Genomic DNA, 46,847 nt, shown 5'->3' with positions numbered 1-46,847 from the left:
CCCCGCCAAAGGCGTTCGTCGGTCGGCAAGCCGACCTTACCGAGTTTTCTACGAAAACTCGCGAAGCAACCGTAGGTTGCGGCGAATGGAGCGCGGTTAGCGCGGAAGGGCGAAAAGCCAAATGAGCACGAAAACGAGAGTGCTCACGACCGCCGCTTGCCGTCGGTTGCGCCCGAAATTATATGGTATACACTTTTGAAGAAAAACGGTATAATCTCCTAAATATCTATATCTCTATTCTAGTGGAATTTTTGGAAAACTCATGAATTATTCAGAAATCAACTTACACGAACTTCTTCAGAAGGGACTTGCCGAATGCGGTTATGTCACTTGCACTCCGGTTCAGGAACAGGTTCTTTCGACTTCCCTTGAAGGCTCTGATTTGTATGTCCAGTCACAGACAGGAACTGGAAAAACGGCTGCGTTTTTGGTCTCAATCATGCAGGAAATTCTCGCGCAAAAAGGCGAGGGGGCGGAAGGCTCCGTAAAAGAAGGGGAGGCAAAAAAGAACGCCCTCATTCTGGTTCCGACCCGCGAGCTTGCCGTTCAGGTTGAGGAAGAGGCCAAGAAAGTCGGAAAATACACCGGCCTGCGTTTCGCTTCGTTCTACGGCGGAGTGGGCTACGAAAAACAGGTGGCTGACCTTAAAAAAGGCGTGGACATCATCATCGGAACTCCCGGCCGCGTCATCGATTTGACGGAAGGCAAACAGATGGATTTGTCTCATGTAGGCTATCTCACCGTGGACGAGGCTGACCGCATGTTCGACATGGGATTTTACCCGGACTTGCGAAAGCTCATTCACTTTCTGCCTTCCAGCGAAAGCCGCCAGACCATGCTTTTTTCGGCGACCCTCAACTCTTATGTCAAGAATCTCGCCTGGGAATACACCAGGGACGCAAAGGAAATCACCATTGAAGCCCAGAACATCACCGTGGACGAAATCGATCAGGAACTCATCCATGTATCTAGCGATGACAAAATGCGCCTTTTATTGGGCATTTTCCATAAAGAGAAACCTGAGAGCGTGATTATTTTCTGCGACACGAAAAAGATGTGCGAAATCGTCTCAAAGCGTCTTTCAATAAACGGCATCAAAAACGAGTACATAATCGGAGACTTGCCTCAGGCCAAGCGCTTGAAGATTATGGATTCCTTTAAGGAAGGCAAGGTCACGTGTCTCGTGGCAACAGATGTGGCAGCCCGTGGAATCGATGTGAACGATCTGGCTATGGTCGTAAACTACGATTTACCGAATGAAGCCGAGAATTATGTTCACAGAATCGGCCGAACGGCCCGTGCGGGTAAGAGCGGAAAGGCCTATACATTCTGCAGCGAGCGGGATGTTTATTCCCTGGCTCCAATCGAGCGATATATCGAAAAGCAGATTCCAAGCAGGGTAGCCGTTGAGGAAGACTTTGCCGAGGACAAATCTAAGGATGTCTACATCCGCCTTGACTCAGAAGAGCGGGAAGGAAGAAGAAACCACAGATGGACACAGATGGACACAGATGTTGCACAGAATAGGGGGAAAAAGTCCGGAGGACGAAAATCTCGCAAAGAAGGCAGAAAATCTTATTCCGACGATGAAATCAAATCGTTTAGGGGCGACAAGTCAAAAGCTACGGTTCGGCGGGCAAGCGACGAGGAAATCGCCAAGCTTTCAGGCATGTCAAGCGACGAGCGGCTCAAATACTTCAAGGAAAAATACGCAAAGCAGGGTTCGACAGCTTACAGCGGAAACAATCACGGCAAGAACAAGGGAAAGCCGGGCAGGGGAAGAAATCCGGCTCCTGGCAAAAAGAGCGAGAAAGCGCCAAAGAAGCTTGGCTTAATCGCGCGGCTAAAATCCCTTATCGGTCGAGGAAAATAGAGACTTTTACATAAAAAACAGGAGAAAAACATGATTACAGTCAGCGATGTATCACTTCATTTCAGCGAAAAACCGCTTTTCAAAGACGTAAATATTAAATTCACGGCGGGAAACTGCTACGGAATCATCGGCGCGAACGGCGCGGGAAAATCCACCTTCCTTAAAATCCTCTCAGGCGAGCAGGATCATGACACAGGCGAGATTTTCATGACACCGGGCGAGCGAATGGCCGTCTTGAGCCAGGATCACTTCGCCTTCGATTCATTCAGCGTAAAAGACACGGTAATGCAGGGCTACCCAAAGCTCTACGAAGTCTCAAAAGCCAGGGACGAAATCTACTCAAAGGCAGACTTCACAGAAGAAGACGGAATCAAATCCGCTGAGCTTGAGGCTGAATTCGGCGAGCTGGGCGGCTACGAGGCCGAGAACCAGATTGAGCAGATGCTTTCAGGCCTGGGTCTTGAAGAAAAATTCCACGACAAGATGATGAGCGAGCTTGACGAAAGCCAGAAAGTCCGCGTTTTGCTTGCCCGCGCCCTTTTCGGAAACCCGGACACCCTCATCCTCGACGAACCTACCAACGGTCTTGATTTGGAGTCAATCAACTGGCTTGAAGACTTCCTTCTTAATTTTGAGAACACGGTCATCGTCGTAAGCCACGACCGCCACTTTTTGAACACAGTCTGCACGGTCACCTGTGACATCGACTTCGGAAAAATCACTCAGTTCGCCGGAAACTACGACTTCTGGTACCAGATGAGCCAGATTTTGCAGAAACAGGCCAGGGATCAGAAGAAAAAGAACGAGGAAAAAGCCAAAGACCTCAAGGAATTCATCCAGCGATTCGCATCAAATGCGGCAAAATCACGCCAGGCGACCAGCCGAAAGAAGGTCTTGGAAAAACTGGAGCTTGAGGATTTGCCGGTCACAAGCCGAAAATTCCCTTATGTTCACTTTGCAACGGAGCGGGAAATCGGAAACAATGTTCTGGAATGCCGCAAGCTCAACTCAAAGGACGAGGACGGCGTCCAGCTTCTCAAGGATTTTGATTTCAAGGTCAACCGAACTGACAAAATCGCTTTCGTGGGAGTAGAGCACAATACAATCTCATCTCTGTTCGACATCATCGCAGGCGAGAAAAAGGCTGACTCAGGCGAGTTCTTCTGGGGTCAGACCACCAGCAACACCTATCTTGCCCGCGACAACAACAAATACTTCGACAACGACATGAACATCACCGAATGGCTCAAGCAGTTTTCTAAAGAGCAGGATGACGCTTATGTGCGGGGCTTCCTCGGTCGAATGCTTTTTTCTGGCGACGAATCCCTCAAAAAAGTAAAGGTCCTTTCGGGAGGAGAGAAAGTGCGCTGTATGCTCTCAAAGATGATGCTGCAGAACGCGAATGTGCTTATTCTTGACGACCCGACAAATCACCTTGACCTGGAGGCAATCGAATCTTTGAATCAGGCGCTCGTACAGTTCCCAGGCGTAATTCTCTTCACCAGCCACGACCACGAGTTCATCCAGACAATCGCAAACCGAGTGGTGGAAATCACTCCAAAAGGCGTGATTGACCGCATGATGCCCTTCGACGACTACATGGCCGACGAGCAGGTCAAGGCACTGCGAAAAGAATACTACGAGGGAACAGACCGAAAGATTAAATTCTAAAAAATAATTCGCTTTTTCAGCCATACAGTTATATAATGATTGTATGGCTTTTTTTAATCAAACAGAAGATTATGACAGACTCTTAACAAAAGCGGTGAATAATATTCACCCGCTCATGATTTTCTGCAATCTCTCGAACAATTTTTATCAGATTATCTCTTACAGCGACAGCGTTTTAAGCAGTTCCATAGCATACACAGGAACTTTTGAGAGTTTTGTCGCTCAAATAAAATCCGAAATCAAAAACAAAGACTATGCAAACCTTTTTTCAGCAAAATTCAACAGAAATAAACTTCTTGATATCGTCCATGAAAATGATTCAACAATCGAACTTCAGTTTCCCTATACATTTAATTCGGTAAAAGAACAATGGATTGAACTTCAATTTATTTTTGTCGGAAAAGACTCAAACAATATTCAAGCAATAATTCTTGGAAAAAACATAGACGAAGAAAAGAGAAGGGAAGACGAATCAAAAAGAAACAGAGATTTTCTTGGAATACTTGCAAACGAATATTCAAATGTCTACCATGTTGATTTAGACAGCGACACTTTTTTTGCATTCAATTTTACCCCGCGAATCGATGGAAAAATAGGTGATACACTCCGCTCAAAAGTAAGTTTTTCTGAAGCCGTGAAGATTTATGCGGACAAATGTACTTTTGAAGCAGACCGAAACGAATTTATCCAACGATGCTCAAGCGAATATACGATCAGCCAACTTTCTTCCAAAGACCGTTTTTTTTACCGCTACAGAAACGAATCAAATCAATATTGCGAAATGAAATGCGTGAAAGTAGGAGATTGGAATCAAGAGCACAAGGCAATTTTTGGATTTGCCGTTAAAGACGAAGAGATTCGTGGTGAAATGAAAGCTCAAAAAGAACTTCAGGAAGCAAAAGAAAGGGCAGAAGCGGCAAGTGCTGCAAAGAGCGAATTCTTAACTCGTATGAGCCACGATATCCGAACGCCAATTAATGGTGTCATCGGAATGACAGAACTTGCGGAAAAAAATCTTTCAAATCCTCAAAAAATGGAAAAATGTCTTCAGAAAATAACAAAGGCTGCTTACCATCTCAATTCTTTAGTGAATGACATACTTGACATGAGCCACATAGAGAGCAACAAACTTGAAGTAGCACATAAACCCATGAACATTCTTTCTTTGGCAGACGGCTGTTTATCTATTATTGAAGGCCAGCTTTACAACCGCTCGCTTAAAATCATCACAGAATTTGACGACTTCGGACATCCATTTTTGCTCGGAGATGAGCTACATTTGCGGCAGGCATTGGTCAATATCCTTGGAAATGCGGTCAAATTCACTCCTGACGGAGGAAAAATAATATTCAGAATTCAACAGCTGTCCATGGGATTCAAAACAATTACATATCGCTTTGAAGTTGAGGATACTGGAATCGGAATGAAACCAGAGTTTCTCAAACATATCTGGGAAACTTTCGCCCAAGAAGACAGTGGCGCAAGAAGCGAATACAAAGGCAGTGGCCTGGGAACATCCATAGCTAAATCACTAGTCGAACTCATGGGAGGAACAATTTCAGTAAAATCAAAACTCAACGAAGGAAGCACATTTACAATTGACATTCCGTTCGTAATTGACGACCGCACAGAAACAAACAGAAAAGCCTCTATCGAAGAAGCCGAGGAAATGGAAACACTTCACGGCTCAAGAATACTTCTCGTTGAAGACAACGAAACTAACCGCGACAGCGCAAAAGGTCTGCTGGAAACAGAAGGAGCCATTGTTACAACCGCCGAAAACGGAAAAATCGCTCTCAAAATTTTCTCAGAGTCCAAGCCTAATACATACGACGCCATACTTATGGATATCATGATGCCGGTAATGAACGGAATCGAAGCGACAAAAGCCATCCGTGCCCTCAACAGAAGCGATGCAAAAATCACGCCAATCATCGCGCTTACGGCAAATGCTTTCGAAGAAGATGTCAGGGCATCATTGGAAGCTGGTATGAATGAACATCTTACAAAACCAATCAATATCGCTCATGTCATCAGAAGTCTCATCAAATGTATGCGACAAAAATCTCTGAAACAGGCTTATGAACTCAACAAGGTCCTTGAAAATACAAAAAATAAAGACATGCTCACAGGAGTAGGAAACAGTCATGCACTAGACGAGGTAAAAGACAAGATAAATGAAAACATATCGAACAATCCAGAATTTGAAATAGGCGTACTCGTCTGCGATATAAACAATCTTCGTAAAATAAATGATAAGCTGGGACGAAAGACTGGTGACAGTGCAATAATCAGCCTTTGCAAGCTCACTTGTGAAATATTCAAGCACAGTCCCGTATTTCGCACAGGTGGTGACGAATTTGCAGTTATTTTACAAGGAATTGACTTCAAAAACGCGGATTCCCTCATGGAAAACTTCAATGCAAGACTCAAGCAACTGCTTTCAGGCCCAATGCCTTTCTCAGTTGGAACTGGATTCGCCCGCTTTATGCCCCAAGAACAAAAGAACATAAACCAAGTCATAAAAAAAGCGGAAAAAGAAATGCAGGCACATAAAAAAAAGTCAAAGTAAAAGTCAGCAGAAGAGAAGTGATGAAAGAAAGCTATTATATATACATATTGGTAGACAGAAGGTATATTATAGAAAGTTATTTATGCACAAAATTCATTTAAACTTATACATTCTTACATCCGCTTCTTGTCAGCTTTCTTTTCCATGAGGGAATCCCGCTGGCTAATCAGTTCTTTGTTTACGAGGGCAATGCGCTGATAAAGTTCAAAATAAGAAATCGCATTGGCGTTCGCCGCTTTCATGTTCTCTTCGGGCTTTAAGATTTTTTCTTTAAAGCGAGCGTTAATCTCCAGCATCTCAGAATGATTTTTCATATTCTCCAGAGAGGATTGATAAGCCGCGTTTATCTCGCTCGTCCAGCCCGTTATATCAGGTTTTGCAAGGGTCTGGATTTTATGAATCGTGACGATTTCCCAGATTTTCTTTCCGAAATACTCTTCAAGGGCATTACGGAAAGGCCGGTCTTTTTGAAAGAGAAGTTTCGCAAGCACTTTGTTTCCGTCCGAATCATCAAAGGAAAATTCACAAAGAGAAGACTTGTCAAGGAAAGGCTTAGAAAGCTCCGAGTCAAAAAAGTGCTTAACCTCACCCACCGGGCACTTAAATGAATACTCATAGACATTTCCCCACAAGCCTGTGCTCAAAGATTCACGGCGGCGCTGGTTAGTCACCGGGAAAACAAAGGCTTTCTGAATCTGAATCGAAGACGGTAAATGCCTGTTCAGCGAAGAAATAAAGTCGCTTTCAGTAATATTCTCATAAAGAACCGTGGAGGCAATCTCAGCGTCAGAAGAAATTCCTAAGGAAAGAGTTGAGGCAAATTCCAGGCGAGGAAGCGGATTAAAGCCCGTCGTATATATGACTGGCAGGGAACTCTTCAAGACCGCCCTGTTGAAAAATTCAATCTGCGAGAGATGAGAAATGTACTCCCCGCCGTTTTTCTTGGTAAACTGGAAAATAACCCGGTACATAACAGGGATATTCCACTCCGGGTAGACAGAATTACTACTTAACTGTATACTTTTCTGTACATCTTGAGGTTTATTATCAATATTCACACAGGTTTTATTGTTGCAGACTCCGCATCTGTGGTCGCAGTCAGGCTTACATTTGGGAGTAAGCTCTTCTTTTTCGTTTTTATCCCATTCTTTTTTGTAGAAATTCTTGGAGACTCCCAGAGAAACATCATCCCAGGGAAGAACTTCGTCCTTGCCCCGCTCCCGTAAAATCGACTCTTTCACATCAAAATCAGCCTCGGCAAAAGCAGATTCCCAATGCTTTAGGTTTTCTCGCAAGTGATTTTCCCAAGCATCGAGACGAGCACCTTTTTTGTAAGCCGAAAGAATCACCTTCCCTGCCCGCTTGTCGCCGCGGGAAAGAAGACCTTCCAGGTAAGATGTGTTAACATCATGAGTTCCCACATGAAATTTCCCCCGTGGAAGATGGTCGCGGATATAAGAAAGTTTTCGCTCCGACTCTTCCGGGGAAATCTGCCTTACCCACTGATAGGCAGTGTGCGGTTTTGGAATAAAGGTTCCCACATTTACATTGCATTGAATTCTGGTTCGGTTCTGCAAATCAATCAAAAAATCAACGATTGCTTTTTCTTCGGTAAGCTCCTCTGTTTCCGGGAAAGGAAGCCCAACCATAAAATAAAATTTAGCCTTGTTCCAGCCCCGCTTTTTAGCATCCAAAATCACATCAACCAAGTGCTGGGCGTAAACTTCCTTGTTAAGACGAAGCTGCCAGGCTTCTTCTGGTGTCTCAACGGCAAAAGTGAGGCCAGATTTACGAACTTCCGATAGTTTTTCAAGCAAAGGAAGGGAAAAACTGTTCACTTTTAAGGACGGGAGCTGGAATGAAACATTCTGGCTCTTATAGCGCGCGTTCAAATCATCAAGCAAATCCTCGATATTAGGGTAATCCGCACTGGAAAGAGATGTGAGGGAAATTTCCCGGTAGCCGGCCTCATTCACAAGCTTGTCCACATCATCAAAAATCAGCTGCTTGGTCTTGGCCCGCTGGGGACGGTAATAGACTCCGGCATGACAGAAACGGCATCCATTGGGACAGCCACGCATAATCTCAACGACGCCATGATCCTGAACGGGCTTTACATTGGGAAGGGGCATAAATGACTCAACGGAAGGAAGCTTTCCAAAATCAGACCAGATTGCCCGGCGAGCCACAGAATGCCCGCACTTCTCTTCGCTCATGCCCTCTGTCCAGATGCTGGGATGCTCGGAAAGATGCTGCAAAAGCTCTGCCCTGCCCGCCCCATTTTTTTTCATCTCGGCAAGCTCTTCAATCAGTTCGAACATGCCCCCCTCTGCCTCGCCGATAAAAACCGCGTCAAAAAAATCTGAAAATGGAGCCGGATTCGTAGCCCCGCAGCCACCTGCCACCACAATCGGGTCGGACTCTCCTCGGTCTTTTTTCAGAAGAGGAACTCGTCCCAAGTCAAGAATTGAAAGCACGCCAGTAATTCCAAGCTCGTAGCCAATGGAAAAGCCAATCATATCAACTTGATTCAGTGGCATTCCAGTCTCAAGGGTGTACAATGGTGCGTCGTGTTTTTTCAACAAATCTTCAAAATCAGTCTCAACGGCAAAAACCCGCTCGCAACGGATATTCGATTTTTTGTTGAGCCCGTTGTAAATGATTTTTATCGCCTGATTTGCCATTCCAATCGTGTAAACATCAGGAAAAGCGATACAATAATTGAATAAACCATCAGAAGATGTATGATTTTTTACAACAGAGCCGAATTCACCGCCAATATAAGCCGATGGATTCTGAACCGAGCACAAGTCATTACCAAAAAGCGACAAAGGATTGATAAGATTCATTTTAAAATCCGAATTTTCGAGATGAAACGCTCATCAAAAAACCGACGCAAATCATCGCCGTCCATAGTGAAGAGCCGCCGTAAGACAAAAACAAAAGCGGGATACCAGTAATAGGCATGATTCCCATGACCATTCCAACATTAATCAGAAAGTGAAAGGCGAACATACCCAAAACACCAGCCGCAATCATCATTCCGAAAGTATTTGACGCATTTTTGATAATAAAAATCGTCCTAAGCAGAATCGAAAAATAAAGGGCAAAAACGACCATTCCACCAACAAAGCCCCACTCTTCAGACAAAATGCTAAAAATAAAGTCAGTGCTCTGTTCTGGCAAAAAGCGGTAATGACTTTGGGTTCCCTGTAAATAACCGCGACCGAGCAAGTTTCCTGAACCAATGGCCGTCTTTGACTGAATGATATTCCAGCCGGCCCCTCGAGGATCAGCGTAAGGATCGATGAAAACGATGAGACGCATTACTTGATACTCTTTAAGGACTTTGCCCGCAAAATAAGAGAGAATTAGAGAACCGCACAAAATCGCCGAAAAATACGAAATCCAATAGAAATATTTGTTGTGACGGTAGAAGAACATCCCCAGCAATGAAAGGACACCTATTGAGCCAGTCGCAAAAATAAGAATAAGCCGAAGAGTGCTGTTAGTGAGGACTCGCACGAAAATAACTGAATGATGGGCAATCTGACTTTCCCAAATCGGAAGGACTGTGAACAAAATCGTCATCATGCCGCTGAGGAAAACAAAAAGGATATAACGGACAGGAATTCCCGCAATAAATGTCATTGCTAGGAAAATCGGAAAATAAACCAGAGCAGTTCCCAAGTCAGGCTGAGCAAGAATCAAAGCCATGGGAATAAACATAATCAACAAAGATATGATAAAACGCTTACGCTGGTCAGAAGATTTTTTTGTCCTGTCGAGATACCAGGCTAAAAAGAGAATGAAAACGACTTTCATGAATTCCGAAGGCTGAATTCCAAAAGGACCGATACCTAGCCAGCTTCGCGCTCCATTAACATAGCGTCCAAAAAATTTCGTAAAAATGAGAACCGCACAGGCAAAAATAAAAATCTGAGGCACATAGCGGGACAAACGGCGGTAATCCACAAGGGAAAGTCCCAGCATGAGCAAAATGCCTGTTCCACCCCAAATAATCTGCTTTACATATTCAGTGGAAACATTCATTCCCTCAGAGTTGATTCCCGAAGAATAGATAGAAAGCACACCGAAAGTGACGAGAGCTACGACACAGAAAAACAGGATAAAATCGAAAAATTGCAGGAATTTGAAATTTAATTTCATTTTTGTATTTTCCATTACTCTGCCCTGCCTTGCGCATGTTTTCGTGAACGGATGACTTCGCGTACATTCGCCGGAAGCGAAGCTACAGCCTCTTCATAATTCTGATTTGCAAAAATTCCCTGAAAAATGATGTTTGTCGCATAAGGAGCCCACCATTCCCATTCATTTACCGCCTCAACCAAGACAACAACGACGACCTGCTCTTCCACAGGAGCGTTAAAAGGCGCATAACAGGCCATCCATGAGTGCCAGTGATCGAGAGAACCAACCTCTGCCGTACCAGTTTTACCTGCAATTTGAACGACTTTATTGTTGAGCGGGAAAGCCGGAGTTCCGTCAGTGATTGTATAACGCATGGCATTCTGAACCTCTCGCCAGACAGACTCATCAATGTTAGACTCATGCAAAATCTGCGGTTTAATTTCTTCAATTACTTCGTTGCTGGCAGGATCCCGGATTTCTTTTAGCAGATGAGGTCGGTAAATTTTACCTTTATTTGCGACCATTGCCACCATATTTGCGATATGAAGAGGTGTAACGAGAGTGTATCCCTGTCCGATTGACATGTTCATTGTGTCTCCGCCAAGCCATTTTTGGTGGAAGCGTCGTTCTTTCCATGGAGCTGTTGGAACAAAGCCAGCCTGCTGTGCCGGCAAATCAATGTCCAAACTCTCTCCAAAACCAAATTCCTTTGCATAAGAAGAAATTTTATCAACGCCAAGATAATCACGACCAATCGCCCAATAATAAACATCGCATGACTGAGCCAAGGCCTCCCGCATATTGAGCCAGCCATGCCCCCATTTTTGGTGACAGTGGAAAATACGGTTACCATAATCGACACGACCCGTACACTCAATGTCTTTTGCAGAAGGAAAAGCTTTTTCAGCCAGCATAGCCGTAGACATGATGATTTTAAAAGTTGAAGCCGGCGGATAAGCAGCATTAACGGCTCGATTTAAAAGAGGACGGTTCGCATCCTGAGCCAGCCGGTTATACTGAACGGCGGCATTATCGTCATTGAACAAATTTTGATCATAAAAAGGATACGAGACCATTGCAAGAACCTCACCGTCACTAGGACGAAGAACGACCGCTGCACCGACACGCTCACCCAAGGCTTTTTCTGCAAGTTCTTGTATGCGCATATCTACGGTAAGCACGAGATTCTTACCCATCTGCGGAGGCTCAACAATAGGAGTATCCGAAAGGACATGGCCTCGAACATCGACAGTACGGCTCTCCCGCCCCTGAACGCCTTGCAAGCGCAAATCATATTGCTTTTCAACGCCGGTTTTTCCAACAACAGACTTATTCGAATAAACGCGGCGACCATTTTCATCGGTAATGTTGTACATGACTTTGATTTCTTCGTTCGTAATATCGCCGACATAACCGACAACATGAGAAATCGAGCCTGTCTCAACATAGTTTCTCACAGGTTTGCTTCTCCAGGAAACACCGGGCAAATCAGTTACATTCTCAGCGATGTTAGAAATAACCGAAAAAGGAACATTCGAACGAACTTCAATCGCCGTATAAGAGCCAATTGACTTTCGTGTATGGCGAAGATTAACTGGCACGCGCCTGTCAATTTCATTTTTTGAAATGCCAAGATAAGAAGCAAGACGAGAAGCAACAGAATCATAAAAATCAGCCGGAATCTCAGCAGGAATCAAATCAACAGCGAAAGAGTCAGTATTAATGACCATGGGCATATTGGCATTACGGTCAAAAATCTCACCTCGCTGGGCGTCAATCGTCTTTACCTGAGAAGAAATCGTCTGGGACTGTTTACGATACTGAGCGCCCTCAATAACCTGCAAGGAAAATAACTTGAGAATATAAAGCGCAAAAATAATAGAAATCAAGAATCCGAGAATGACGACTTTTGCGTTCTGCTCAACAGAGCCGTTTTCACTTCCAAAATAATTCGTCACGAAACTTTCTCCGGTTCAAGCAAAATCATGCCACTGAAACTTCCCAGGAATTTGAAAACCAGAGGCGTAAGAATCGAATTGGCGCACAACTCAAACAAAAATGCCTTTGAAAAAATCGAGTATGGAATGACAGAATCAGGGAAAAAGACCGAAATCACAAACACAAGCAAGACTTTAATGAGGGTCGCGATAAAACCAATGAGAATCGGAAGGAAAATACCGTTCATATTAAGCGTTTTGTTGAAAATCCCCATCACATAGCCGATAATTGTGCGCAAGAGACAGTGCAGACCGAAGGGGGAGACGCTCAAAAAATCAAGGAAAAGCCCGGAAACAAAGCCCGATGAAACTCCAAAAATCTTGCCGTTATGAACCGAAAGATAAAGCGAAACAATCAGCAGCAAATCAGGAACGGCAGGCAAAAAAAGCAAATTAGAAAGGATTGCGGTCTCAAAAATCACCACGCAGAGCAAAATCAAGACCGATACAAAAAAAGACTTAAACATCCCCTCTCCTCCTACTTCACCTGCTCAATCTGGGAGACAAGAGCCGGATTCAATTCAATTCTGTCAGAAACGATGACCATCTCTATTCGAGAAAAATCAATAACAGGAGCTACTTTAATATTCAATGAGGAATCATACTCAAGAACCCGAATTTCAGAAATGGAGCCGATAGGAATGTCAGCGATATAATTTCCTCCCTCGCCGCTCGTCACAATTAAATCACCAATCTGAAGTTCATCAAGGACACGCTTTTTGATATAACTCATATTAAGCGGAATATCAGCCGAGCCGTCACCGGTTACGATACCAATATCACGAGTATTTTGAATTCTCGCAGAAACGGAGCACTTGGAATCATAAATCGGCATGACAAGACTCGTAAGGCTTCCCACCGTCACGACTTTTCCAACCAAACCTACGATTCCACCCTGCACAGCGAGAACAGGCATATTCTTTTTGATTCCATGACGGCTTCCCTTGTTAATCGTAAAGGCAGAATACAAACTGTCGGGATTTCGGGAAATAATCCTCGCAGGATAGTTTTTTTCTTCAAAGGTGAGGGAAAAATCAAGCTGCTCTTTAAGCCTTTCGTTTTCTTTGCGGATATCAGTGTTTGCCCGTTGCAGAATTTCATAATTCTTGAGACGCTCGGTAAGTTCACGGTTCTCCTCACGCAATCTGGAAAGCTCATGCACGGCATTGAATGTATTTCCAATGCCAGTGACAAGCGCATTTACACCTTTCTGAAGTGATGAAAATACCGTAAACCCAAGGCTTTGGAAATTTACGACAAATCCACCTGAATGAAAGGCCAAATTAATGCCAGAAAATGCCAGAAAAATAATGAGAAGAAGCTCTGATAACCCGAATCGAAAGGAATGTTTAGACGAAGCCATGAAAAATCTACTTAGTCATTGAGATTGTCGTAAATAGCACGGTCAGTAGACATATCCTTGAACAAATCGAATGCCTGACCAGCACCAAGAGCCACGCACTCAAGCGGTTTTTCAACAAGAATGACAGGAACGCCAGTTTCTTTTGAGATAAGTTTCGGCAAGCCCTTGAGCATACTTCCGCCACCAGACATAACGATACCACGCTCAACGATATCAGCCGCAAGTTCTGAAGGAGTCTCACCCAAAGTTACTTTGATAAGCTCGACGATTTCATTTACGGTTGATTTGAGAGCCTCACGAACCTCAACGCTGTCAATTTCAAGACGGCGAGGAAGGCCTGTAATCGCATCGTTACCGCGAACCTCCATCTTTTCGATTGCCTTGTCTTTATCCTGAAGGGCGTTTCCAATCTGAATCTTCAGCCGTTCTGCAGTCTGCTGACCAATACGGAGGTTATGAACATTGAGGACATATTTCATAATCGCCTCATCGAATTTATCTCCGCCGACACGGATTGCCTTGGTTACGACCATGCCGCCCAAAGAGATGACAGAAACCTCGGTCGTTCCACCGCCGATATCACAAATCATGTGACCAGCAGGCTCATTGATCGGAATCTGCGCACCAATAGCGGCGGCAAGAGACTCTTCGATTACATCGACTTCCTTTGCACCGGCTTTGAGAGCCGTTTCAATGACAGCACGGCGCTCAACCTGAGTAATGCATGAAGGAATTCCGATTTTCATTCGGGTAGACTTAAAAAGCTGATGACGGGAAATGACTTTAGAGATAAAGTATTTAATCATTTTTTCACATGAATCGATGTCAGCGATGACGCCATCTGCCAGCGGGCGAATAGCCTCAATATTGCCCGGAGTCTTCCAGAGCATTCTTTTTGCCTCGGCACCGACAGCCCAGACATGCTTTGTTCCTTTTTCGACAGCAACAACAGACGGCTCGTCAACTACAATTCCTTTGCCGCGTACATAAATCAATGTATTACAGGTACCCAAATCAATACCAATGTCCGTTGAAAATCGGTCCAAAAATCCCATAAAAAGTCCTCCCAAACTTTTATATATCTTACTTATATTCTGACATTTTTTTCAATGCGAGCGGGTGATTATTCTGAATACGCAAGGCTTTTCGCCATTCAGCACGAGCTTTTGCAGCCTCTCCCCGACTCTCATATATTACACCCAATCCGTAGTATGCGTCAGCAGAATTTTCATTTTTTTCCAAAATAAAATTAAATTCTTTTTCGGCATCATCGAATTGTTCGCGCTCAAGGTATATATTCCCCATCAAAAGATGGCTTTTCAAGATAATCTGCTCATCCTTGCACTCTTGGGAAATACGAAACAAATACTGCTCTGCGGCATTATCCTGCCCGACATTGTGATATTGCTCAGCAATCGAAAGAAGAAGAATGTCCGATTCCCGAACCAAAAGAGCCTCAGTAAAAGCAGAAATACTCTCCATGGTCATTCCCAGAGAAGCATAGCTAAGTCCGAGCAATTCAGGAATGTCATCGGCCTTGTAGCCGTGTTTTTTCGCTTTTAAAAGATAATCAATGGCCAAGTCAGCGTAATAATAATAAGAAGAATGCAAGTCCTTGTAAAAATAAGCCTTGCCAAGCATATATTCAATTTGCGCGACAGCTCCAAACCTAGCCCCCTGCAAGGCAATTCTGAGAGAATTTATTGACTCATCGATATAAGAAAGAGACTGCACAACATCACTTTGCGAAACCGCAAGAAAAAAAGATGCATAGCCGTTGTAAGTGCGCGCTTTGGTATTAAACGGTGATTTATATAAAATAGCAGAGCTTATATCATATACACCCTGATAATCATACACTTTCCATTTTGACTTGAGATTAATAAAAGAGTTTCCGTTATTGATTTTTGAATCGATTAAGCGCCAGGCAAAGAAAATTCCAGCAGAGACAAGGGCTGCAAGACAAGCGAAAATCGCAAGTTTTTTTAAAAACTGACTTTTTCGTTTGACAATTTCTCGTGTTTGCAAAGCCTTTAATTTCATTTCCCCACCGCATTATAAAAAAAACAGAAAAGACAATAAGCCGGGTTCTGTCTTGTACTTTTCAAAAAAGAAAAGCACGCATAACCATCTATCCGAAACTTCTGTCACCAGAAGCCTTTAGCAGCCTACCCGCGGCCATTAGTCCGGAAAACCTGACCGCTGCTTGACCTTGCTCCAAACGAGGTTTGCCCTGCCGTTTCCGTTGCCAGAAACGCGGTGCGCTCTTACCGCACCCTTTCACCCTTACCCGAAGGCGGTTTGTTTTCTGTGGCACTTTCTGTCAGAAAAAAGGCTTATGCTCAATCAAAGAACAAGTTCCCTATTCTGCCCGGTTATTACCCGGCGTTTTTTCCGGTGGAGCCCGGACTTTCCTCACCCGCCATTGCTATCATGAACAAGGCAGGCACGGTTATATCTTTTCTGCAATTTACCGTTGATTTAAGCAGAACAACGATTACTCGTCGAATGCCATTGACTTTTCGTCATCGAGATTGTTCTCGTTCTCGCCATCTTCAACTTCGTCCTCGTCACGCTCATCTGCGAATTCGTCTTCGAAGTCAGCAAGGCTTCCAGTTTCTTCAAGTGTTGAGTAATCCTCTGCTTCTTCTTCGTTGACTTCCTGATAGAAGAGGATTCGAGAACAATAGGGACAGAAGAGAATCTTCTCACCGTCACGAACTTCGTTCGCAAACTGACCAGGAAGAATCATCTGACAACCTGTGCAAACACCATTTCGAACGGCAACAATACCCTCAGAGTTGCGCTGAATAATACGCTGGAATTTATAGACAATTTCCTGATTGAGACCAGGAATAATTTCATCTTCTTGTTTTTTAAGACTCTCAAGCTGATTTTTATAGCTCTGAATCTGATCAGAAAGAGCAGCCTTGCTCTCATTCAAATCATTTTCCTGAGAAGAAATCATTGCCTCGTCAGCCTTAAGAGATTCGTCAAGTTCAGCAAGTTTTTTCTCTTCGCGCTGCAAATCTTTTCGGACAGAAGCTTCTTTTTCGGTGGCTTCAGAAATCTGCTTATCCAAAGCCTCGTACTCACGATGAGAAGTGATATTGTCCATATCCTTTTCACCTGACTCACGAGAAGCCTCGGCTGCAGAAAGTTCCTGCTTAAGTTTTTCAACTTCAGCCTTTACTTCTTCATAGCTTTTATTTTTTTCGATATATTCTTTTTTGAGACGAGCAAGAAGCTCATCCTGTGAATCAAGCTGCTTTGGAGAAGACTCGATTTTCTTTTCCAAGTCATATTTTTCGACCAAAACATCCTGCAACGATTTAAGTTTGTCAAAAACTTCTGTCATTTCCATAATCAAAAGACCTCAAAAAACTCGGAAAATCACCAAAGAAAAGAGAATTCCCGATTATTTTATCGCAAAATTATATAAAAAATAGCCGTTTATGTCTATTAGACAACGGCTATTTTTCGATTTTTATTACATTTCGATGTAGTCACGAAGCCCGCTGGCACGACGAGGATGTCGGAGCCGACGCAAAGCCTTCGCCTCAATCTGTCGGATTCGCTCTCTGGTAACATTGAAATACAAACCAACCTCTTCCAGTGTAAGGCTGTATCCATCCTCAAGACCAAAACGCATTTTCAGAACCTCCTGCTCACGAGACGGCAATGTATTAAGCACGGTTCTGAGCTGTTCCTGCAAAAGCGTGTATGCGGTCTGATTTGCCGGATTTTCCACATCTTTGTCCTCGATGAAATCTCCCAGCTGAGAATCTTCCTCTTCACCGATTGGAGTTTCAAGGGAAATTGGCTCACGGGCAACATTCTTAACCTGCTTGACACGGGTAACCGGCCAACCCAGCTGCTGTGCAATTTCTTCGTCGGTAGGCTCCCGACCAAGCTTCTGCATAAGCTGACGGCCTTCCCGCACGACTTTGTTAATCTGTTCAATCATGTGAACAGGAACGCGGATAGTCCGCGCCTGATCCGAGATTGAACGAGTGATTGCCTGACGAATCCACCATGTAGCGTATGTCGAGAATTTATAGCCCTTACGGTACTCAAATTTCTCGACAGCCTTGATAAGACCGATATTGCCTTCCTGAACAAGATCAAAGAACTGCAAACCTCGGTTGGTGTATTTTTTGGCAATGGAAACTACCAGTCGCAAGTTAGCGTTGATAAGCTTATTCTTTGCCTTTTCAAGCATTTTTCGACCGCGCTCAATTTCATCTGCCATAGAAAGGATTTCTTCGACATTATTCTCGAAATCGTACTCCATGCGGCGAAGCTTGCGATCTATCTTCTGAATCTGCGTGTAAATATCGCGAATCTCATCACTTGAAAGCCCCAACTCATTCTCAAGCTTGACAGCCTCAGAGTGAATGGCAAGGCGACGACCAAGGCTTCGGAGTTCAGCAGGACTTGAAATGCGAAGCTCCCGCATCTTATGCTCCTGCTTGTGACGGTACTCGCCGATTTTCTGAGTAGCCTCAACAAATTTTGCGCTGAATTTTTCGATTTCTTCAGATTGAATGTCAATTTTCTGCAATTCAGGCAGAATTTTTGTCCGAAGTTCGATAATCTGCTCATTATTAAAGATTTCGCGAGACTGATTTGCTTCAAAAAGCTGTTTTTTGAGATTCATGTAGACTTTCATATTCTCTTTGCAAGCCTTAAGATTCTCACCATAACAGCTTTTAAGACGACGCTTTTCCGCCTGAGCCTCGTTTATTTCCTTACGGGCTTTTCCGGGCTCATGGGGATCGATTTTAGCAAATGCTTTCTGGCAGATTGCGAAGAATTCAGGAATCATCATGCCGGATTTTTTAATAACATCCTTAATGATATTCTCGCCGTCTTCCATCTGTTTTGAGTATGTAACTTCCTGCTCTGCCGTAAGAAGCTTTTCTTTGCCGATTTCCCGCAAATACAAACGGATAGGATCATCTACATTTGAATCTTTGTCACCGTTAACAAGACGAGTTGCCGCAAGTTCATCCTCACTCTCACCAACGCCTCCGACATCATCTTCGTCATCAAGAAGATCATCCTCATCGGCATCAGCATCATCGTCAAGGTCAGTGTCCTCTTCCATGACCTGAATGTTGCTCTGGGTTAAAAGTTGAAGCACATCTTCCATTTTCGGGGAATTAACAAAATCCTGTCCCAAGATTTCGTTGATTTCATCCCAGGAAACAATCTGCTTATCTTTCGCATATTCTAAAAGTTTCGCAACTTTAGGATCCAACTCCTGATCCATATTCCAGTCCTTTTTTATTTAGTTTTTCGTCAATGCGTTTTTTTTCTTCAAAAAGCTTTGTCATCAATTCTTGGTTTGCAGGAAGGCTTAACTGCGACTGCAATACGCCCATTTGTTCAAGGATGGATTTTTTCTTCCGCTCAAGACTCTGCATCTCAAGCCATTCAATGCTGTCCGCAACAGACTGCGCCGTATACTGAGAAAATTCCCCTTTGGAAACAGACTCAGTGATTTTTTGTTTTATGCCATCATGTTCACAATGACTGAGCACCGAAACAAAAGACAAATCTCCCGCCTTGTAACACTCCTTCAGAATCAAGAACAAAGTTCTTGCGCTCGGATTTTCGAAATCGCTTTCTGTCAAACGGCTCTGCATCAGCTCAAACTGATTGGTATCGGACAAAACTGCCAGGACTGCGCGGAATTCAGCGTTTACTACAACCTGATCCTGAACCGGCGCACGGCTTTCCGTTGGTGTATTGAGAGTGCGTTTTTTTACATCTTCACGATTATTGAAATCCCTTTTTATTGCCTCAAGGGAGATGTTTAGCGTCTGTCCCAAGAGAACCAGACTTGATTCCTTCTGTATGTCGGTCTGTAGCGCATCAATATACGGGAAAAATTCAAGTGCGAACTTGGATTTTCCCTCTGGAGTATCCTTCTGGTACTTTTGCGACAGAAAACTCAACAGATAATCACTATCTAATATAGCGTTATTTACTTCATTTGTCAAGGTTTCCGCCCCGAAATTTACCATAATTTCCGCAGGATCTTTAGCATTATGAAGGCGGATTATTTTAACCGTAAGACCCTGCCGCCTGCACATGAGAATCGCCCGCTGAGTCGCAGCCTGCCCTGCCCCGTCAGAATCAAAGGAAAGGAGAATCGTGTCAGCAAAGCCCCGGACAAGCTTAATCTGATCATCGGTAAGGGCCGTTCCCAAAGGAGCGACGGCATAATTGATTCCGCACTGGTGATAAGCGACGCAATCCATGTAGCCCTCGCAAAAAATAACCTTTTTGTTTTCTCGGATAGCATTTTTCGCAAAATTGAAGGCATAAAGGGTCTCGCCTTTTTTATACTGAATCAAATCGCCTGAGTTAAGGTATTTGGGGGATTTTTCAGGATCTCCCCGCAAAAAACGGCCGCCGAAAGCCACCGCCTGCCCCCGCCTGTCAAAAATCGGGAACATAAGCCTGTCAGAGAAAAAAGCTATATCCGGGTATTTTTTACTGAAAAGACCTGAATTTGCCAAAAATTCATCGCTGAAATTCTTGCTTTTGAGGAATTTCTTGAGCCATTGGCGGTCAGCAGGAGAATAGCCCAGCTTAAATTTCTCGATTGTCTCCATTGAGATTCCACGCTTGGTTATGTAATCCAGAGCGAATTTTCCGGCCTCGGTTTTTACCAGCCCGTAATGAAACATATCAGCTACACGGTTATACAAATCGATGTAGAGTTCTTTTGAATTATCAGGCTTTTCGGCACCAGGAACAAAATTATTTGAATACCTTACCTCAACGCCAAATTTTCGGGCAAGCAGTTTAAGCGCCTCTGGAAAACGGATTTTTTCCATTTCCATGACGAATTTTATCGCATCCCCTCCCTCATGACAGCCAAAACAGTAATACATATTTTTGTCGGGGGTAACGGAGAAAGATGGAGTTTTCTCATGATGAAAAGGACAACAGCCCCACCACTGATTTCCGCGGTTCTCAAGCTGAACATAATCGCTCACCACGGAAACAATGTCCGCCGCAGAAAGAACAGCGTCTTTAGTCTCCTGAGATATGATTCCATCCATGCGCTCTTAATTCCCCGATTTTTTCGTCTTGAACTGAGTGCCAGCCTTTACATGGGCATTAAAGGATTTTGAAAAAGTATGACTTCCAGCCCCAGCGTCCGTAAGCGTAAAGTAAAAATATTCTGTCTCAGGAGGATTTGCGGCCGCATTAAGGGCGACAAGCCCAGGATTTGAGATTGGCGACGGAGGAAGGGCCGCCCATTTGTAAGTGTTGTAGGGGCTGTCGATTTTCAAATCATCATAGGTAATCACATCAGGATGAGGCTTCCCCTGAATCTCCGTAATGATATATTCGATTGTAGCGCATGAATACAAACCAACACCAGCATCAATCCGATTTCTGAATACACTTGCAATCAGAGGCGCCTCATCGGCAACACGATATTCCCGTTCAACAATAGAGGCAAGAACCAGCGTCTCATAAAACTGAGAAGGCGATTTATCAGTAAAATAAGGGATTTCTGAAATCCGATCAAAAAAAGCTTCGACCATAAGCAGAAGAACCTTCTCGGCTCCCATCTTTGGAGCAAAGAAATAAGTGTCAGGAAACAAAAACCCCTCAAAGGAATGAGACGGAATTTTGTATTTCTCCAACAAAACCTGATTATGACAAGCCTCAATAAAATCTTCCGCAGAGCAAATTTCATTTTTTTCAAGAAGAGCGGCAATTTTTCGGATTGTAAATCCTTCTGGAACGGCAACCTTAACAGAATCTTGCAGTCCAGACTCAAGGATCCCCATAATCTGATAAGCATTCATTGAGGAATTAAGGCTGTAATAACCAGACTGAAGAAGCGGACTCTCCTTGCGAAAGGAAAGCATAGGAAAACGAGCCGCAATATAAAAGGCACGATCAGAGCGAATAAGACCATTATCAGCAAGGATTTCCGCTATTTTTGCGACACTTGCGCCAGACGGAATCTCAACCCGCACCTCTTTTGCCTCGTTTTTAGAATCGGGAGCTGAAATCGAAACACGAAAGGCAAGGACACAAGCGAGAAAAGCAAGCAGCACGCAACCAAAACAGGAAAGAAGAAAAGATAAAAAAGTATTTTTTTTATGTTTAGTTTTTTTCATGAGTAGAATGCTTCAGCCTCGTCTATAGACATGGAATTGTAAATCGCACGCTCAATCTTCATCGAAAAATCAAGAAGTGCATCTGGAATTTGCTCCTGATTATTACGAAGCAGGCGGGCAAGAATTTTTATCTCACTTTCGTTGAAATGATAATCAAGCGAAAGAGAAGTTTTTTCTGAAAAAGAATCATTCGTCATAATGTAAGTCCAAAACCCTCGCGGGCTATATCGATTTCCAAGGATTCATCTGAAATATAATTAGCATACCATCGGGCAGATTCAAGAATAGTATTAAGTTTGCGGTCATCATAGGTTGGCTCATGATGAAACATGTACATTTTTTTAATTTTCCATGCCACCGCAAAATCAATTGCATAGCAAAAAGCAGAATGCCCCCAATTCGCCTTACGAAGAGCCTCTTCCACAGTATACTGAGAATCTATGAGCATGATATCCGCGCCCTCAAAGACGGAACCTCGCTCTTCACCAGAAACAAAATCCTTAGTACCGAGCTCAACATCTGTCGCATAAACAAATTTTTTGCCACCCTCAATAACAGCATAACTGTAAGAATCCCCAGGATGAGACATTTTCGTACAAGAAACCAACGCATCACCGATTTTTATAAATTGCCCCGGAACAATATGGTGAAAAACGAAATGCTTTTCGACAGCCGAGAAATCAACAGGATAAAAAGGAGCCACCATTTGACTTTTTAAGTAATCTTTCATTTTAGGAAATGGCGAATAAACCTCAATAACTATATTAGGATTGTATATTGAATCAAAAAACGGAAGACCTTGTATATGATCCCAGTGAAAATGTGACATGAAAAGATGATAATGCTTATCAGCCGGGGGCTCAGAAAACTTACCCATAACCCGCATACCAGAACCAGCATCAAAAACAATTTTTTCGCCATTACTAAGGGTAAGCTCTACACATGGAGTGTTTCCACCGACAGTTCCCGAAATCCACCATGGCAAAGACTTGACAAAACTTTCTTTTGCGGCATCGGATTGTATATCCTCAGGCTTTATACGCTGAAGAGCCGCGATAAGCTTTGTGCGAACCTGTTGCGATGATAACGGAGTCGGAATTGATCCACGCACTCCCCAAAAATCTATATTCACTGATGTGGCTCCACCCGTTCTGTCAGCAAAATTTTAATAACCGACGAGAAAAATCTGTTACAGTATAACCCTTTTATGCTGTTTTTGTCAAAATAATTCACCCGACTGCAAGCATTTCAAGAAAAACAGCCCATTTTCAAGCAAATATTTTAAAAATAAAAAACGGCCTTAGGAAGCTAAGACCGTTTTTTTTGCTGTTGGGGAGTGAGGGACTCGGACCCCCGAACCCGAAAGGGAGCGGATTTACAGTCCGCCGCAATTGCCGCTATGCGAACTCCCCGAAATTAAGCTGCTTGTAGGACTTGGACCCACGACCCCGAGATTACAAATCACGTGCTCTACCAACTGAGCTAAAGCAGCAAACTTCCTAACAGAAGTGTTTCGGAATGTGTGTAATATTATCTAGAACGATAAAAATTGTCAATACATAAAATATATTTTTTTTGATTTTTTTTATTTTTTTGCAAAATCAGGTCTAAGCCTCTCCCCTCCATTTATATAAACCGGAACAGGAATGGCATTTTCGTCCATGTAAACCGTAATCATAACGCGAATCATCTTTTCAGGAGATGCCTTAATTTTCGGCTCTTGAGAACAAAAAAGAGGAATTGAAGAAACATCAAAGTCACTCTGCCCTTTGCGAAGTGCCGCCGCAGGATTGAGCGCATCAAGGTCTTCAGTCACCGTAAACTGAATTGAAACAAAATCCTTTGCGGAAAGATTATTTTCCCTAAAAAGCCTGAGGCACATTTCGCAGACACTACCCCGGATTGATTCCGCATTATTTTCAGCGCCAGTTGCACCGCGAATCGCAAAAAGTCTTTGTGACATTTCCTACTCCTATCTCTTTTGCACGAGTGATTTTTCTGTTAGAATATCAAGAAGTATATATTTTTGGCACGGACGATTCAAGAAACATGAGAGAAGAGAATCCACAAGAAAAAGAAAACATAAATCTCGAACAACCCGAAGATCTCGAAGAACTTGAATCCATTCCAGAAGCTGATGATAAAGCCCCTGAAAGCACAAAACCTAGAGCCCAAAAGGAACCGGGCACCTTCCAACACAAAAAATCACGGAGACTGCCCCCGTTACTTCGTCTCACACGACGAGCCACTGTTTTCCTATCACTCACACTTATCGCAACGATTATTTTTTTCGTTACCGGGAACAAGCAAACATTTCTGGATTCAAATCTGAACATGATTTTAAAAATCATCGCCTTAAACGCCATAGCTCTTGTTTTTTTCAGTCTCGCCGCTGTCACAGAGTGCGTTTTTTACACCATCAAAAGCAAAAAAATCAGGCTAATCATCCATCTCATCTGCTACACACTTATTTTTCTCCTAAGCCTTGCAATTTCAATCCTCTCCCTAACGATAAATTTACTTTCAGAAGGAATCGATTTCTGATATAATGCGCCACATGAAATCCATTCCGATTCCTGAAATACTAAAAAAAGTAAACGAAATTTTTGAAGAAAAGGGATTTGAGGCCTATCTGGTCGGCGGAGCCGTCAGGGATGTGCTTTTAGGTAAGCCAGCCAGCGACTGGGACATCACCACCAACGCGAAGCCCGAAGACATGATTCGTATTTTTCACCGCGTCATACCCACAGGAATCGCCCACGGAACGGTCACAATTCATTTCATGGGAAAGGAAATCGAGGCCACAACTTTCAGGAGCGAGTCAGGCTACTCCGACGGCAGACACCCGGACAGCGTGAGTTTTAACGCCACCTTAGAAGACGACCTTTCCCGCCGGGATTTTACGATGAACGCAATCGCCGCATCCCTAAAAGACGGCAGAATCATAGACCCCTTTGACGGGCAAAAAGACATAAAGGCAAAAATCATAAGAACAGTCGGAAAGCCAGAGGAGCGTTTTTTAGAAGACGGACTCCGCCCAATCCGGGCCTTGCGCTTTTCAAGTCAGTTAAATTTCAAAATCGAAGAAGCGACCTACGAGGCAATCAAAGAGAATCAAATTCAGGAAAAGATAAAGTCAATCTCCATGGAGCGTTTCCGGGACGAATTCGAGAAAATCCTTCATTCAGAAGAGCCGTCCCTCGCCCTGCGCCGCATGGAAGAGACAGGAATTTTAAAAATCTTCATCCCGGAGCTTACCGAATGCAGGAACTGCTCTCAGGCCGATATACGAAGCTATCATGTTTTTGACGTACTTGACCACAATCTCTACGCTTGTGACGGCGCGCCAAGGGAAAATCTCACCGTGCGTCTCTCAGCCCTTTTTCACGATGTAGGAAAAGTCCAGGCAAAAAGCATTGAAAAAGTGGAATATCCGGCCGGGTCAGGAACTTTTGTTGACATCATTCACTTTTACCGCCACGAACTCTACTCAGCACAGCTCGTGCGCCCTATCCTCACCCGCCTCAAATTTCCCAATGCCGTCATCGACTCGGTTGAGCATCTTGTGGAAAACCACATGTTCCATTTTGAGGAAAGCTGGTCAGACGCGGCAATCCGCCGTTTCATCGTAAAAGTTCAGCCTGAATATTTAAATGACTTGTTCGACTTGCGCCTTGCTGACATGTACGGAAAATACCGCAGGAAGCCAGAGCCAGGAAGCGACGGAGTAAAAAAACTGGTAATTCTGCAGAAGCGGGTCGAAGAAATCCAGTCTCAGGAAAACGCCCTCTCCCTCAAAGATTTAGCCGTAAACGGAAAGGACTTGATTCAGGCGGGAATCCAGCCCGGAAAAGGCCTGGGAGCGATTCTAAACGAGCTTTTCCAGTGTGTGCTTGATGATCCGCAAATGAACGAAAAAGAAAAATTGCTCACCGTAGCAAAAAATATTGCAAAAAAATCATAACTTTTCGATTTAGGCTGTTGACATTTTTTCTCCAATGATATATATTAAGTACCGTCACACGACAACATGCCGGTGTAGCTCAGTTGGTAGAGCAGCAGACTGAAAATCTGCCTGTCGTTGGTCCGATTCCAATCGCTGGCATTCTTGCGGCAGTCATATAACGGCTCATTATCTCAGCCTTCCAAGCTGATGACGAGGGTTCGACTCCCTTCTGCCGCTTAAATCCTTGCAGAATAATAAAATATTCCGCAAGGATTTTTTTTATTTTAAATCAAATTTTTCTTCTGTTACCACTTGTGTTACCAAAATGTGACCAATATAAATCGTTACTCTTAGAGCAAAAAAAATCCCGCCTGATAAGCGAAAGTAAAAAAAATCGCTCACAGCGGAATTTTTCGTTTTATTAATTAAGAAAAGCCTATTTTTTTTCGACAAAGCCCTTCTTTTCAAGATAATCAAGAATCATCTCCACAATCACTTCCGGAGTACGGGTGGCCGTGTCGATTTTAAGGTCGGCGAATTCGTACTCATTGTTGTCGATTTTGTAAAGTTTCATGTAGCGCGCGCTGTCCTCACGGTCACGCATCGCCGTGAAGTTCTTGATTTGCTGCAAGTCCCCGCCCTCACGGTTGAGGATTCGTTTTGCGCGGGTGTCGTCGCTTGCGATGAGATAAACCTTCACATCAGCTTCTTTTAGCATCCAGATTGCAAGCCGGCTGCCCAAAACGCAAGGCTCGGCCTGAGCAAGGGCAACCTGATGTGTATCAACGGCGACATCATAGCTGTCATCATTCTTTGCGTTTTCAATTACCTGAGCAAGAGTAAGCCCCTTTTCTGCCGCAAGCTGGCGGAAAGTGTAATTTATAAGCTTGATTCCGAGCTTTTCTGCAAGCATTGTAGAAACAGTTGTGTTTCCGCAGCCCGATTTACCAGAAATAGCCACCCTAAGCTCTTTTTTCAAATTGTATTCAGACATAATTTCTCCTCTCTATTCCACATTTTTGCTCTGCTCGCGGATGTTTTCCAGGGCATCTTTTGCGTTTACCACCATGGCTCCCACTTCCGTGAACTGATTCTTGCTTCCGATTGTGTTGATTTCCCTGTTTGCTTCCTGACAGATGAAGTCAATCCGCTTGCCTGGAACAGGATTATCGCTGAACTCCTTGCGCAATGCGGCAAGATGGCTGTGAAGGCGGATGATTTCCTCATTGATAGTGTACTTTACCATCATGGCCGCCACTTCCGTCATTATGCGGTTTTCGTCCACGCTGTCGCCCAGAAGCTCCTTGAATCTCGTTGTAATCTGCTCCCGGAACTTCTCTTCCATTTTGGGCTGCCACTCCTTAAAGAAAGCGGCGCAGGAATCAAGGGTATCGAGTTTTGAAAGCAGGTCTTTTTTAAGGTTCTCGCCTTCCCGCTTGCGGTCGTTTATAAAGTTCTCGAAGACCTCATTAAAAACGCCCTCGATTTTTGACCAGTAAGTGTCGGCATCGTAGTCGTGGGTGATGTTGAGAACCCCTTCCTGACCTACGATAAGCGAAAGGGGGACATCCTCAGGCCTTCGTCCAAGGGCAAGGGCAATCTGACCGATGGCCTCGGCGTACATTTTCGCCGCCTGAGGGTCTGCGGTCACCTTTGCGGTTGAGGCCATATCCTTGACGCGGATTGTCACATCCACCTTGCCGCGGACGATTTTCTCTGAAACCAGCTTCCGCACCCTTGCTTCAAGTGGATTTAGAAAGTAAGGAAGATTTATGTTCAAATCAAGAAAGCGGTTGTTGACGCTCTTGATTTCGACGCTGATTTGTGTGTTTTCTACGACGGATTCCTTGAACCCGTAGCCTGTCATGCTGTTCATTTTTTCAGTCTAGCATAAAAAAAGAATAGATAAAAGTAATTTTTTGAGTTAAACTATTTCTTAAGAATGATTCAACAATTTCATTCTAAATTTTATTCATCGAGGTGTTTTTTATGAAAAAACTTTTGACTTTGGCAGCCATAGCCGCGATCGGAAGCGCGGCATTTGCCCTTGATCTGGGAGAAATCAACGGAACATGGCAGGATTCCAAGTACAACGCAAACTGGAATTTCGCCGCAGACGGAAAAATCGTTCTCTCTGATTCAGTGACAGGCGAAACATACTTCACTTTCACAGACTCTAATACCCAGAATTTCAAACTTTCTGGCGGAGCAAGCGGAGCCACAATCACATTCGACTGTGCAGAGACCCACCGCTCATACAGATTCAACAAGCCACTCTCTCTTGGAACTGACTTGAAGATGACCGTAAACCCGGACTGGACCGACACTGATTACGAAACGACAATCAAATTCCAGAAATAAAAAAGTCCCAAAAAATTGCTACTTGAGACATCGGGAGGGGGAGAATCGCTTCGCTAATGAGTTTTGCTTTCGATTTTCATCGAGGTCAGCAAAACTCACTTCCCCCTTCCGATTCCTAACTGCCCATTCCTAATTTCTAATTCTATATCTCCATGTTCATCACATGGCGCACTTCAAGCAGGGTCTTCTCGGCGATTGCCCTCGCCTTCTCAACGCCCTCGTTAAGCACTTTCCTGATAAGCTCCGGCTGCTTTTCAAGCTCGGCTCGTTTTGCGCGCAATGGCCTCAAATGCTCGTTCAAGGCTTCCGTGAGGGTATTTTTGAGCATTCCGCCGCCGCCATCCCCAATTCTCTCGGCGATAGCCTCCGGGGTCTCGTCGGTGCAGAGGGAAATAATCCGCAAAAGATTCGCGACTTCAGGCCGCTTTACCGGGTCGTAGGTAATATGCCTGTCCTGGTCGGTCTTTGCCTTTTTGATAGCCTTTGCCGTCTCGTCCTCGGTGGCAGAGAGCATAATCGTGTTTCCCAGGGATTTTGACATCTTTGCGCTTCCGTCCAGTCCCATAATCATCGGTGTTTTTGAAAGAAGGGCGTGAGGCTCAGGGAAAATCGGCTCGCCTCCCTTGCAGAACTTGTTGTTGAACCTTCTGGCAATCTGGCGGGCAATCTCAAGGTGAGGAAGCTGGTCTTTTCCAACGGGAACAACATTTCCCTTGCAGAAAAGAATGTCAACGGCCTGATGGACCGGGTAAGTGTACATTCCCGCATTCAAGGGAATCGAAGACTTGGCCATCTCGTCCTTTACGGTAGGATTACGGTCAAGGTCGCTCTTGGTCACCAGCGTGAGGAATGGAACCATAAGCTGGTTGGCCTCAGGAACATGGCTGTGAGGATAAATGCAAACATTTTCCCCCGGCTCGATTCCGGCCGCAAGATAGTCGATTACAAGCTCTTTTGTGTTCTGGCTGATTTTGTCGAAAGCGTCATGGTCGGTCAAAACCTGATAATCCGCAATCAAAATCATTGTTGGAACGCCCAGCTTCGAAAGGCGGACACGGTTTTTGAGCGAGCCGAAATAATGCCCTATGTGAAGGCGGCCAGTCGGTCGGTCACCGGTCAAAACCCGGTATTTTTTCGGATTGACGGCGATGTCTGCCTCAATTTTCTCGCTCATGCGCATGGCCTCAGCCAAGATTTTATCTGCATTTGTTTCTAATTCTACGTTGGTATCTGACATAAATTCCTCTTCTGAATGCAAGGATTATATCAGAATCGGTCGCTTTTATCCATAAGAATTTTCAGGCGCGAATCAACTGACCACCGCCCTTCCGCACTTCGGTAGCCCTCATTCCTCCGCTTCGCTGCGGAACGCCTTCGGCGGTGCTACACGGCGGCGCGGGCATTTTCTAAAAAAAATAAAATTCACTCGCTTAAAGAAAGCCTAATCATTATAATTTTCCATCATGAAAAAACTCCCTTCCATTCAAAAACTGGAGTCATGGATTGACTCATACCTCAACTTCGAGAAAACCCCCAAAAAGAACATTTTCTGGCTGGACACCATGCGCTTCTTCTGCGAAAAATTCGGTCATCCCGAAAATTTCGCCCCCTGTTTCCATGTAGCCGGCAGCAAGGGAAAAGGCTCAGTCTCAACCTTTATCGCCTCGATTCTGGACGAGGCAGGCTTTAAGACAGGCCTTTACACTTCCCCCCATATTCTAGATTTTATCGAGAGGGTCTCAAGTCCCAACGGGCCTTTTGAAGAAGAGGCCTACGACAGGGCCGTTCAGGAAATCATGGACGGCGTTCAGTCAATCAGCCAGGAGGAGCTTCCGGGGCAGAGGCCAATCACCTGGTTTGAGCTTGTCACCCTTTTTTCATTTTTAGTCTTCCGGCAGGCAAAAGTTGACTACTCTGTTTTTGAAGTAGGCCTTGGCGGGAGGCTGGACTCAACGAATATCGTGAACCCAAAGGTTTCGGTTATCACCCCCATAGAGCTTGAGCACACGGAATTTTTGGGCGACACTCTTGAAAAAATTGCCTTTGAAAAAGGCGGAATCATAAAGGAAAACACGCCCGTCGTAATTGCCAGACAACAGCCGAACGTTCGGAAAGTTTTTGAAAAAATAGCCTCCGAAAAGCATGCAACGGCTATTTTTATAGAAGACACAATCGAAAACCTTGATTTTAAGATAAAAAACATAACAGAATGTATAAAAAATAATACAATTTTAACTAACGGTAATTCAGATTTTCATAAGAATTGTATAAAAAAATATACATCTTTAGAAAATCAAAACATTTTACCATTAATGAGCGTTAGTTTTTCTTCAAAAATCTTCTCTCGGCCTGTAAAAACTACCTTACAGTTGTTGGGTAAATTTCAGGCAGAGAACGCGGCGCTGGCAGCGATAGCCGTAAAAACAGTGCTTCCGACCATTAGTGAGGAAGTTATCGAGCGAGGGCTGGCAAAAGCAAAACTCCCTGCCCGCTTTGAGATTCTTGACCCCCCCCTGATCGTGCTGGACGGGGCTCACACGGTCAACAGCGTGACTTTCACCATGGAAACGATGAATCAAGTCTTCGCGCCCTTTAGCCACAGGATTCTCCTCTTTGCCTGCGCCGCCGACAAGGACGCAAAAGACATTGCCCCACTCTTCAAAAATCAATTTGATGAAATTTTCCTCACCAAGCCGGGAAATGTAAAGCAGTCGGATTTAGGCAAACTGGGAGAAGCCTTCGAGCAGGCAGGCCTTTCATACGACCTTAACGAAGACTTTAAGCTTCAAATTCAAAAGGCGATAAAAAAAGCCCGTGAAGAAGAAGCATTGCTCCTTGTCACAGGCTCATTCTATCTCGTCGCCGAAGTGAAGAAGATTTTAGCCGATGTAAACTCTCGGAACCCTTTTTGAGATTCCGCAGGTGATTTCGTAGGAAATCGTATTTGTAGCGCGGGCAATCTCCTCCGCGCTCTGAAGCGCCCCGCTGTTCTCAGGGCCGAAAATTACCGCGTCGTCCCATCTCTTTACATCGCTCTCTTTGCCAAGGTCAATCATGCACTGATCCATGCAGATTCTTCCTCGGACAGGATAGGGCTTTCCTCCGATTGCAACTTTAAGGCCACTGCCCTCCCGGCCATCGTTCGTCTGGTTGAAGCGGCGGAAAAGTCCGTCATCATAGCCGATAGGAATAACGCCGATGTCAGTCTCCCTTGAAGAAGTCCATGTGCGGCCGTAAGAAATAGAATGCCCCACGCCGAATTTTCGGATTGCCACGACTTTTGAGACAAGAGCCATCACAGGCTTTAAGTCAATGTCCTCATTTTTTGATTCAAAATATTCTTTTGTTAAATCGCCGGGATAATAGCCGTAACAGATGATTCCTGGCCGGCACATGTCCAAGTGCATTTCAGGATTGTTGAGAGTAAGGGCAGAATTCGCACAGTGACGTATTCCGGGATCGATTCCCAGTTTTTTTACCTGCTCAGTGGCAAATAAAAATCGCTCAAACTGATGTTTTGTGTACTCAATGTCGTCGGCATCAAGGGAGTCAGCTACAGAAAAATGAGTGCACATGCCCCCCAGCTTCAAGACTTTGGTGTCCTCAATCATCTTGGCGTAATAGGCAGATTCTTCCGGCAGACAGCCGATTCGCCCCATTCCAGTGTCCACCGCAAGATGAACCGGGAAATCTTTTTTTCCAAGACGGAGGCAGGAAACGGCTATTCCGGTGATATACTCCTCATCAAAAACAAGGGGTGTCAAATCATGCTCAACGAGAGAGTCCATTTCATCTGGCGAGCAAAGGCTTAAAACGAGAATCGGGCACTTGATTCCCGCCTCGCGCAACTGGATTCCTTCGTTAATAATGGAGACGGCAAAATAATCCACTCCGCACTCAAGGGCAACTTTCGCGCACTGAACCGCCCCGTGACCGTAAGCGTCGGCCTTGATTGCCACGCACATTTTTGAAGGCTTTTTTATTTTTGAGCGGATAAGGTTAAGGTTATGCCGCAGATTGTCAAGATAAATTCGAGCTATTGTTGGTCTCATTCTCTCATTCTATTGACTTGGATTTTTTTGTGCAACAACGAAGTATTTATCTTGTAGAATTCTAGCTTTTATTCTATAATATTCTATATTTTTTTTTACTGAGTTTAAAAAGTAATTGAGAGGAATTTTAGAATGAAATCTACCATCAAAACGGGGATTTATATTGCAATTGCGACATCACTGGCTTTTTCATGTGCATCAAATCCAAAAACATCGAATAATTCAGTTGCGAATGACTCTAATTCCATGAGCACTGAGCTTCCTTCAGCCGCAGATTTATACTCTGACAAGGCAAACTCTTCAAAAATAACCGTTCTCTCATCTCCAAAAGAAACAACAAAACTTAAAAACTTTTCTTCACCCTATGTTATTAAAGTAGAAGATTCTCTGGGAAATGCGGTCACAGATTTTGAAGTCACCGTTGTTTATCCTTCATCTCGCAAAGACGGAAAAATCATATATGGTGAATCTACAATTGTCACAAATTCAGAAGGAAAAGCAGAATTCACTCCTTCAACGCCAGAACACTCATTCAACTCAGAAATTCGTTTCTTTCCAAAAGGCGATATTTCTGACTCTCAAATCAAAGAAACGGCAAAGGCAAATACAGTCAGCGCCGCTTACAAGGTTCAGACAAATCTCAAGTCAGCGGGCGGTATAATTGCCCTCGTTGACTTTAACCAGAACGGCAAGGCAATCACATCAAACCCTGTCTCATCTTCAAATCTTCTCATGACACTGATGAAGCTGGGTTTTACAAGAATCGGAAACATTGACCTTACAAATCAGGTTATTGCCGGAGACGATGCAAAAATTCGTGCAAAAGCAAAAGAAATCGTTGGAAGCACTTCAAATTTTCTTGTCTACGGCACGGTTAAGATTGATTCCACGGCAAAAACCGCCGATGGAACGGCCTACACCCTCAATGGAAACATTAAGTGCATGGACTTAAAGTCTGGTGAAATCACTTTCGCCGCAACAAAAGTCATCACTGTAAGCGATAAAAACGACTGGAACGCGCTCGACAAGGCGCGAAAAACACTCGCATCAGACTTCGCAAACGAGATTAAATACGGAATATAGCAATGCTTAATGCATAATTCAAAATGCTACATTAGAAGAGGAATTATTTATGATTTATACAGACACAAGAGACAAATCTGTTAAGACTGACTTTAAAACTGCCGTTATGAGTGGCATGAACGAGAAGACAGGCGGATTATACATCCCTGTTGAATTTCCCAAATTGCCTTCATCTTTCATAAACAAAACCCCGGAGCCTTCATTCCGTGACATCGCCTTTGAGATGGCTAAGCCTTATGTTGAGGGCGAAATCCCGGACAATGATTTAAAGGCTATCATCGCAGACGCCTATCCATTCACGGCTCCAGTTGTTCCAGTGGATAAAGTTTCATATATCCTTGAGCTTTTCCACGGCCCGACTTGCGCTTTCAAGGATTTCGGAGCGCGATTTATGGCCAGAGTCATGTCATATTTCAACAAAAGCGAGTCTACTCCCCTTCATATTCTCGTTGCCACCTCTGGTGACACAGGAAGCGCGGTTGGCTCTGCCTTCCACAATGTTCCGGGGCTTGATGTTACAATTCTCTATCCGGAGGGAAAAATTTCTCCCTTGCAGGAAAAGCAGCTCTCAACCTTCGACGGAAATGTCCGCGCCCTCAAAGTAAAGGGAACTTTCGATGACTGCCAGAAATTAGTCAAAACGGCCTTCACAGACAACGAATTGCGAGCAAAACTCCGCCTTTCATCAGCAAACTCAATCAATATTTCACGGCTTTTGCCACAGAGTTTCTACTATATGTATTCATCTCTGGCCGTGCGCGCTCGAAGCTGGGGCGACAACAAAATCGAAAATCCTGCTATTATCTGCGTGGTTCCAAGCGGAAACTTCGGAAACCTCACATCAGGTCTTATCGCCAGGGAAATGGGTGCGCCAATCACTGGTTTCGTAGCGGCAACGAACTCAAACCGTACAATCCCTGACTGGATTGCCACAGGCGACTACAAGGCTCGTCCTTCCGTAGAGACTTATGCAAACGCTATGGATGTCGGTGCTCCTTCAAACTACGAGCGTATTCAGGCAATGTACTCTCTTGAAGAAGTTCGCTCCCTCTTCGCCTCTTACTGGCTTGACAATGACGGCATCATCGGCTCAATCAAGAATTGTTTCGATAAAACAGGCTATACAATTGACCCCCACGGCGCTGTGGGCTGGAAGGCTTGGAGCGATATCCGTCACGGCGGCATGGAGACATTAAAAAACGGCACAAAGAACGATATCACAAAGCCAGGTCTCACGCCAAATCTCCCTTCTTGGGCAGAAAAGGTCATCAAGAAGGAAGCTGTGGGAATTATCCTCGAAACAGCTCATCCTGCAAAATTCGGCGCAACAGTTCAGAAGGCAACAGGCCAGTCTCCGCTGATTCCAGACCGCTTGGAAAAAGTCATGAAACTCGAAGACAAAGCCATCCCTATGAACAACAACTACGAGCAGTTCAAAGACTGGCTCCTGGCTAATTTGTAAACAAATTTTTCAATTCATTTGCTAAAACAAAAAACGGCTTCCCGTCGGGAACGCGCCATCAAACATCGCAGTGAGCAAAGCTCAGGCGAGTTTGTGTCGCAACCCCGACTCCAGCCGTTTTTTGCATTTATAACCTTTATAAAATTTTTTTACATCTCAGCGTATCTTTGAACTTCATCTTCCAGATGCTCGATTTTTATGCCGACTTCCTTAAACATTTCCAGACTGTCGGCTTCATCGTGGTAGTGCTTTTCGCAGACAACCCGCTTGATTCCGCAGTTGATTATGAGCATGGCGCAGGTGCGGCAGGGAGTCATCTTGCAGTAAACGGTGGCTCCGTCAATGGGGATTCCCCTCTTTGCGGCCTGACAGATTGCGTTCTGCTCGGCATGTACTGTGCGCACGCAATGCTGGCTGACCGAGCCGTCTGAGTGTAGCATTTTCTTCATTAAGTGGCCTACTTGGTCACAGTGAGGAAGACCTGCCGGGCTTCCCACATAGCCCGTCACGAGGATTTGGTTGTCTCTGGCAATGACGCAGCCGCTTCGGCCACGGTCACAGGTGGCTCTTTTCGCGACAGTGCGGGCGACTTCCATAAAGTATTCGTCCCAGGTGGGGCGGATGTATTTTTCTTCAGAATTTTCAATAGACGAACTTACATTTTTTTCAGACATATAATTCAGTATAATAAATATCAAAAGTAATTACAGTAAATTTACAAAAAAAAATCGGAAATTTCTTTGCCTATCTTCTCATTCCATATTAAAATATATTAGATTCACAAATTAAAATGGAGAATTATATGAAAATCACAATCAAATCATTTTTTGTCGCTGCACTTTTTGCTACAGCCCTGGGCGGGGCATTTGCAAAACCTAACGGAATTGACCGAATCAAACGAGCTGGCACAGTCACTGTTGGCGTAAAAGATGATGTTCCAGGATTTGGTTTTCAAAATAAAACAACAAAAGAATATGAAGGCCTTGAAATTGACCTTGCAAAGGCCATTGCAAAGCAAATTCTCGGCAATGAATCAAAAGTAACATTTGTAACCGTAAATGCAAAAAATCGAAGCGCATTCTTAAACCAAGAACGAGTTGATATGGTTATCGCCACATTCACTGTCACAGAAGAACGAAAACAAAACTATGATTTTTCAGATGTCTACTACACAGATTCAGTGGGCATTATGGTCAAAAAAGCATCTGGTATCACTTCCTTCAAAAATCTTGAGAACAAGAAAGTCGGAATAACGCAAGGCTCGATGACGACAACGACAATCAAAAACGCAGCAATCAAGGAAGGAGTATTCCTTAATGTCGTAACTTATCCATCAAATCAAACCCTCAAAGATGCCCTTGATCACAATGAAATCGATGCTTTTGCTATCGACCATTCAATTCTTCACGGCTATATCGATGACTCTGTCACAATTCTTCCTGAGCATTTTGACGAGATGATGTATGCGATTGCAATCAAAAAGGACAACACTGCCGTTACAAAACAGGTAAATGAAGTCATCAGAAATCTCATAAAAACAGGCGAGCTTGATAAACTTCTGGCAAAGCATGGCTTAAAATACTAAAGCCAAAAGATTTTGAAAAGCAGGTTGTTCACACACAACCTGCTTTTTTTTATAATAAGGGCATGAAAAAAATCATTATTGCAATTTTATCATTCTTTTTATTTGCAGAAGCAGCATTCACTCAAAAAATAATCAATTTCGGCCATACACAGCATAGCGGAAGAAGTACGGCATCTTTCGGCGTATTCAGAAGCGACTACGACAATTTTACGGATTTTTTCTATTGGAATAGCGTTTCCCTTGAAAAAGATTTATATCCGGTCATTTACGGCGGAAGTGACGAAAATTACTGGAATGTCGGGGCAAGCGCAAAGTACGGAAGTCTAAAGGCAGCCCTTATTTTTTACGAGCAGATTTCAGCATACAAAGACTGGCCTTCAAACATGACTGATTTAGGCTTGGCTTTTAATATAGCATTCAATGAAAAACTCACATTTCAGGGACGCTACTATGATTTCTGCTACTCTGGCGGAAAGGGAACTGCAATGCCAGGAGGAACGATTGCCTACCTTTTTGGTGACAATGACTTTAAACACCGTCTTGCGGCTTCACTCGATTGGTGTTTTTGGTTTCTAGGTCCATGGGATGCAGATGTTATGTTCGCCCGCACTTCTTTTAAATACGATTACAGCAAGGATGCGTCTAACGGATTCGGACTCGGCTATCTTTTTGCGCCTCCTATGGAAGGTACGGGAAATCAAACAGATGTGAGCAAAATTGCGACAAGTCACACATTCTCAATTTGGGCAGGAATTACAAAAGATATCGAAGAATTTTCAGTTGGAATTCGACCAGATGCTTATATAACGCTCAATGCGGTCAATCCCACAGATTTACCAGTAAACAAAGAAGGAAAAACAGAAGATTACAATCCATTCGCCCGCAGCGGAAACACCGAATTTCACATCCGGCTCCCCGCCAGCATTAGCTACCATTTGACAGACAAAGTAGAAATAGTAGCTTCGGTCTTCTTCGGCTTGTATTATGCGAATTTTGACCACAAGGGCTACCCTGGTGTCGGAGGCAACAACAACAGAGGCTGGGTCAATGAAAAAGGAATTGGTTTGGGTCTGAATTTTGAAATCAGTCCGAGATGTTCTCTTCAAATCGGAAGCAATTTTGTAAGAATTCCTGAACTCACAGGAGAAGAGACAAGTGATGACGCATTTGAGAATCACTTGTACACTGCAGAAAATCTTTCAGCAGCAAACATTGCAAAATCTCCTCTCTCAATCTCAGGAAAATTCTCCTTCTAAATCAGAGCTTCCAGTTTTTCGCGGATAAATTCGCTTTTTTCCTTTAAGCCGATTTTTCCTGCCTCAAAGCGGATTACATTCGGCTTTGCAGGGTCTAAGCGGACTTTACCCGCGCTTTCTTTTATCAGCTTGAGAACCCGGTCAATCTTGATGTCGCTGACCTTGCCGAATTCAATCGTAATAATGCCCTGCTTTTCTTTAAGCGAAGAAATAAAGAGTTTCTTTGCAATTACACGCACTTCCGCAAGGCTTAAAAGGCTGTAGACTTCGTCCGGAATAGGGCCGAAACGGTCTTCAAGCTCCAGATACATTCCCTCAAGCTCGTCTTTGCTCTGAACACCGGCGATTTTCTTGTAAACTTCCATTTTGGTCTGCAAGTTGGGGATGTAGGAATCGGGGATAAAGCCGGAATATTCAAGCTCCATAAGGACTTCGTTCGCCGCCTCGTAGTTCTCGCTGTTCATGAGCCGCTCCACGGCTTCGTTCAAGAGCTTAACATACAAATCAAAGCCCACGGAATAAACCTCGCCCGACTGGTCTTTTCCAAGAAGATTTCCCGCCCCACGAATTTCCATATCCTTCATGGCGATTTTAAAACCGCTTCCAAGCTCGGTAAAGTCAGATATAACCTGCAAGCGCTTCATTGCGACTTCAGAAAGCACTTTATTCTCAGGATACAAGAGATAGGCATAGGCCTTTCTGTCACTGCGCCCCACCCGGCCGCGGAGCTGGTAAAGCTGGCTCACACCGTACATGTCTGCCCGGTCGATGATAATCGTGTTCACATTGGGAATGTCGATTCCGTTTTCGATAATGGTAGTTGCGATGAGAATATGGAAACCGCCCATCTTAAAGCGGCGGAAAATGTCGTCCAGTTCTTCCGCGCTCATCTGACCGTGAGCAACGTCAATCATCATCTCAGGGACAATCTGCTGCAACTTGCGGCGGACTTCATCAAGACTTTCAACCCGGTTGTGAAGATAGAAAACCTGACCGCCCCGCTCCACTTCCTGCCTTATTGCCTTAGCCACCCGCTCTTCTGTATAAGCGTCAACGATTGTTTCAATCGGCTTTCTTGTCTGGGGCGGCGTTGTAAGCAAAGACATATCCCGGATTTTCAAAAGGCTCATGTGAAGGGTCCGCGGGATCGGTGTCGCGCTCATGGCAAGACTGTCTATGTTTGCCTTCATGGTCTTGAGTTTTTCCTTGTCCTTGACTCCGAAACGCTGCTCCTCGTCAATAATCATGAGTCCCAAATCCTTGAAAACAACATCTTTCTGAATGATTCGGTGGGTTCCCACGAGGATGTCGATTTCACCGGCCGCCACTTTCGCGATAATCTTTTTCTGCTCGGAAGGGCTTACGAATCGGGAAAGCTGGGCAATGGTGACAGGAAAGTTTGCAAAGCGCTCCACGCAAGTTTCATAGTGCTGCTCGGCGAGAATCGTAGTGGGAGCAAGGAAAGCCACCTGCTTTCCCCCCATAACGGCCTTAAAGGCTGCCCGCATGGCAATCTCGGTCTTTCCGTAGCCGACGTCCCCGCAGACAAGCCTGTCCATAGGAACCGGCTTTTCCATGTCCGCCTTGATTTCCTTTGAGACAGTGAACTGGTCGGGCGTGTCCTCGTAAGGGAAAGCGGCCTCAAAGGCAGTCTGCCACTCGCCGTCTTTTGGGAACGGGAAGCCCCGGCTGGCCTTTCTTCGGCTGTAAAGGGCAATGAGTTTTTCTGCAAGGTCTTCAACGGCTTTTTTCGCCTTGTTCTTGCGGTTTTCCCAGGATTTTGATCCGATTCGGTCAAGGCGGGGATTATCCCCCTCGTTTCCGATGTACCGCTGAACAAGATTTACCTGCTCAATGGGAACGAAAGCGAATTCCTCGTCAGCATATTCCAGCTTGATGTAATCCCGCTCGTTTCCCATGGCCTTTACCCGCTGGATTCCTCGGAAAATACCGATGCCGTAGTTCACATGAACGACAAAATCTCCCTCGTTAAGCTCCACGAAGGTGTCGATGGCCTGAGACTTCGCGCTTTTGATTGACTTTGGGACATGCTTACGCCGTCCAAAAATCTCGTTTTCCTGAATGACAAGAGTTTTTGTCTGGGAAATACCGAAACCTGCGGTAATCGCCTTTGGGAAAACCGTGAGAGGAAAATAAGGAATTCCTTTTTTGGCGTTCTTGTTAAGCCGGTCTAAATATTCCCCCTCCGCAGGCTTGTCGATGAAATTTTTAAGGATTTCCTTGATACGAAGAGACTGATTTTCGTTGTCAGCAAAAACAAAAATTTTCCAGCCCTCGCTCTGGGCATCCTCAAGCTGCTCTTTTAAGTAATTGATATTTCCGAAAAAACTCCTGGGCGGCTCACATTCAATCTTAAAGAAATTCACATCATCGTGGGCGTTCTCTTCTTCTTCTGTCTCGGTATGCAGGCTTCTGAAGGAAATGCGTTTTTCTGCGATTTTTGAGACAAAATCAAAGGGAAGAAGCATCTCACTGGGCGGAAGAACGGGCATCTTCTGGCGGGCAAGCCTGTACATTCCGGCATATTCACGCTCAAAATTCTCCTGCATGTTGTTGAGTCGGTCGTAATCAAAGAAGAAAACCGTAGTGTCGGAAGAAAAATAATCAAAAAGGGTGTATTTTTTTTCCCAGAGAGCACCGTAAAAAAGTTCCTCCCCCTCACTTTCTTTTGCGTGGCGCAATTCTTCCAGCAGCTTGTTTTTTGCCTTTTCCGCTTCCTCCGTAAGAGAAAGAAGGATTGTGTTATCCCCATCATCTGTGCTATCTGCTTCTAAATTCTTTCCGAATTTTTCAAAGAGATTTTCAAGCCGGCCCACAAGCTCATCGTTCCAGATTACTTCCTTCATGGGGTAAATCAAAAGTGAATCAAGGACAGAAAGCGTGGACTGACTTTCGGCATTGAAGGACTTTATAGAAGCGACTTCATCAAAATCAAAAAGAATTCGGCTGGGATTTTCTTCTCCGGGAGTAAAAACATCGAGAACCTCGCCGCGAAGGGTAAATTCCCCCGGCACTCCGACCTTGGGGACCCGGATATAGCCCAAAGAAGCCAGTTTTTCTGCCAAATCGGCAGGATCAATCTGACTTCCCTTGCTCAGAGAAAAAACAAGGGAGCGGATATACTCTGGAGACGGAAGCGGCGTCTGAAGCGAGCGCTGGATCACGATGAAAATGCGGGGCTTTGTGCTTGCAGAAAGAGAGCGTGCCTGATAAGCCAGGCGGGAAAGGACTCCCGACCGCTGGCCAAAAATCGCGCTACCCACCGCACTCGGACGATAAGGAACCAGCCCCCACCATGGAAGAAGATAAATCTCTACGGAATCAGAAAATGCAGTCTCAAAATCCTGCCTCAAATCCAAAGCTTCCTTGTCCGTCGGAACAACCATGACAAAATCAAGTGAAGAAGATGAAAGCCCGGTCGTCCCCGCCTTCTGCTGGTTCTGGGCATAGCGGCCAGTGGCATTATACTGGAGCGAAGAAAGAATACGAGAGCGCACGGCCTCAATGTAATGAGCCGCAAGGAAACTTGAAGAAGTGAGAGAAACTCCTTCGATTTCGGCCGGGAAATAATCCCCGGAAGCAAGACTTTTAACATCTGAAAGAAAATCCTGCCAGCCATTAGTGACAGAAAGTAAATAATTTGATAATAATGATTTCATCAAAACATTCCGATAATATATGTGAATATCTCTAAAATGAGGAGAAGCAGTTGAAACGCATTCTTTTACCAATTATAACAATTTTCTCACTTCTTGTGAACTTCGCTTATTCAGAAACAGCGGCGGATTATTCGCAGGCATCGGTTTCAATAAAATTCTATGACCGAACCATGTATTATCCGGGAAGCAAAGACGACAACCCGATTTATGTAGATGTGGCAATCACGAACAAGGGAACGGAAACACTCCGCTTTAAGCTTGCCGATGACCGCATGTTCTCCCTTGATTTCTACGCTTATACAATTAAAAACACCACTCTTCCCCACACGAAAGATTTGGTTATCAAACGCTCTACGAATCAGACAGTCTATTTTCGGGAGCTTGCTATTGAACCTGGTGAAACTTATTCTTTTGTTGAGAATGTAAAAGACTACATTCAGATTGACGAGCCATCTATCTATTATCTCGAAATGCGCTTCTATCCAGAATTGTACAAATCACGAATGATTGAGATTGCATCAAACCGTCTCAGCCTCGACATCAGACCCGCACCATCCGCATCATCTTCAAGCATTCTCCCTGTCGAGAACAAAACGACCTCTCTCCTAAAGCCAGAAGCAATTTCTCCTGACAAAGTCGTTGAACAGACAATCACTGCGCGGCAGAAATCACTTTGGGATCAGTACTTCCTCTATATGGATATTGAACAAATGATGGTAAGAAACAGCGAAGTCAACCGCAAATATAAGAATGCAAGCGCAGACGAGCGAAACCGAATGTTACAGATATACAAGGCTGATCTCATGCAAAATCGCATTGACTATGACATCGTAAGCATTCCAGAACGATTCCATATTGAAAACACATCATATTCTCAGACAGAGGGCACAGTTTCAGTCCTGGAATGGTTCAGATATCCTAATTTCAGCGAGAAAAAACGATACATATACAAAGTCCGTCAGCGAGACGGAATCTGGCAGATTTACGACTATTCTGTCACAAATCTCGGTACTGAGTAATAAAAAAAGGGGCAAAACAAATGAAGGCATTGCTCGTTGCCGATGATGAAAAGGCAATCAACAATATTTCGGAAGTTCTCAAATCAGCAGGCTATGACACGATTGTCTATAAGTGGCTTTTAAAAGCTTTGGATAACATCGAAGAAATCGCGCCCCATCTCATCGTTGTAAGCACAGCAGATTACCCTCGTCATTGGAAAACCCTAGCACAATATGCTTCTAGCGGTTTCGGCGATTACCTGCCCCAAGTCATTCTTTATACCGACGAAAATTTCAACGAAGAGGAACAAAAGAAAGCACAAGCCCTTCATGTACGGGGAACTTTTGATTCAGTCGAAGTAGAAGGCTTGGACACACTTCGAGAAATTCTTGCAAAAACCGATGACATTTTCTCAGGATACCTTACAGAAGAAGAGCAAAAAGAAATTTCTGTAGACGATCTGGTTCCCAATGCGGAAAAGTTTGTCGATGCAAAAATTGAAGAATCAAATGAGAGTGTAGAAAAAGAAGACAGTTTCGATGAACTCGTGACAAAATTCGAGGAAACAAATGAAAAAACTGAAGATTTTACAATAAATGAACAAACTTTCGATGAAATTGAAGAAGCGCAGATGGAAGCCGAAGGCGATGCAAAAGCGGCTGAGCGTCTCGAAGAAATAAGCGCAGATGAAAAAGCCGCTGACCGTCTTGAGGAAATAAGCGGTGATGAAGAAGCCGCTGATAAACTGGAAAGAATTGCAGGAAACGAAGAAATTCCAACAGTATCGGATATTATAAACGATACTTATGACGAGTCAGAATCCACTACTCTCCCCGGTGAAGACGAACTAAAAAGACTCCTTGCAGAAAATAATTTTGCAGAGAAAAGTGAAGAAGTCTTTGAAGAATCTGAAAGTAATGATATAATTGAAAAAGTTGAGGAGAATTCACCAATGGCTGACGAACAGAATATTGAAGAAAAATTGGCTGCAATCATGAACGCAAACAGAGCCGATCAAAAAGAAAAAGCAGAAGCTCTCAAACTTGACACAGGTACAAGTTCAGTATCATTTGTATTCACTAATCCTATCACTCTTGCTATGGTTTCAGGTGTCGCACGCAATTACAATGGGCTTGTTCTTGAATTCACACCAGATATTCCGTCATTCATTCTTAACCTTTCTCCAGGTACAAAAATTGGCATAGCTTCAATGAAAATCGATGACAAGATTGAGAATGTTTTTGCAGAAGTTATGTCAAATGATGCGAAAAAACTTGCCCTCGCGATAAAAAAATAATGAAAAAACAAACTGCGAAATTCTTCTGCGAAAATTGCGGTGCAGAAGTTCCCCAAAACGCGCGGGTCTGTAAGCACTGCGGAAAATTCTTTTCTTCAGTGCGCTGCCCTGTCTGTGGCACAACTGGACTGCCGAGTAAGTTCAGCAATGGATGTCCAACTTGTGGCTATGCAGTTGGCAATGGAAATACAGTTCTTCCTCCCAGTCAAAAAGAATCGAAAGCATCGCGCAAATCAAAGAAAGCGCTTTTAAATGCCATAGACTCGCGGAATCCCCGTGGCTCAAGGCGCAAAAACGCGGACGGCACCCTTCCAATCTGGTCATTCTTTCTTATTCTCGCGATTTTGGCAGGATTTGTCTTTTGCGCAATGAAATATATCGGAAATACTTAAAAACAGCTCTTCTGCAAATTGACACAGAAAGAGCTTTACTATAGAATAGAATAACATTTTCGCCCGGGTGGCGGAATTGGCAGACGCGCTAGGTTCAGGTCCTAGTGAGGGCAACTTCATAGGGGTTCAAGTCCCCTTCCGGGCAGACGCTTCCATTTCGGGAGCGTTTTTTTTATTTTCCGCCCACTTTATTTTCTCTTCACATAAAAAAAGACTCCGGTCAATTCCGAAGTCTTTGTGTTTTAGTAAATCGTAAGCCTAGAGAGCTGCGCTTCCCGTGTTCATGTTTGTGAGGAAAGCCTCGTTATTGCGGCTCTTCTTCATCTGCTCAAGGATAAGCTCGGTGATTTCGGCATCTTCCATAGGGTTGATGACCTTGCGCAAAACCCAGAGTTTCTGCAAGGTAGCCTCGTCAAGAAGAAGCTCTTCCTTTCGTGTGCCAGATTTTTTGATGTTGATGGCCGGGAAAAGACGACGCTCAGCCAGTCGGCGGTCAAGGTCGATTTCTGAGTTACCGGTACCTTTGAATTCCTCAAAGATAACCTCGTCCATGCGGCTTCCTGTATCGATAAGGGCCGTAGAAATAATTGTGAGAGAGCCGCCTTCCTCGATGTTTCGCGCAGCACCGAAGAATCTTTTTGGCTTGTGAAGGGCGTTTGAGTCAACACCGCCGGAAAGGACTTTGCCGCTGGTCGGAACGGTGACATTGTAGGCTCGTGCAAGACGGGTGATTGAGTCAAGGAGAATGACGACATCACGCTTGTGCTCAACCAGGCGTTTTGCCTTTTCAAGAACCATTTCCGCAACCTGAACATGGCGGGTAGCCTGCTCGTCAAATGTAGATGAAATGACTTCGCCTTTGATTGCCCTCTCCATGTCGGTGACTTCCTCAGGGCGTTCGTCTATGAGAAGAACAATGAGGTAGACTTCAGGATTGTTGGTAGTGATTGCGTTTGCCACTTTCTGCAAAATCGTTGTTTTACCGGCCTTTGGAGGCGCGACGATAAGAAGACGCTGGCCTTTGCCAATCGGGGCAAACAAGTCGATTATGCGGGTGCTGTATTCGGTGGAAGTTGTCTCAAGGGTGAGTTTTTCTTTCGGATAAAGAGGAGTAAGATTCTCGAAAGGAACGCGGGTCTGGGCAACGCGCGGCTCGTCAAAGTTGACAGTCATGATACGGAGCAAAGCGAAGAATCTCTCGCCTTCTTTTGGAGAGCGTGTCTGACCGTAAATGGTATCGCCGGTTTTAAGGTTGAAGAGACGGATTTGGCTTGGGGAGATGTAAATGTCATCAGGACCTGGCAAATAGCTGTTCTGAGGACTTCTCAAAAATCCGTAGCCGTCAGGCAAAATCTCCAGGGAGCCGGAAGCGAAAATCAAGCCGCCCCGCTCTGTGTGTGATTTTAAGATAACGAAGATAAGGTCCTGCTTTTTCATTGCGGGAAGTTCTTCTTCAGGATAGCCGTATTCGATTGCAAGATTACGAAGCTCAGGCATGCTCATTTTGGTGAGGTCATTGATTAAAAGCTTTGGTTTAGCCTCAAATTCCTCCGGATTTTCGATAATCTGAGCCTGTGCCGTAGCCTCGTCCCTGGCAGCGTTTCTGGCTGCGATTCGCTCACGATAGCTCTGGCGGCGGTCGAAGCGACCACGGCCATTATTGTTATAATTATTTTCGCGGGGATTGCTATAATTTCGATAGTTACTTCGATAAGAACGAGCCTGATAGCCCTGCTCACCAGACTGATTATCTCCAGAGTCAGATTCCGGCCCCCCTTCAACAACATTTTGTTCGTTACTGTCAAATGAAGCTGGTTCAGAAGCAATATTTGCAGATTCATAACTTTCTGGCTGTTTTTCAGCAGTTTCTGCTTCTTCAGATGTATTTTCGCTCTTTACAACAATGCGCCGTCTTCTAACGACTTTTGCGTTTTTTTCTTCTGCAACTGTACTGTCAGTATTTTCGTTTTCGGGAAGACTTGGATTTGCAGTCTGCAAATCAAGCTCAGGTTGATTTTCCGCAGCTTTTTCTTCATTTGCTGCAGAACGGCGTCTTGAAATCAATGCCATTTGAATGTCTCCATGAGATTAAAATATGTATAAAAAAAATGACAAAAAATCATGAAAATCGACTTATATAAAATTACTTAAAAAGGATTTTAATAAAAAGATATTCGTAAATAAAAAGTGTATACATTAAATCATGGCAGATAAAAAAAGTCAATACAATTTTTAACGCGGATCATCAGACTTTATTACAAGAGCATCTTTATATTCTTTTGAGGCAACAGAGAACAAGCTGACATCAGGCTCTTTCTCAAGCATGGAAACTTCGCCTTCAAATTCCACATCCTCGGCAATACGAATCCGTGCTGTTTTTACATCACCACGAACAAGACTTCCAGAACACATTTCAACTCGCTCACTTGCATCAATGTCGCCAGTGACAGTACCGGAAATCACAATTGAATTGGCAGTCATTTTTTTGACATCACAGACAGCACCTTTTTCGACTTCCAAATCACCAGTAGCACGAATTTCACCTTTAAATTTACCAGTGATAACAAGATTATCTGTAAACTCCAATACACCGTCAAATTCTGTTTCTTGTCCAAAGACGGTAAGGTTCTTTTTTTGCTTATCTTCTGCCATATTTCTTTATTCTACAAAATCGAGCAGATAAAATCAACAATAAAATAAGAATTGCGAGGCAAAGAACCACAAAGGGCCAGTCCCCTATCACGGTGTAAGGCGTAAAAGAAAGTTTTGGAACCTCTACAGTCGCACACAAGTAAGAATCAGTTTCACTTTCAATTTCCGATAAAATCTTTCCGTCACCACCGATAATGCAGGTTATACCATCAACAGTCGAACGGAGCATTGGGGAGGCGTTTTCTGCACACCTGAAGACTGCCATAGAAAGGTGCATTTTTCTTGCGGCCACACTTCC

General features: G+C 44.2%; 37 protein-coding genes, 5 tRNA genes and 1 other RNA gene (1 of these 43 only partly in view). 17 read left to right on the top strand and 26 right to left on the bottom strand.

The features are described 5' to 3' along the window. Positions 1–262: 262 nt before the first annotated feature. The 3 genes from B2089_RS06945 to B2089_RS06935 are packed head-to-tail and all read left to right on the top strand — an operon-like array spanning position 263 to position 6,116. Positions 263–1,873: a DEAD/DEAH box helicase gene (locus B2089_RS06945; RefSeq protein WP_296322251.1), complete on the top strand. Its 1,611-nt coding sequence runs from the start codon at positions 263–265 to the stop codon at positions 1,871–1,873. A 30-nt stretch (positions 1,874–1,903) separates the two neighbouring features. Then, entirely contained in the window at positions 1,904–3,544 is a 1,641-nt protein-coding gene (locus B2089_RS06940; protein ID WP_296322254.1) for an ABC-F family ATP-binding cassette domain-containing protein, read from the top strand. 43 nt (positions 3,545–3,587) lie between these two features. Next, positions 3,588–6,116 carry an ATP-binding protein gene (locus B2089_RS06935; RefSeq protein ID WP_296322256.1) on the top strand — a complete coding sequence of 843 codons (2,529 nt, stop codon included), beginning with the start codon at positions 3,588–3,590 and terminating at the stop codon, positions 6,114–6,116. Between the two features lie 113 nt (positions 6,117–6,229). Here the strand turns inward: B2089_RS06935 and B2089_RS06930 are convergent, their stop codons facing one another. The 17 genes from B2089_RS06930 to B2089_RS06850 all read right to left on the bottom strand — a co-directional run bounded on the left by B2089_RS06930 (position 6,230) and on the right by B2089_RS06850 (position 23,747). After that, positions 6,230–8,965: a TIGR03960 family B12-binding radical SAM protein gene (locus tag B2089_RS06930; RefSeq protein WP_296686465.1), complete on the bottom strand. Its 2,736-nt coding sequence runs from the start codon at positions 8,963–8,965 to the stop codon at positions 6,230–6,232. A gap of 1 nt (position 8,966) precedes the next feature. Then, positions 8,967–10,286: a rod shape-determining protein RodA gene (rodA, locus tag B2089_RS06925; protein ID WP_296322260.1), complete on the bottom strand. Its 1,320-nt coding sequence runs from the start codon at positions 10,284–10,286 to the stop codon at positions 8,967–8,969. 14 nt (positions 10,287–10,300) lie between these two features. Further along, complete coding sequence (mrdA, locus tag B2089_RS06920; RefSeq protein WP_296322264.1) at positions 10,301–12,226, bottom strand: penicillin-binding protein 2; 1,926 nt, start codon at positions 12,224–12,226, stop codon at positions 10,301–10,303. Further along, positions 12,223–12,732 (bottom strand): rod shape-determining protein MreD, encoded by a 510-nt coding sequence (gene mreD / locus B2089_RS06915; protein WP_296322267.1) that lies wholly within the window; start codon positions 12,730–12,732, stop codon positions 12,223–12,225. Before mreD ends, mrdA begins: the two co-directional genes overlap by 4 nt. Before the next feature lie 11 nt (positions 12,733–12,743). Beyond that, positions 12,744–13,628: a rod shape-determining protein MreC gene (mreC, locus tag B2089_RS06910; protein ID WP_296322270.1), complete on the bottom strand. Its 885-nt coding sequence runs from the start codon at positions 13,626–13,628 to the stop codon at positions 12,744–12,746. An 11-nt stretch (positions 13,629–13,639) separates the two neighbouring features. Then, positions 13,640–14,683 (bottom strand): rod shape-determining protein, encoded by a 1,044-nt coding sequence (locus tag B2089_RS06905; protein WP_296322273.1) that lies wholly within the window; start codon positions 14,681–14,683, stop codon positions 13,640–13,642. Between the two features lie 28 nt (positions 14,684–14,711). Continuing rightward, positions 14,712–15,671, bottom strand: coding sequence for a tetratricopeptide repeat protein (locus B2089_RS06900; protein WP_296322275.1), 960 nt, complete (start codon positions 15,669–15,671; stop codon positions 14,712–14,714). Between the two features lie 20 nt (positions 15,672–15,691). Continuing rightward, an RNA gene (gene rnpB, locus B2089_RS06895) (RNase P RNA component class A) lies at positions 15,692–16,094 on the bottom strand. A gap of 31 nt (positions 16,095–16,125) precedes the next feature. Beyond that, positions 16,126–16,992: a zinc ribbon domain-containing protein gene (locus tag B2089_RS06890; RefSeq protein ID WP_296322279.1), complete on the bottom strand. Its 867-nt coding sequence runs from the start codon at positions 16,990–16,992 to the stop codon at positions 16,126–16,128. 126 nt (positions 16,993–17,118) lie between these two features. After that, a complete protein-coding gene (gene rpoD, locus B2089_RS06885; protein WP_296322282.1) occupies positions 17,119–18,903 on the bottom strand; it encodes an RNA polymerase sigma factor RpoD in 1,785 nt (594 codons plus the stop codon). Beyond that, complete coding sequence (gene dnaG / locus B2089_RS06880) at positions 18,881–20,707, bottom strand: DNA primase (protein WP_296322294.1); 1,827 nt, start codon at positions 20,705–20,707, stop codon at positions 18,881–18,883. The genes rpoD and dnaG overlap by 23 nt, the downstream gene beginning before the upstream one ends. Positions 20,708–20,713: 6 nt before the next feature. Continuing rightward, positions 20,714–21,784 carry an endolytic transglycosylase MltG gene (gene mltG, locus B2089_RS06875; RefSeq protein WP_296322297.1) on the bottom strand — a complete coding sequence of 357 codons (1,071 nt, stop codon included), beginning with the start codon at positions 21,782–21,784 and terminating at the stop codon, positions 20,714–20,716. Next, positions 21,781–21,981: a hypothetical protein gene (locus tag B2089_RS06870; RefSeq protein WP_296322300.1), complete on the bottom strand. Its 201-nt coding sequence runs from the start codon at positions 21,979–21,981 to the stop codon at positions 21,781–21,783. Before B2089_RS06870 ends, mltG begins: the two co-directional genes overlap by 4 nt. After that, positions 21,978–22,916 carry an MBL fold metallo-hydrolase gene (locus B2089_RS06865; RefSeq protein ID WP_296322306.1) on the bottom strand — a complete coding sequence of 313 codons (939 nt, stop codon included), beginning with the start codon at positions 22,914–22,916 and terminating at the stop codon, positions 21,978–21,980. The genes B2089_RS06870 and B2089_RS06865 overlap by 4 nt, the downstream gene beginning before the upstream one ends. A gap of 198 nt (positions 22,917–23,114) precedes the next feature. Next, positions 23,115–23,196 (bottom strand) — tRNA-Tyr (locus tag B2089_RS06860). 7 nt (positions 23,197–23,203) lie between these two features. After that, positions 23,204–23,276: transfer RNA gene (locus tag B2089_RS06855), tRNA-Thr, on the bottom strand. 93 nt (positions 23,277–23,369) lie between these two features. After that, the gene (locus B2089_RS06850) at positions 23,370–23,747 is read right to left on the bottom strand and encodes a chorismate mutase (RefSeq protein ID WP_296322309.1); all 378 of its coding nucleotides are present in this window, start codon (positions 23,745–23,747) and stop codon (positions 23,370–23,372) included. Between the two features lie 86 nt (positions 23,748–23,833). On the opposite strand from B2089_RS06850, the gene B2089_RS06845 reads away from it, so the two are divergent. The 4 genes from B2089_RS06845 (at position 23,834) to B2089_RS06830 (ending at position 25,967) form a co-directional block, all read left to right on the top strand. After that, the gene (locus tag B2089_RS06845; protein ID WP_296322312.1) at positions 23,834–24,328 is read left to right on the top strand and encodes a hypothetical protein; all 495 of its coding nucleotides are present in this window, start codon (positions 23,834–23,836) and stop codon (positions 24,326–24,328) included. 13 nt (positions 24,329–24,341) lie between these two features. Then, entirely contained in the window at positions 24,342–25,748 is a 1,407-nt protein-coding gene (locus tag B2089_RS06840; RefSeq protein WP_414717865.1) for a CCA tRNA nucleotidyltransferase, read from the top strand. Positions 25,749–25,816: 68 nt separating this feature from the next. Continuing rightward, positions 25,817–25,889, top strand: a tRNA-Phe gene (locus B2089_RS06835). Between the two features lie 5 nt (positions 25,890–25,894). Further along, positions 25,895–25,967, top strand: a tRNA-Gly gene (locus B2089_RS06830). Positions 25,968–26,166: 199 nt separating this feature from the next. On the opposite strand, the gene cmk is transcribed toward B2089_RS06830, so the two are convergent. Both cmk and B2089_RS06820 read right to left on the bottom strand, forming a co-directional pair. Beyond that, on the bottom strand, positions 26,167–26,724 hold the full coding sequence (gene cmk / locus B2089_RS06825) for a (d)CMP kinase (RefSeq protein WP_296322326.1): 558 nt from the start codon (positions 26,722–26,724) through the stop codon (positions 26,167–26,169). A 12-nt stretch (positions 26,725–26,736) separates the two neighbouring features. Next, positions 26,737–27,606: a YicC/YloC family endoribonuclease gene (locus B2089_RS06820; protein WP_296322329.1), complete on the bottom strand. Its 870-nt coding sequence runs from the start codon at positions 27,604–27,606 to the stop codon at positions 26,737–26,739. Between the two features lie 113 nt (positions 27,607–27,719). Here B2089_RS06820 and B2089_RS06815 point away from each other — a divergent pair, with 113 nt between their 5' ends. Beyond that, positions 27,720–28,091, top strand: coding sequence for a hypothetical protein (locus tag B2089_RS06815; RefSeq protein WP_296322331.1), 372 nt, complete (start codon positions 27,720–27,722; stop codon positions 28,089–28,091). 142 nt (positions 28,092–28,233) lie between these two features. Here B2089_RS06815 and trpS read toward each other — a convergent pair whose 3' ends face one another. Then, positions 28,234–29,328 carry a tryptophan--tRNA ligase gene (trpS, locus tag B2089_RS06810; protein WP_414717864.1) on the bottom strand — a complete coding sequence of 365 codons (1,095 nt, stop codon included), beginning with the start codon at positions 29,326–29,328 and terminating at the stop codon, positions 28,234–28,236. Positions 29,329–29,554: 226 nt separating this feature from the next. Between trpS and B2089_RS06805 the strand changes: the two genes are divergently transcribed. Beyond that, positions 29,555–31,003 (top strand): bifunctional folylpolyglutamate synthase/dihydrofolate synthase, encoded by a 1,449-nt coding sequence (locus tag B2089_RS06805; RefSeq protein WP_296322334.1) that lies wholly within the window; start codon positions 29,555–29,557, stop codon positions 31,001–31,003. On the opposite strand, the gene alr is transcribed toward B2089_RS06805, so the two are convergent. Then, positions 30,971–32,143 (bottom strand): alanine racemase, encoded by a 1,173-nt coding sequence (gene alr / locus B2089_RS06800; RefSeq protein ID WP_296322337.1) that lies wholly within the window; start codon positions 32,141–32,143, stop codon positions 30,971–30,973. The two genes, B2089_RS06805 and alr, sit on opposite strands and share 33 nt — an antisense overlap. A 132-nt stretch (positions 32,144–32,275) precedes the next feature. Between alr and B2089_RS06795 the strand changes: the two genes are divergently transcribed. Together B2089_RS06795 and thrC are read left to right on the top strand one after the other, a co-directional pair. Beyond that, complete coding sequence (locus B2089_RS06795; protein ID WP_296322340.1) at positions 32,276–33,226, top strand: hypothetical protein; 951 nt, start codon at positions 32,276–32,278, stop codon at positions 33,224–33,226. A gap of 49 nt (positions 33,227–33,275) precedes the next feature. Then, the gene (gene thrC / locus B2089_RS06790; protein WP_296322343.1) at positions 33,276–34,688 is read left to right on the top strand and encodes a threonine synthase; all 1,413 of its coding nucleotides are present in this window, start codon (positions 33,276–33,278) and stop codon (positions 34,686–34,688) included. 149 nt (positions 34,689–34,837) lie between these two features. On the opposite strand, the gene B2089_RS06785 is transcribed toward thrC, so the two are convergent. After that, positions 34,838–35,362 carry a deoxycytidylate deaminase gene (locus B2089_RS06785; protein ID WP_414717863.1) on the bottom strand — a complete coding sequence of 175 codons (525 nt, stop codon included), beginning with the start codon at positions 35,360–35,362 and terminating at the stop codon, positions 34,838–34,840. A 128-nt stretch (positions 35,363–35,490) separates the two neighbouring features. On the opposite strand from B2089_RS06785, the gene B2089_RS06780 reads away from it, so the two are divergent. Next, positions 35,491–36,273, top strand: a complete 783-nt coding sequence (locus B2089_RS06780) for a transporter substrate-binding domain-containing protein (RefSeq protein WP_296322345.1) — start codon at positions 35,491–35,493, stop codon at positions 36,271–36,273. 62 nt (positions 36,274–36,335) lie between these two features. Beyond that, positions 36,336–37,529 carry a hypothetical protein gene (locus B2089_RS06775; RefSeq protein WP_296322348.1) on the top strand — a complete coding sequence of 398 codons (1,194 nt, stop codon included), beginning with the start codon at positions 36,336–36,338 and terminating at the stop codon, positions 37,527–37,529. On the opposite strand, the gene mfd is transcribed toward B2089_RS06775, so the two are convergent. Further along, on the bottom strand, positions 37,526–41,209 hold the full coding sequence (gene mfd, locus B2089_RS06770; RefSeq protein WP_296322351.1) for a transcription-repair coupling factor: 3,684 nt from the start codon (positions 41,207–41,209) through the stop codon (positions 37,526–37,528). The two genes, B2089_RS06775 and mfd, sit on opposite strands and share 4 nt — an antisense overlap. Positions 41,210–41,259: 50 nt before the next feature. Between mfd and B2089_RS06765 the strand changes: the two genes are divergently transcribed. The 4 genes from B2089_RS06765 to B2089_RS06750 all read left to right on the top strand — a co-directional run bounded on the left by B2089_RS06765 (position 41,260) and on the right by B2089_RS06750 (position 44,042). Further along, positions 41,260–42,228 carry a hypothetical protein gene (locus tag B2089_RS06765; RefSeq protein WP_296322355.1) on the top strand — a complete coding sequence of 323 codons (969 nt, stop codon included), beginning with the start codon at positions 41,260–41,262 and terminating at the stop codon, positions 42,226–42,228. Positions 42,229–42,248: 20 nt separating this feature from the next. Then, positions 42,249–43,505, top strand: coding sequence for a hypothetical protein (locus B2089_RS06760; RefSeq protein ID WP_296322360.1), 1,257 nt, complete (start codon positions 42,249–42,251; stop codon positions 43,503–43,505). Beyond that, complete coding sequence (locus B2089_RS06755; RefSeq protein WP_296322363.1) at positions 43,505–43,897, top strand: zinc ribbon domain-containing protein; 393 nt, start codon at positions 43,505–43,507, stop codon at positions 43,895–43,897. The genes B2089_RS06760 and B2089_RS06755 overlap by 1 nt, the downstream gene beginning before the upstream one ends. Positions 43,898–43,958: 61 nt before the next feature. Beyond that, positions 43,959–44,042, top strand: a tRNA-Leu gene (locus tag B2089_RS06750). Between the two features lie 113 nt (positions 44,043–44,155). On the opposite strand, the gene rho is transcribed toward B2089_RS06750, so the two are convergent. From rho to lnt, 3 genes are all read right to left on the bottom strand, one after another. Then, a complete protein-coding gene (rho, locus tag B2089_RS06745; protein WP_296322366.1) occupies positions 44,156–45,967 on the bottom strand; it encodes a transcription termination factor Rho in 1,812 nt (603 codons plus the stop codon). Between the two features lie 162 nt (positions 45,968–46,129). Continuing rightward, complete coding sequence (locus B2089_RS06740) at positions 46,130–46,549, bottom strand: bactofilin family protein (protein ID WP_296322375.1); 420 nt, start codon at positions 46,547–46,549, stop codon at positions 46,130–46,132. Next, positions 46,536–46,847: the end of an apolipoprotein N-acyltransferase gene (gene lnt, locus B2089_RS06735; RefSeq protein ID WP_296322378.1), read on the bottom strand. Its footprint extends 1,317 nt past the window's final position; only the last 312 of its 1,629 coding nucleotides appear in the window; the start codon falls outside the window, past its right edge; its stop codon occupies positions 46,536–46,538. Before lnt ends, B2089_RS06740 begins: the two co-directional genes overlap by 14 nt.

Source organism: Treponema sp. UBA3813 (genome assembly GCA_002368605.1).
Classification (GTDB): Bacteria; Spirochaetota; Spirochaetia; order Treponematales; family Treponemataceae; genus Treponema_D.
Note: the sequence above shows the minus strand (reverse complement) of the source record. Positions and strands in the feature narration are given on the sequence as shown.

Coding starts and splice junctions, on each gene's coding strand:
- mltG (WP_296322297.1), bottom strand. CDS start 21,784: ATGAAAAAAACTAAACATAAAAAAAATACTTTTTTATCTTTTCTTCTT.
- B2089_RS06940 (WP_296322254.1), top strand. CDS start 1,904: ATGATTACAGTCAGCGATGTATCACTTCATTTCAGCGAAAAACCGCTT.
- B2089_RS06840 (WP_414717865.1), top strand. CDS start 24,342: ATGAAATCCATTCCGATTCCTGAAATACTAAAAAAAGTAAACGAAATT.
- B2089_RS06815 (WP_296322331.1), top strand. CDS start 27,720: ATGAAAAAACTTTTGACTTTGGCAGCCATAGCCGCGATCGGAAGCGCG.
- mreD (WP_296322267.1), bottom strand. CDS start 12,732: ATGTTTAAGTCTTTTTTTGTATCGGTCTTGATTTTGCTCTGCGTGGTG.
- B2089_RS06795 (WP_296322340.1), top strand. CDS start 32,276: ATGAAATCTACCATCAAAACGGGGATTTATATTGCAATTGCGACATCA.
- B2089_RS06905 (WP_296322273.1), bottom strand. CDS start 14,683: ATGGGATTTTTGGACCGATTTTCAACGGACATTGGTATTGATTTGGGT.
- trpS (WP_414717864.1), bottom strand. CDS start 29,328: ATGTCAGATACCAACGTAGAATTAGAAACAAATGCAGATAAAATCTTG.
- B2089_RS06820 (WP_296322329.1), bottom strand. CDS start 27,606: ATGAACAGCATGACAGGCTACGGGTTCAAGGAATCCGTCGTAGAAAAC.
- rodA (WP_296322260.1), bottom strand. CDS start 10,286: ATGAAATTAAATTTCAAATTCCTGCAATTTTTCGATTTTATCCTGTTT.
- rho (WP_296322366.1), bottom strand. CDS start 45,967: ATGGCATTGATTTCAAGACGCCGTTCTGCAGCAAATGAAGAAAAAGCT.
- mfd (WP_296322351.1), bottom strand. CDS start 41,209: ATGAAATCATTATTATCAAATTATTTACTTTCTGTCACTAATGGCTGG.
- B2089_RS06850 (WP_296322309.1), bottom strand. CDS start 23,747: ATGTCACAAAGACTTTTTGCGATTCGCGGTGCAACTGGCGCTGAAAAT.
- B2089_RS06890 (WP_296322279.1), bottom strand. CDS start 16,992: ATGGAAATGACAGAAGTTTTTGACAAACTTAAATCGTTGCAGGATGTT.
- B2089_RS06740 (WP_296322375.1), bottom strand. CDS start 46,549: ATGGCAGAAGATAAGCAAAAAAAGAACCTTACCGTCTTTGGACAAGAA.
- B2089_RS06945 (WP_296322251.1), top strand. CDS start 263: ATGAATTATTCAGAAATCAACTTACACGAACTTCTTCAGAAGGGACTT.
- mreC (WP_296322270.1), bottom strand. CDS start 13,628: ATGGCTTCGTCTAAACATTCCTTTCGATTCGGGTTATCAGAGCTTCTT.
- cmk (WP_296322326.1), bottom strand. CDS start 26,724: ATGTCTGAATACAATTTGAAAAAAGAGCTTAGGGTGGCTATTTCTGGT.
- B2089_RS06805 (WP_296322334.1), top strand. CDS start 29,555: ATGAAAAAACTCCCTTCCATTCAAAAACTGGAGTCATGGATTGACTCA.
- B2089_RS06930 (WP_296686465.1), bottom strand. CDS start 8,965: ATGAATCTTATCAATCCTTTGTCGCTTTTTGGTAATGACTTGTGCTCG.
- B2089_RS06785 (WP_414717863.1), bottom strand. CDS start 35,362: ATGTCTGAAAAAAATGTAAGTTCGTCTATTGAAAATTCTGAAGAAAAA.
- B2089_RS06775 (WP_296322348.1), top strand. CDS start 36,336: ATGAAAAAAATCATTATTGCAATTTTATCATTCTTTTTATTTGCAGAA.
- B2089_RS06900 (WP_296322275.1), bottom strand. CDS start 15,671: ATGAAATTAAAGGCTTTGCAAACACGAGAAATTGTCAAACGAAAAAGT.
- B2089_RS06780 (WP_296322345.1), top strand. CDS start 35,491: ATGAAAATCACAATCAAATCATTTTTTGTCGCTGCACTTTTTGCTACA.
- B2089_RS06935 (WP_296322256.1), top strand. CDS start 3,588: ATGGCTTTTTTTAATCAAACAGAAGATTATGACAGACTCTTAACAAAA.
- rpoD (WP_296322282.1), bottom strand. CDS start 18,903: ATGGATCAGGAGTTGGATCCTAAAGTTGCGAAACTTTTAGAATATGCG.
- B2089_RS06755 (WP_296322363.1), top strand. CDS start 43,505: ATGAAAAAACAAACTGCGAAATTCTTCTGCGAAAATTGCGGTGCAGAA.
- thrC (WP_296322343.1), top strand. CDS start 33,276: ATGATTTATACAGACACAAGAGACAAATCTGTTAAGACTGACTTTAAA.
- dnaG (WP_296322294.1), bottom strand. CDS start 20,707: ATGGATGGAATCATATCTCAGGAGACTAAAGACGCTGTTCTTTCTGCG.
- B2089_RS06845 (WP_296322312.1), top strand. CDS start 23,834: ATGAGAGAAGAGAATCCACAAGAAAAAGAAAACATAAATCTCGAACAA.
- B2089_RS06760 (WP_296322360.1), top strand. CDS start 42,249: ATGAAGGCATTGCTCGTTGCCGATGATGAAAAGGCAATCAACAATATT.
- alr (WP_296322337.1), bottom strand. CDS start 32,143: ATGAGACCAACAATAGCTCGAATTTATCTTGACAATCTGCGGCATAAC.
- B2089_RS06870 (WP_296322300.1), bottom strand. CDS start 21,981: ATGACGAATGATTCTTTTTCAGAAAAAACTTCTCTTTCGCTTGATTAT.